The sequence below is a fragment of the Nocardiopsis dassonvillei genome (assembly GCF_964273065.1).
Lineage (GTDB): Bacteria > Actinomycetota > Actinomycetes > Streptosporangiales > Streptosporangiaceae > Nocardiopsis > Nocardiopsis dassonvillei_B.
This window is the reverse complement of the sequence record NZ_OZ186815.1, coordinates 2395042-2451514: the sequence shown is the minus strand read 5'-3', so window position 1 is coordinate 2451514 and position 56473 is coordinate 2395042. Positions and strand designations below refer to the sequence as shown.

Here is a 56473-nt window from a genome sequence, read left to right as displayed (position 1 = left end):
CGGATCGCGCCCGGCCGCTTCGACGACCACGCCGACCGGGGCACCGAGCGGATCGCCCCCGGCGGGGCGGACGACCTGGACGACCCCCAGGGCACCATGCGGATCAACCCCCTCGACGACGACGCGGGCACGCAGCGCTTCACCCCCGTGCCGGCGGACGACGACCAGGGCACCAGGCGCATCGACCCCGTCGACCCGCAGGGGACCATGCGGATCGACCCCGTCGACTCCGGCGGCGGCGACCCGCAGGGCACGATGATGCTCGACCCGCGCGACGTGGCCCGGGGCGGCGAGCGCTCCCCCCTCGACTACGAGGAGCCGGAGGGGCAGCGCGGGGCGCCGCAGACCCAGTTCTTCAACACGCCGCTGCACAAGGGCGACTTCTCCGACATCCTCACCCCCGTCGACGGGGACGGGCGGAGCAACCACACACAGCAGTTCGACGAGGACGACTACGAGGAGCAGGGCGGCTGGCTGGACCGCTTCCGGCGGGGCGGCAACGACCGGATGGGCGGCTACTTCCGGGGCGACAGCGAGACCGGCGAGTACGACGAGTACGACTCCCTCTACGAGGACGAGGAGTACGAGGAGCGGGTCTACCGGATGCACCCGCTGGTGCTCATCCCGGTGGTGCTGGCGCTGGCCGGGCTGGGCATGGTCTTCCCGTGGATCGGCATCCTGCTGGGCATCCTGGTGATCGCCGGGCTCAGTGCGCTGGACGTGGTCAAGGCCGAGCACGCCAAGCGGCTCCAGACGCGCGGGCCGCGCAACTCCGACAGCGTGGTGGTGGCGCTCAGCTTCCCGTGGGCGTTCGGGCGGATGCTGCTGCGCACCGTCGGGTTCGGCCTGGTGTACCTGGTGGCGGGCATCCTCGTGGGCCTGGTCTACGCCCAGCTCGTGGACACCGGGAACGAGGGGCCCAACTACATCGGCGGGTTCGCGGTCTTCGTGACGATGCTGCTCAGCTACCTGATGCCCAGCGGCCGCCAGGCCCGGCACCAGGCCGTGTGGCTGGTGGAGCGGGTCCGGTTCCGCAACCTGTACCTGTACATCGGCGTGATCGTCGCCGTGGTGCTGCTGGCGATGCTCATCCTGTCGTTCGGCTTCGGCTCCGCGCCGGACTGGCGGCTGGGCCCGCTCCAGGGTCCGGCCGACTGGTTCAACGGCGAGTAGGCGGCGGGCCGCGCACCGGGCGCCCGCGCCCCTTCGGGGGCGGGGCGCCCGCGGCGTTTCCGGGGGCCCGGGCCGCGGTGCCGGTCCGCCTCCGGGATGAACGGCGGAATGTTCCCCGTTACAGGGACGGTGCGGCGGCAGGTCCGGACCGCACGGTGGCTAAGGTGTGAGAAGGGCCTCCGGCCCCGGGGGCGCACGGCCCGGACGACCGGTGGATCGCCTGATGGCGGCACGGGTCCGGCCCGCGCTATCAGTAGGGGTTAGGGTTTCCTAAGTAAAAACGGGGGCTGTGGGTTGGCCTTCATGCTACTAGCCAGTAACATCTGGACTATGAGCACACCGCGGGACCGATCGACCGGAAAGACCGGCCCCGCCGTCGGATGACCGAACGGCATTCGGCATTGTTGGCAGTACGGGGCGCGCCAGCGTCCGGCCGCCGCACGGCGGATCATGGAGTGCAGGGAGGTCGGCCACCGGCCATGAATATTGTCGTTTTGGTCAAGCAGGTCCCGGACACGGCGACCGAACGGAAGCTCAACCCCGCGGACAACACGCTGGACCGCGCAGCGTCCGACGGCGTCGTCAACGAGCTCGACGAGTACGCGATCGAGGAAGCGCTCCTCCTCAAGGAGAAGCACGGCGGCGAGGTCACCATCCTGACGATGGGGCCGGACCAGGCCACGGACTCGATCCGCAAGGCCCTGTCCATGGGCGCCGACAAGGCCGTCTTCGTCAACGACGACGCCCTCCACGGCTCGGACTCGCTCCAGACCGCCTACGCGCTCGCGCAGGCCCTGGGCACCATGGAGTTCGACCTCGTGGTCCTGGGCTCGGAGTCCACCGACGCCCGTACCGGCGTCGTCGGCGCCGCGCTCGCCGAGTACCTCGGCCTGCCCCAGCTCACGCTGGCCGGCAAGGTCGACATCGACGGCGGCGCCGTCAAGATCCAGCGGCAGACCGACTACGGCTACGACGTCGTCGAGGCCCGGCTGCCCGCCGTCGTCTCCGTGGTGGAGAAGATCAACGAGCCGCGCTACCCGTCCTTCAAGCTGATCATGCAGGCGAAGAAGAAGCCGGTGGACAAGAAGTCCGCGGCCGACGCCGGCATCGACACCGCCAAGGTCGGACTGGCCAACGCCACCACCGAGACCGTCGACTTCGCCGCCGCGCCTCCGCGCGCCGCGGGCACGATCGTCAAGGACGAGGGCGACGGCGGCGCGAAGATCGCCGACTTCCTCGCCGAGAAGAAGTTCGTGTAGGCCAGGCGAGAGACTCAGGAAGGTTCAAGGATTATGGCTGAGGTCCTCGTCCTCGTCGACCACGTCGACGGACAGGTCAAGAAGGTCACCACCGAGCTGCTGACCGCCGCGCGCCGCATCGGCGAGCCCGCCGCGGTCTGGGTCGGCGAGGGGGTGGAGTCGGGCAAGGCCGCGCTGGCCGAGTTCGGCGCCGAGAAGGTCTACGTCGCTCCGGCCGAGCTCAACGACTACGTCGTCGCGCCCAAGGCCGAGCTGCTCGCCAAGCTCGCCCAGGACAAGGGCGCCGCCGCCATCCTCGTCTCGGCCACCGCCGAGAACAAGGAGATCGCCGGCCGCACCGCCGTCAAGCTGGGCTCCGGCGTGCTCACCGACGTGGTCGACGTCAACGCCGACCTGGTCGCCGAGCACAGTATCTTCGGCGGTGCCACCGTCACCCACGCCCGCGTCCGGACCGGTGTCCCGGTCATCGCGGTCCGCCCGAACTCCGTCCCGGCCGAGGCCGCCGCCGGCGCCGCCGCCGAGGAGGCGGTCTCCGTCGAGCTGTCGGACGCCGCCAGGACCGCCAAGGTCGTCGAGCGCGTCGTCCAGGAGCAGGGCGAGCGCCCCGAGCTCAGCGAGGCCGCCATCGTGGTCTCCGGCGGCCGCGGCGTGGGCTCCGACGACTTCTCCGTCGTCGAGGGCCTGGCGGACTCGCTGGGTGCCGCCGTCGGCGCCTCCCGCGCCGCCGTCGACTCCGGCTGGTACCCGAACCAGTTCCAGGTCGGCCAGACCGGTAAGACGGTCAGCCCGAACCTGTACATCGCCCTGGGCATCTCCGGCGCGATCCAGCACCGGGCCGGCATGCAGACCTCGAAGAACATCGTCGCGGTCAACAAGGACCCCGAGGCTCCGATCTTCGAGCTGGCCGACTTCGGTGTCGTGGGCGACCTGCACACCGTCGCCCCGCAGCTGACCGAGGAGATCAAGAAGCGCAAGTAGCCGCAGGCGGTACGGCACCGCGCCCGCGACCCGAACGCCCGGCCAGGGACCCGTCCCGGCCGGGCGTTCGCGCGTCCCGGCGGTGATCTCCCTCTCCCCGCGGGCGGCGGAGGCGGATCCACGGCGCCGGTTCTGCAACGGGTTGCGGGGTTCGTGGGTCGGCGGTGTCCCGGGATAAGTAGGCTGGACGGAATACCCGGTCCGCCGTGCGATGGGAAGGGGTCCATATGGGAGCTCCCGATGTGGATGTGACGTCCTCCACCGAGTGGTGGCGCGGGCTCAACCAGGCCAAGGCCACCACCCGCCCCGCGAGCGAGGCCGAGCCCCTGATCGCCGAGCACCTGCGCTGGTACCCCAAGGCCGACACCGCGCTCCTGGCGCGCGCCTACGCCGTGGCCGACCACCTGCACCGGGAGCAGAAGCGCAAGAGCGGCGAGCCGTTCATCATCCACCCCCTGGCCGTCGCCACCATCCTCGCCGAGCTCGGCCTGGACACCGCCACCCTCGTGGCCGCCCTCCTGCACGACACCGTGGAGGACACCCCCTTCAGCCTCGCCCACCTCGCCGCGGAGTTCGGCACCGAGGTGGGCGTCATGGTCGACGGGGTCACCAAGGTCGACCGGTCCATGTACGGCAGCGCCGCCGCCGGCGAGACCTTCCGCAAGATGGTCGTGGCCGCCCGGGACGATCTGCGGGTGCTGCTGATCAAGCTCGCCGACCGGGTCCACAACCTGCGCACACTCCAGTTCCAGCCGCCGCACAAGCGCGTGAAGATCGCCAGGGGCACCCGTGAGCTGCTCATCCCGCTCGCCGAGCGGCTGGGCGTGTACAAGCTCAAACGGGAACTCGAGGACCTGTGTTTCGAGTACCTGGAGACCGAGGAGTTCGAGCGCACGCGCGAGTGCGCCGCCCGGGTCCGGGAGCGGGCGCAGCCGGAGACCGAGGCGCTGACGGCGGCGCTGCGCGACAGCCTGGCGGCCTTCCGGGTCAAGGCCGACGTGGAGGTCCGCCCCCGCCACCTGGCGTCGGTGTTCCACTCCGGTGCGCCGCTGTCCGACCTGGACCCGCAGTCGACGGTCCGGTACGTGGTGGTGGTGCGCGGCGAGGAGCGCAACGGCTACCTGGCGCTCGGGGCGGTCCACGGGCGGTGGCAGCCGATCCCCGCCAAGTTCCGCGACTTCATCGCCTCGCCCAAGTACAACCTGTACCGGGCGCTGCACACGACCGTGCGCACCGAAAGCGGGAACAAGGTGCAGATCATCATCTGCGACGGCCGCGCCCAGCAGGTGTCGGAGTACGGGATCATCGCCGAGATCCACGAGCGCACCGGCCGCGACGGGCGGCTGAACTCCGAGCGCACCACCGACCCGGAGTGGCTCACCCGGCTGCTGCGCTGGCAGGAGGGCGCCTCGGCGGAGGAGCTGCTGGAGGGCGTGCGCACCGACCTGGCGGACAGCATCACGGTGCTGACCGTGGACGGCAAGATCCTCACCCTCCCCGAGGGCTCGACCCCGGTGGACGTGGCCTACGCCCTGGACAACGAGATCGGCGACCGGTTCTCTGCCGCCACGGTCAACGGGCGGCTGGCCCTGCCCAGTGCGAAGGTGCGCGAGGGCGACACCGTCCAGATCATCACCAAGGCCGAGCCGGGACCGGACCGGGCGTGGCTGGACTCGGCCCGCACCGGCAAGGCGCGGGTGGCGATCGGGGCCTGGCACCGTACCCGGGCCCGGGAGAAGGCGGAGGTCGACGGGCGGCACGCGATGGCGGAGTTCATGGGCGGGCACCGGAGCCTGATCGACGCGGAGTCCTCGGGGGACATGATCAGCGTGGCCCGGCGGGCCGGGTACGTGACGCTGGAGGACTTCTACGTGGCCATGGGGTACGGCCAGATCGACCCCGCGGAGGCGCTGGGGCGCCCGGCGCCCGGGGCTCCGCGGGAGGGCGACGCCCCGCGGGTCTGACGGCCCCGGGCCCCGGTCCGCCCGGCGGGTGCGGATGCGCGCGGCGGACGGCCGTTCCGTGCCCTGGTCCCACCGGCGGCCGGTACGGCCGTGCGGGCCTCGGTCGATGTGGCGGGCGCGGGCGCGGGCGCGGATGCGCGCGGCGGTCGGCCGTTCCGCGTCCCCGGTCGGCCCGCGCCGTGGAACGACCGGGGGGAGCCGGCCGCGACCCGCTGCGCCGCGGGGCCGGGCCGTCCCCGCGTACCTCCCGGCCACCCGGTGGCGGAACCAGCGCCGGTAGCGGAGCGCGGAGCCCCCGGGCGGGGCCGCGTCCACCGCCCCGGGGATACGGGTGCCTTCCGGGTCTCACCGGGGCGGGCTCAGGAGGGGAAGGCCGGGGGAGGCGGGACCCACCGGTCGGTGCGGGACGCGGTGGAGGCGAGGCCGTAGTCCTTCCTGAGCTGTTCGGGAACGGCGTACTGCATGACTCTGCCCCGCGTGAGGGAGCTGAGCTCCAGGTGGGTGGTGAGGTGGCCCAGCCGGTCCAGTGCCCAGGCCCCCAGCGGGGAGCGGTCCTCGATGGTCTCCAGGACGCCGAGAAGCGCGGGGGAGGCTTTGACCGCCGTGTCCCAGCCGCTGCGCGGGACCTGGAGCCAGTCGGCGCAGGTGTCGCCGATGAGGTAGCGGATGAGGGCGGCGACCACGGGGTCCAGGAGGGTTCCGGGAACGACCTCCTCGTAGAGGTCGATGAGCTGGCGGGTCAGCCGCGCGCCCTCCTCGGAGGGCCCCATGTACCGGGTCATGTACAGGTCGGAGAACAGGCGGGCCTCCTCCAGGTCGGCCGGGGCCTGCCCGGGGCTGATCCCCAGCATCTCGCCGACGACGCGCCAGGCGTAGAAGTAGGCCGCCGCACCCTCGGCGGACATGTGGACGCCCAGGCGGTGCAGGGCGTCCAGGACCTGGATCGAGAAGATCATCAGGCCGCCGATCATGTCCTCCTGGCAGATCGGGGTGCCGAGCGCCTCCTCGTCCCAGAGCCCCTCGCGGCGCATGTGGTAGCGGATGGAGGCGTGCAGCAGGCGCACCTTCTGGACCGCGGGGACGAAACGGCTCCCCGCCTCGAAGGCGTCGGGCTGCATCAGGTAGACGGTGAACTGCCCGGTCTCGGCCATGCGCCGCGAGGGGTACTCCAGGCCGTGGGTGGCGCTGAGCAGCCTGGCCACGTGCGGGATGACATAGCAGGCGGGCATGGCGGAGAAGGCCAGGGCGGTGGAGACGTGCACGTTGTTGTCGATGAAGAACAGCCGGGCCCGCTCCATCTCGTCCCAGTCGACCCAGGAGGGAGGGGCGGCGGTCGCCCGCAGGTACTCGTGGGCCACGTCCGGCAGCCCCTCGGGCAGTTCCTGACCGGCCGTGGAGAAGTAGCGCATGAGGGTGTTGAACCTGCCGACCTCCCCGCGCTCGAACAGGGTCGCCACCGTGCTGTCGGCGAGTTCGTCCCCCACGAGCCGTAGCGCGCTCATGGACTCCGGTGTGTGGTGCATGGCATCCTCTCGGAGGCTCAGTACTGTCGGTCCGCGGCCAGGGCCGCCATGTGGGTCAGGGCGGTGGCGGCCTCACCGGGCAGGCCCGCGCGGGCGAGGGCCGCGGTCGCCGCCCGGGTGCGCCGGGTGATCATCTCCTCGACGCGGTCGGGTGCCCCGGTGCGCCGTGTGATCGTCCGGACCCTGGACAGGCCCTCCTCGTCCAGGTCGCGCCGGCCGAGCAGGGTGCGCAGCTCCCGCCGCTCGGCCGCGGTGGCGGCCGACCAGGTCTCGGCGAACAGGACGGTCGGCCGGTCGCCCCGGACGTCGTCCATGTTCGACTTGCCCGTGCGCCCAGGGTCGCCGAAGAGCCCCAGCAGGTCGTCCCGGAGCTGGAAGGCCTCGCCCAGGGGGATCCCGTAGGCGGTGAAGGCCTCCATCAGGGGCCCCGGAGCGCCGGCCAGCGCGCCGCCGATGTGCAGGGGGTGCTCGACCGTGTACTTGGCCGTCTTGTACCGGATGACCTGGAGCGACCTGGCCGTGTCGGGTCGGGAGCCGGTGCGCAGGACCTCCAGGCACTCCCCGGCGACCAGCTCGCGGGCCATGACCGTCCACGGTCCGCGGGCGCGGGCCAGGTAGGCCGAGGGCAGGCCGGAGAAGAGGAACATCTGTCCGGCCCACGCCATCAGCAGGTCTCCGGTGAGGAGGGCCAGGGCGCGGCTCCGCGCCCGGGGCCGGGCCCCGCCGGCGAGCGCCGCCCGCAGGGCCTCGTGGGCGCTCGGAGCGCCATGGCGCGTCGGGCTCTCGTCGATGAGGTCGTCGTGGACGACCGCCGCCGCGTGCACCAGCTCCATCGCCGCGGCGGCCCTGACCAGGGCGTCGCTGTCCGGTTGCCCGGCCGCGCGCCACCCCCAGTAGCAGAACGCGGCGCGCAGGCGCTTGCCGCCGGTCACCGCCGCGGTCAGCTGTTCGGCGACGGGCAGCAGGTCGGCGTCGACGGCGAGGATGTGCTCGGTCTCCTGCCGCGCGAAGGCCTCCAGCTCCGCGTCCACCCGAGCCCGGAACAGGCCCTGCTCCGGCGGTTCAGGCATCGCCCCGGCCGGGTTCCCGGGATGCGGCACGACGGGCGAGCAGCTCCATGTGGGGGTCGGCCGCGGGGGCGTGCCGCCGCAGCGCCAGAAGCCCCCGCTGTTTCAGCTCCTCCCGGCCGTCCCGGGCCAGTGCCGTCAGGTCCGACCGGCCCAGCAGCGCCCCGGCCCGACGCAGGGCCGTCCCGACGCTCTCGATGACCAGGTCCGCGGCTCCGGCCGCGATCAGTACCGGGTCACCCGGGCTTTCGCCGTCGGTGCCGCCACCGGTGTGCGCCACAGTGTTCTCCCGTCCGCGTCAGGCACGACAGTGATCACGGCCTCGGTGGAAAGGTCCGGGATTTCTGAGGTGTGCCGTGGATCCTTTTTCGAGGATCATCTTCGGCCATGAACTCATTTGTCAACGCGCTTGTGCGGTCCGGTTCGTTCTGTTGGGGGGTGGAACATGCTGCTTTCTCGCGGGAATTGGACAATAAGGATAATAATCAGACAGGAAGGAAGAAAAAATCCGTGGAATTCCGTCCGGTGTGAAGAACCCCACCCCGGAACCGTGGCGGGCCACCACCTCCGATCGGAGTTCGTGCCAGGTCGGATGGTCGCGAGCGGACATCCGCAACCCCGGCCGCCCGGATCTCCGGCGGGCGGCCGGGTCCTCGCCTCGGGAGGGTTCCACGGGTGCCGGTCGGGCGGGATTCCCTGCGCCGACGGGGTTCTCCGTGTTCCGGCCTTCGGCATGGGAAAGGAGGTTTTCATGGCGACTCGGGTGCTTTTATTGTTTTGTCGGATGAGAGTGGGAGAACGTGTTCGTGTGCGCCTTTTCACGTGCCTCGGAGGCGGGAGGGGGCGTGAAGGCCTGCGGCGTCCGGGAAGGCCCCGCCGTGCCGGTCCGGTGCGGATTCTCCACACGGTCCCGTCGGGGTGCGGTCGCCCCGTCGGGGGCGCCCGTCCGCCCGGGGCGGCAGGAGAGGGGGCGGTCGTGTTCCTCCGGGAACCGGGGGAGTCCACGCGGGGAGCGGCGTGCGGGCCGCAGCCGGTGCGGCGGGGACGGGCTCGCGCACGGAGAGGGCGCCGGTGAGGGGCTCGGGCGTGCGCCGGTGCGGCCCTCCCGGGGGATGAGGGGCATGGGGAGCGGGATCGTGTCCTGGGGAGCCGGGGTGTCGCCGATGTCCGGGCCGGGGGGCTCCCGGTGGCCTCCGGGGGCGGGGGCCGACGGGGCGGCGGTCCTCCGCTGTGGCGGACGGGGTTCTCCGCGGGTCTCCACCGGCCGTTCGCCTTGCCTGCGGTGTGCCGGCGGTCCGGGCGTGGCTCGGGGCCCGTGCGTGCCGCTTCGGGTAGCGTTCGCGGCTGAGCGGGCCGGTCGTTCCGGCCGCCGGTCCGAGCCGGGGCCGGGGGCGTGGCACCGGTCCCGGTGACGGCCGGGACGCGGTGCCCTCTGACCGATCCGTTCTCTCCGTCCCACAGACGACGATCGTGGAGGTCACATGTCCAAGCCACCGCTGCCGCCCGAGGCCGTCGAGCTGCTGCGCCGACCCAACCCGTGCACGGTCTCGACGCTGCGTTCGGACGGCGCCCCGGTCTCCACACCCACCTGGTACCTGTGGGAGGACGGCCGGCTGCTGATCAACATGGACGAGGACCGGGTGCGCCTGCGCCACATGCGCCGCGATCCGCGCGTCAGCCTCACCGTCATGGACGGCGACGACTGGTACACGCACGTCACCCTCCTCGGCCGCGTCGTCGGGATCGAGGAGGACGAGGGGCTGGCCGACATCGACCGGATCGCCCGGCACTACACCGGGGGGCGGTACCCGGACCGCGTGCGCACGAGGTTCAGCGCCACGATCGAGGTCGAGCGGTGGCACGGCTGGGGGGCGATGAAGGACAACGACCAGGCGGGCTAGTGACGGGGACGGGGCGGTCCCCGGTGGGGCCGCCCCTTCGCGGATGACGCGTCCCCGCACCGCCACCGGGCGGCCGGCTGCTCCTCGTTGCGGTACCCGGCGGCGCTCTTCCGCGCCTCGTCGCCCACACCGCCGACGGCGCCGACGGCGCCGACGGCGCCGGCGGCGCCGGCGGTACGGGTCCCCTGCCCGGCCGGATACGGCGGGTCGACCGGTTCACGCGAGGGGGGACCACACGAAGTTGTAGTGGTGGGCGACCGCGAGGAACCCGGTGAGGCCCAAGGCCACCAGCGTGTAGTGCACGCGACCCGTCGGGCTCCACCACCGGCGGGCCCAGGCGACGGCCGCCAGGACCAGGGTCCCGGCCGTCGCGACCGCTCCGAGTGCGGGCGGCAGCAGGAGCGGGGCCGGGTAGCCGAGCATCAGCATGTAGGGGACGTCGACCCCGGACAGCCACAGGACCAGCCCGGCGGTGTACCCCAGCACCAGGACGGCCGTGGCCCCCGCGAGGAGTCGGGCGCGGCGGGGCGCCGCCGCGCCCGACGGAGCCCGCCCGCCCCGGCGCGCTCGGGCGGGCACGAGCCGCGACAGCGGCCACAGGACCGTGCTGGCCGCGAGCACCGCCCCCAGCAGCAGGACGGTCCCGTGGGTGGCGGGGGCCAGGTACCAGGGAACGCGCGCGTAGGTGCGGACGGTGTCGGAGGCGAACCCGAGCGCGACGACCTCCTCGCCCTCGAACACGAAGGCCAGCACGTCCGCCCCGTCCTCGGAGCGGAACATCCCTTCGCCCTGCGGAAGCCATGTCTCCGAGGGCGCCGAGGGGCCGGACAGGGTGAGGGACCCGTCGTCCTCCTCGCGCACGGTGACATGGTTGAGCGCGGAGTTGACGTGCTCCACGTTGCCGTCGTTGGTGAGAGTGGTGACGTAGGTGCCGGCGTACCCGCCGTCGGCGCCCCCGCCGCCCCCGTCGGCGGCCACGGGGTCGTCCGCCGGGGGCAGGAACTCGGCGACCAGCTCGCCGATCAGAGCCCGGGGCAGGTCCCGGACCCCCTCCGGCGGGTCACCGTCGCCGTTGGCCGCCACGAAGATCCCCAGATCCGCGCCGGGGAGGAGGACGTACTCGGCGCGGGCGCCGAAGATGCTGCCGGGATGGCCGACGGCCCGGTGCCCGGCGGCCAGGGACTCGCGCGTGCCGTACCCCACGCCGAAGGCGTCCGGCCTGGCACTGAACCGACGGTCGAACATGGCCTCGGACAGCTCCCGGGACAGGACCTCGCTCCCGTCGAGCGTTCCGCCGCCGAGGTGGGCCCGCATGAACCGGGCCATGTCGGGGGCGGTGGTGTAGAAGCCGCCGAAGGGCAGTGCGTTGAGCCCGAAGCGCTGGGGAGCGGGCACCTGGGCGTCGTCGGCCCACTGGTACTGGGAGGCGGCGTTGAGCGCCTCACGGGCCCCGGGGTCCCCGGGGCCGGCGTAGGCGGTGCGGTCCATGCCCAACGGGTCGAGGAGGTGCTCTTCGGCGTACTCGGTGAAGCCCTGCCCGCTGACCGTCTCCACGAGGAAGCCGGTGAGCGCGAAGGAGTAGTTGGAGTAGGTGGCGAAGCGCCCCGGGGGGCGCACGCGGTCCGGCTGGTTGTCCCGGACGTACTCGTGCAGGGTCCCGGCGTCCCGGGGGTGCTCGGTGATGATGCCGACGAAGCGGTCCTCGAACCCGGCCGAGTGGGTCAGCAGGTCGTGCAGGGTCACCGGGTGCCCGGGGAAGGTGTCGGCGACGGCCACGTCGTCGGGCAGGTACTCGTTGACGTCGGTGTGCAGGTCCAGGAGGCCTTCGTCGACGAGTTGGAGGGCCATGGTGGCGGTCAGGGACTTGGCCACGGAGGCGGAGACGAACGCGGTCTCCTCGGCGTCGACCGGAACCCGGTCCTCCAGGTCGGCGTACCCGTAGCCGCCGACGGCGAGGTCGCCCTCGGAACCCACCACCGAGACGGCCGCGCCGGGGACCCGGTACTCCTCCAGGAGTTCGGGCACGCGCCGGTCGAGGAAGGCGGCGATGTTCTCGGGGGTGGGGTCGGCGGCGGCCCGGGCACCGGTCTGCTGTGCCCACACGGGGGATGGTGCGGCCAGGGCCGCTGTGACCGCGAGGGCCGCCAGAAGGCGGCCCCCTCTCAGCGCATGGTTCACGGTTGTTCTCCTAGGGGTGGGGGTGTGCGCTGATGACGCTACGGTCGCGCGCGGGCCGGGCCAGGAGCGCGCGTACCCGTCTCCGCGGGGGTATGCGCGCCCCCACGGCGCACGTGCGTCCTCCACCGCGGAGGTCGTGGAACCACCAGGGACCGCAGGCGGGCCCCGGGGCGGAGGGCCCGTGTCCCGGGGGTGCCGTGGCCCGACCCGGGGAGGTCGGCGGGCCCGGGATGGGGCGGTGTTCGTCCGGTCGGGACCGGCGGTCGGTGGCGCTGTGGGTCGGTGCGTCCGTGCGGTGCCGTGCTCTCGCGTTCTTGCGGGTCGATGGCGACCCGGGCGATACTGCCCGTATGTGCACCCGCCCCACCCACCTCGGACGCCATCACGTGTGCCTGGAATGCCGGGTCGCGTTCAAGTACCGAGCCCACGGACTGCGCGCTCCCGGGTGCCCGAACTGCGGGGGGAGCCTGATCGACGCCGGGAGCGATCTGGAGGTGCCCCGGCGCGGAGATGACGCGGGGTGGCGGGTGCTGGGGGTGCTACTCCGTGCCGGGGTCACCTTTCACTCCACCTGCTGTGACGGTCCGGGGTGGCGACCACGCACCATGGCGCAGGTCAGGGAGCGGCTGGCGGCTGCCGAGCGCACCGGCGTCCCCGTGGCCGAGGCGCTGACCTCCTTCGACGTCGACGAGATCGGCCGCAGCCCCGCACACAGGGCGGCCCCGACGGGGCCCTGACCTCCGCCCTGCCCCACCTGTGACCCGCCCGGGCCGGCGAATCGGGTCGTGGCCCCGGTCGTCGGCGGGAGCCTCACGAGATCGGACCCCGGGGCGGGTGCCGCCGCTTCGTGAACCCGCGGAGTCACACCGCACGAGGGGACGACACCTCCGTCTCCGGTCGCCTCGCCTCGGAGAGGGTTCGATCACGGCCTGCGGGGCGGAGGCCGTGTGCGGCCCCCGCCCCCGGGTGGGTCATGGGCGGGGGTGCGGTTCGGTGGGAGTCGGTGCTGTGTGTTGGTTCAGGCGTTCTTCGAGCTGGTCGGGGGTGGGTTCCACGTGGGTGCGCCAGGGGGCGGCGGGGTCGCGGTGGACCGCGACCCACAGCGAGCCCGTCCACGCGATCCGGTGGGTACCGCCCCAGGCGGTACGCAGCCGCTCCAACGCCCGGGCGGGGGGTTCCCACCGCCATCCTGTGAGGTCCTCGTGGTCTCCGGGGTGGCCGGTGTCCAGGACACAGGTGCGGCGGGAACCACCGCGGTTGAGCGCCACCTGGGCGCACAACGGCACCATCACCGCTCACCCCCCGACCGAGGAAGCGGCAGCGGCGGGGTGGGGGTGTAGGTGGCCGGGTGGGCCTCCACCGCCGTATCGAGAAGGTCGATGGCCTCGATCGTGTCCCCGGTGGCCCGGAGGTGGTCGATGGCCGCCCGCACCCCGGCGATGCGGTGGCCCAGCACCGCCTGGCGGTCGGCCTCCTCTGCCGGGGTGGCGCCCGGTGGGAGGGTGAGGGCGTCGCCGATGGCCTCGAACAGATCCGCTACACGGATGTCACCGACGAGCATGTCAGCGCACCCCCCGCCCCAGGTAGGCGCGCACCGCCAGCGCGAGCGGCGCCAGGTCCCCGCCCGGGTGGGCGACGTAGGCCCGCACCCGAAAGGCACACCGGCGCACACCCCGCCTGATCCGCGGTGCCTGTTCCCGGGCGGGCTCAGGGGACCTGCGCCCGCCCCTGGTCTGGGCGGAGCCCTTGGTCGGGGCCTTGACCGGGGCGGGGTGGGCATAGCCCTCCAGGGACAGCTGGGTGGGGGCCGGTGGGCGGTGGTGGCGCCCGCGCCCCGGGACCAGGCGCGCAGGCGCACCGCCGGTCAGGGGCCGGGTCCAGCCGGCCAGGTCGGGCCGCAGCGGAACCACCCGCCCCGGGCCGACGCCGTTGGTCCGAGGCGGTCGGGTCGGGAAGTACCGGGTGGGCTGGGCGGAGAACTCCGGCGACAACAGGTCCCCGCCGTGTCCGCCCGTGTGGTCGAGCGCGAACCCCGCCGCCCCCGCCGCGATGCGGCGCACGGTGGCCAGCTCGACCGGGCGCAGGTGCCGCACCCCCGCCCGCCCCCGCACCAGCGCCGACGTGTTCCGATCCACCCCCGGAGGAGCGTGCTTCTCAGCGATACACTGCATTCCGTCTCACCTCGATAGGTACATGCCTGGTAGGGACACGCGCCCTGGAGCCGCCGCGAACGGACCAGGGCGCTTCGCTTGTGGCCTGGCAAGTCTGTGACCGCCGGCCACCACCTGGGCTTCACCTTGCAAGAACTTTTCTGATCGGTCCACGAATATCGCCGCAGTCGGTTAGTTTCGTATAGGAAGCGATTGGCTTCGATAGCTGCTCGATATCGGCGGTGTACATGGAAGATTTGAGTCCTTCCCGGAAGCGCTTCGGTCAGTTGCTGCGTAAGTACCGCCTCCAAGCAGGCATGACGCAGCAAGAACTGGCGAGGGCCGCGCAGGTCGCACAGAGCACGCTGAGCGATCTGGAGCAGGGGAAAAAGGGGACAAGGCGTGACCATGTGATACGTATCGACAAGGCGCTCATCGCTCACGAAGTCCTTGTCAATGCATGGGATCTGGCCTTTTCGCCGTCCGGTATGACCTCCTACTTTCGTGAGGTGGCGGAGGCAGAGCAGATCGCGGTATCCATCCGGCAGTATGCGCTCGGGCTGGTGCCGGGCCTGGTTCAGGCCGAGGCCTATGCACGCGAGGTCAGCAGGCTCGCCCTGCCTCAGGAGAAGCCTGAGGTCATCGAGGAGATCGTGGCCGCACGCGTACGGCGCCAAGAAATCCTGAACCGCCAGCACCCGCCGGTCATCACTGTTCTGTTGGACGAGGTTGTTCTCCTGCGCAGGTTCAAACAGCCGGACGTCATGAAGTCGCAGGTGGACCACCTGATCGACCTATCGCATCGGGACAGGGTCACCATCCAGATCGTGCCGTTGGACACGGAGGGCCACCCTGGCCTGGGTGGAGACTTCAAGCTGATCGCTGTACCCGGGAGCAGCGATATCGTCTATGTCGAGGGGCATAATGCGGGTATGTCCCTTAAGGAACCCGAGACCGTGGGCGACTATGACCGAATCTTCGCGGAGCTGCGTGGCGCTGCTCTTCCCGTGCCTGCGTCGCGATCTCGGCTGGAACAGATTCGAGGCGGCATCCGATGATGAGCGAGAGCTGGCAAAAGTCCAGCTACAGCAATGGCCATGGCGGCGACTGCGTTGAGACACGGCGTGACAGGGTCCGGATCCTGGTTCGCGACACGCAGAACCGGGAGTTGGGGCAGCTTGGATTCACCGCCGAGGAATGGACGACCCTCCTGCACACGCTCTCCGTGAAGTAGCGTCTGCGCGGACCGGTCCTCCTAGCCCGGGCCGAACCGCGAACACGGGTGCTCCCGCCAGGGCATCCCGACCGGCTTCATGCCCGCCGGTGCACCTCCGCACCCCGTACGCCGCACTCCTGCACCCGGCATGCCGCAGGCGGGGGCGGAGCCCCCGGCCCCGCGGAACACCGGGACGGCGACCGCCGTGCGCCCGCGCAGCTCCAGCAGCCCGCCCACGAGTGCGGTCGCGGCCCCGGCGGTGGGCCGGGCACTGCGCGGGAGGGGGATCCTCGTCGGACCAGGGCGGAACACGAGGACACGCCCCACACGCCACGGCCACAGGCAGCAGGATGAACGGTTCTCCGCCGTTCGGGTAGGGGAGCCCCGGGAGGTGGTCACCGTGGGTGACAGCACAAGGATCCGGGCGGGCCGTCGGATGGTCGAGGTGAAACGCCCCGACAAGGAGCTCTTCGGGAAGGGCGGTCCCACCAAGGAGGACCTGGCCCGCTACCACCTGCGCATCGCGCCGCTGATGCTGCCGCACCTCAAAGGCCGCCCGGTGGCCCTGGAACGTTATCCCGGCGGCGTCGGCGGACCCGGCTTCTTCGTCAAGCACCCCTCGGTGCCCGACTGGGTCCGCACCCTGGCCACCTCCGGCGGCACCATGATGGAGGCCCGCGACGCCGCCACCCTCGTGTGGTGCGCCGACCAGGCCGCCATCACCCTCCACGCCTGGCAGTCGAGGGAACCCGACCTGGGCCGTCCCGACCTCCTCGTCCTCGACCTGGACCCCGCCGAGGGCGGACCGGAGGGGTTCGCGGCCTGCAAGGACGCGGCGCGCGACGCCCGGGAGGTGCTGGAGGAGGCCGGGCTGGCCGCCTATGTGATGACCACCGGCTCCAAAGGCCTGCACGTCCGCTCGCCGCTGCGCCCCGAGCTGGACGACCAGGAGGTCCGGGACCTGGCGAAGGCCCTCGCCGAGCGGGTGGCGGACCGGGCTCCCGGGGAGCGCACCACCGAGGTCCGCAAGGACAAGCGGGAGGGCCGCCTCTTCGTCGACTACCTGCGCAATGGCCGCGAGCAGCTGGCCGTCGCCCCCTACTCGGTCCGGGTGCGCGAGGGCGCCCCCGTCGCCGCCCCCCTGTTCTGGGAGGAGCTGGACGGGGTGGAGTCGGCCCGCGACCTCGGCATCGACCTGGAGCGCGAGGAGTGCCCCTTCCGGAACATGCGCCGCCGCGCCCGCTCCCCGAAGCGCGCGCGGGACCGGCTCGGGTGAGCGTGCGCCGCCCGGTCCCGGGCGGCGCACGGCCGGAGGCTAGTAGCCGTGGATCATCTTGTACGCGACCTCCGGCAGGAAGTCCCCCGCCCGGGACCCCTGTCCGACACCGCAGTCACCGTCGGACTCTCCCGGAGTCTTGATCCACAGGAGCATCTCCGCCCCGCCGCCCAGCCGCGTGGGCGTTCCCACCCTGCGCCCCGCCGGGTTGCACCACTCCCCGTTGGACCCGTTGCCGTTGCGGCTGGTGTCCACCACGAACGGCTTCGTGTACCCGTACCGGGAGGAGAGCACCTGGTTGATCCTCCGGGCGTAGGCGGTGTTCTCCGCGGTGGTGAAGTAGTTCGACACGTTCAGCGAGAACCCCCGCGCCCGGCTGAGTCCGGCCTGGTGCAGGCGCTCGGCGACGGTCGCGGCGTCGAGCCACCCCGGGTTGCCCGCGTCCATGTACACCCAGGTGTTGGGGGACTGGTTCCGGAACTGCGTGAGGGCGTTGGCCAGCATGCCGCGGCGCTCCGCGATCTCACCCTGGTCCATGCAGTCGTAGTCGCCCAGGGAGTCCGGTTCGAGGATGACGACGGCCGGGCGGTTCCCGATGCCCCCGGCGAAGGCGCCGATCCACGTCGCGTACTCGGCCGGGGAGGCCGCCCCGCCCGATGAGTGCCCGCCGCAGGCGTCGCGGCCGTACATGTTGTAGGCGACGAGGATCGGCAGTTCGTCCTGCTGGTCCGCCCGGCCGACGTAGGAGCCGGTGGCCGGGCCGATGCTGCCGCTCCAGGAGCCGAACCAGCGGGCCATGGGCACGGAGGCCAACGAGGCGCTGATCGCGGCGGCCCGCCCGTCGTGCGGGTTGGCGGCGGCCCAGACAGCAGGCGTGGAGTCGGGGGCGACGTAGAAGCCGCTGGTCATGGAGACCGGGTCGGCGGCGCGGGCGGCCTGAACGGGTTGGGTGAGGGCGAGGGCCAACGGCACGGCGAGGATCGCGGCCGCGATCGAGCGGGTGAGGCGACGCATATGGGTGGTACCCCTGTCTGTGCGCTGTTCGTGGGGCGCCGCGCGGTGTGCGCGGCGAGGGCCCGGTCGTCTGTGGAAGCGCTCCCAACTGGAAGCGCTTCCAGTCCGATGTGAACGATAGGGTGAGGCGCCTCACATCATGGGTTTCCGTTGGTAAGGCGTCAAGGGGGTGAAAAGAAATCCCCGGAGCGAGGCCCCGTGACTTCCTCCACCGCTACTCTGGGACCGCTTCCAGGAATTTCCACGACCGCTCCCGTCGGAGAGAACGGACCGCGATGACCGAGCAGCGCACCCCCGCCCCCACCCTCGACGCGGTGGCCGCCCGCGCCGGGGTGTCCCGCTCCGTCGCCTCGCGCGCGCTCAACGGCGCCCCCCACGTCAGCCGGGACAAGCGCGAGGCGGTCCGGCGCGCGGTCCGGGAGCTGGGCTACGTGCCCGACACCAGGGCCCGCGCACTGGCCACCCGGCGCAGCGGCACGGCCGCCCTGGTCGTCTCCGGCGAGGACCCGTCGATCTTCGCCGACCCCTTCTTCGCCCAGGTCATCGTCGGCCTGTCCGCAGCGCTGGAGGAGGGCGGCCTGCACCTCATGCTCTGCCTGGCCGCCTCCGAGCGCGGGCGGCGCAGGGTGGAGGAGCTGCTGCGCTCCCGGGGCACCGACGGGGTGATGCCGATGGCCGTGCGTGAGGGCGACCCCCTGCTCCCGGTGTTCGCCGCGTCCGAGGTGCCGGTGGTCTTCGGGGGCCTGCCCGCCGGTTCCGCCCCCCGCTGGTACGTCGACGTCGACAACGCCGGCGGCGGGCGGCAGGCGACCGAGCACCTGCTCTCCCGCGGGCGCCGCCGCGTCGCCATGATCTCCGGCCCGGCCGACACCGAGGTGGCCCGTGCCCGCGAGCGCGGCCACCGCGAGGCCCTCGCCCTGGCCGGGAGGGAGGTCCTCGCACCCGAACGCGGGGACTTCACCGAGGCCGGTGGCGCCGCCGCCATGTCCCGCCTCCTGGAACGCCTCCCGGACGTGGACGGGGTGTTCGCCGCCAACGACAACATGGCCGCGGGCGCCCTGAGGGTCCTGCACGCGGCGGGCAGGGACGTCCCCGGGGACGTCTCCCTGGTGGGGTTCGACGACCTGGACACCGCCCGGGCCTGCGAGCCCGCGCTGACCACCGTGCACCAGCCCGTCCGGGCCCTGGGGCGGGAGACGGCCCGGATGCTCCTCACCGTCCTCGGGGGAGGGGAGGCCACCCCCCTGATCCTGCCCACCGGGCTGGTCGTCCGCTCCACGTCCTGAGAAGCCCTCTTCGACGCCCCGTCCGCGTACGGCCCCACGCGGCTCCCTCCCGGCGCTGGGGCGGGTGTGACCCCTGGGGGAATGGGTGTGACCCCCGGGAAATCGGGGAAGACACCCAATTCCTGACAAAAGCAACCGACCCACAGGAGCACCCATGGAGGGCTACGGGGCCCAGATCGGCCTCGTGCTGGTCTTGGTCGTGGTGAACGCCCTGTTCGCCGGTAGTGAGATCGCTCTGGTCACCCTGCGGGAGGGTCAGATCCGCCGCCTGGCGGAGCGCGGCCCCGGCGGCCGCGCCGTCGCCAGGCTGGCCCGCGACCCCAACCGGTTCCTGGCCACCATCCAGATCGGCATCACGCTCGCCGGCTTCCTCGCCTCGGCGACCGCCGCCGTCTCACTCGCCCGCCCCCTCGTCGAGCCGCTCGGCTTCCTCGGCTCCTACGCCTCACCCGTCGCGATCGTCCTGGTCACCGTCCTGCTCACCTTCGTCACCCTGGTGCTGGGCGAGCTCGCCCCCAAGCGCATCGCCATGCAGCGCGCCGAGACCTGGGCGCTCATGGTCGCCCGCCCGCTGGACCTGCTCGCCACCCTGTCCCGCCCGGTCGTGTGGCTGCTGGGAGCCTCCACGAACCTCGTGGTGCGCCTTTCCGGCGGCGACCCCGGGGCGGAGCGCGAGGAGGTCGGCGAGGACGAGCTGCGGGAGATGATCACCTCGCACGGCGGTATCACCCCCGAGCAGCGCCACATCCTGTCCGGCGCGTTCGAGATCCGCGATCGCAAGGTCCGCCGGGTCCTGGTCCCGCGCCCGGAGGTCGACGCGGTCACCGCCGGGACCACCGCCCGGGACGCACTGCGGATGCTCCTCGAACGCGGCCACTCGCGGGCCCCCGTGTTCGCCGCCGGGGACGTCGACGAGGTCCTGGGGGTGGTCCACTGGAGCGACCTGATCGGCCACGAGGACACCGACGTCGCCGACCTCGCCCGGGAGCCCCTGCTCCTCCCCGACTCCCTGTCCGTCTCGGAGGCACTGCGCCTGATGACCGCCGACCGCCGCCAGCTGGCCGTGGTCATCGGCGAGGCCGGCGAGGTCGGCGGGATCGTCTCCATGGAGGACCTGCTGGAGGAGCTCGTCGGCGACATCGTCGACGAGACCGACGAGGACCCCGAGGTCGTTCTGCTGGAGGGCGGCGCGCTGCGCGTCCCGGGCACCTACCCCGTCCACGACCTGGCCCTGCTGGGGGTGGAGGTCACCGACCCGCCGGAGGGCTCCTACGTCACGGTCGCCGGGATGGTGCTGGTCCTGCTCGGCCACATCCCGGCCGGCCCCGGGGAGCGGGTCGAGCTGGGCGGGTGGAGCGCCACGGTGGACAGCGCCGACGGCCGGGTGATCAGCAGCCTGGTCCTGGAGCCCTCACCGCTTCCGCAGCACCAGGAGTAGGTTCCAGGTGACGACCTCGCGCAGCCCCGGGACGTGCACGACCGGCTTGGTCCAGGTCGGCAGGTAGCGGGGCCGGATGTCCACAGGGTCGACGTCGGTGCGCGTGCGCGCCCAGCGCAGCATCTCGCCCGCGTGGGCCGCGTACATGGTGCGCCCGAAGTCGTTCTTGGGCCTGCGCCCGTTGCGGCGGGCGAACCGCTCGGCGGCGTACCGGCCGCCCAGGTAGTGCCAGGGGGAGGTCTCGTGCCCGCCCCAGGGGGAGAACCACAGCGTGTACGACAGGTACACCAGGCCGCCGGGCCGGGTCACCCGCACCATCTCGTCGGCCATCCGCACCCGGTCCGGCACGTGCTCCAGGACGTTGGAGGAGAAGCACACGTCCACCGACCCGGTGCGCAGCGGCAGGTCCAGTGCGCTGCCCTGGAGGGCGAACGCGTCCGCCTCCCGCCCGTGCAGGGTCATCTCGTGGGCGTCGGAGTCGACGCACAGGCAGCGGGCGCCGGCCTCGCGCAGCGCGTCGGCGAAGTAGCCGGGGCCGCCGCCCACGTCCACGACCAGCCTCCCGTCCAGCGGCGTGTACGAGCGCAGCTGGGCGACGGTGTCGCGGGCGAGGGTGCCGTAGAAGAACGCGGGGTCGGTCTGCTCCCTGCGGAAGGCGGAGAACAGCGCGACAGACCGGCCCAGGGTGGCGCGGAACGGCACCGTGCCGTCGGGGCGCACCGGCGCCGGGGCCCCGGTCATCCGCCCACCGCCACGTAGTGGCGCAGGTGCCGCCAGTGGTCGCCGCCCCAGTACTCGTCGGAGGCGGCGATGCGGCACTGGGGCAGCAGCTCGGCCAGCCTTTCGGTGCGCAGGGTGTGCATCCGCATCGGCGCCGGGTAGCGCAGCAGGGTCTTCTGCGCCCAGGCCACGAGGGGCCAGGGCGCGTACCGGAACACCAGCCCCTTGAAGGTGCGGCGCTCGCTCTCGGGGACCCCCAGGACCATGGCCCCGCCCGGGCGCACCACGCGGGCGAACTCGCGCACGTACCCCTCGGCCAGCTCCGGCGGCAGGTGCTGGAGCACCAGGTCGGTGTACACGAGGTCGAAGGAGTCGTCCTCGAACAGCGACAGGTCGGGGCGCTCGTTGAGCACGAACTCGATGCGCCCGCCGGAGCGGTCCAGCCTTCGCGCCTCCTCCAGCATCGGCGCGGAGATGTCGACGCCGACGACCCGGTCGAAGTGCGCGGCCAGCGCGTTGGACAGCCGTCCCGCGCCGCAGCCGAAGTCCAGCACCCGGCCGCCCGGGGGCCGCAGCCCCAGCCCGTCCAGGCGGGCCACCGCCGGATCGATGGCGGCGCGGCCGGAGGCGAGGAACTCGTCGTCGTCCCAGCCGCCGTCCCGCTTGGCGGGGTCGACGCACACCGCCCACAGGGGTTCGGTGGCACCCAGCCGGGTCCAGTCGCGGCGGACCTGTTCGAGTCCCACCACATCACCTCCACGGGGCGTTCTGAATCAGGTTCCCGTTCGGGGCGTCCCGAGGGGAGAAGCCCAGTGTCAACGGCGAGGGCTGAAACTGGAACCTGTTGTATTCTGGCATCCGTTTTCCGGCTTGGCCAACCAGCGGCGGGGAGAGTACCGATGCCGTCCACCACCCCCAGGACCGGTCCGGACCGGGAACCGGAGGCCGAGGTCAGGGTACGCCGCCCGGCCGAGGAGCCCGAGGACGAGGGCCCCGGCATCGGTGCGCGGGCCGCGGACTCCCTGCGCGCGCTGCGGAGGGTCTCCCGGGACGCCGTGTTCCGCGCGGCGATGGTGGTCCTGCTGGTGGCGCTGGCCGCCAAGGTGTACGTGCTGAACGCGTCCTACTTCGTCGAGGACGACTTCCTCTTCTTCGGCGCCGCCTACGCCACCGACCTCACCCCGGACTACCTCTTCTCCCTGCACAAGGGCCACTTCATGCCCGGGGCGATGTTCCTGGTCTACCTCCAGACGGCCTTCTGGCCGTACAACTGGTGGGTCAGCGCCGGGGTGATGCTGGTGCTCCAGACACTGGCGCTGCTGACGTTCCTGCGGCTGCTCTGGGAGCTGTTCGGCCGCCGGTGGGCGCTGCTCGTCCCGTTCTCGGTCTACGCCCTGGCCCCGCTGACCATCCCGGTGCTGGGCTGGTGGGCGGCGGCGCTGAACGCGGTGCCGTTCCAGCTGGCGATCCTGCTGTCCCTGCTGTGGGCGGTCCGCTACGTGCGCACCGGCGACCCCCGCTACGGCTGGTGGACGGTGGCCGCGGTGGTCTTCGGCATGTTCTTCTCGGTGAAGGCGCTGTTCCTGCCCTCGCTGCTGTTCGTGTTCGCCGTCGCCTTCCTCTACCCCGGGAACCTGTTCGCGGGGGCCGTGCGGGCGTTCCGCTCACACCGCGCGTTCTGGGTCGCGATGGTCGCCATGACGCTGGGCTACCTGGTCCTGTACGTGGTCAGCCAGAACGGCGGCAGCGGGACCGAGGGCGCGGGGGTGCCCGAGGCGGACGCGGCGGTGGAACTGGTGCGGCGCATGCTGGGACAGGTGTTCCCGGTGGGCGCGCTGGGCGGCCCCTTCGAGTGGGCGCTCATCACCCCGGCGGGCGGCCTGGTCGAGCCTCGCGGGTTCGTCGTGCTGGGCGCGGGCGTGATGTGGCTGGTGATCATCCTGAGCAGCCTGTGGCTGCGCGGACGCGCCTGGCGGGCGTGGGCGCTGCTGCTGGGCTACCTGGTCTTCGTGGACGCGATCCCGACGGTGATCGCACGCGGGCGCGGGCACGGCCTGGCCGGCGCCGACCCCCGGTACGTGGCCGACGCGGCGCTGGTCTTCGCCCTGTGCCTGGCACTGGCCTTCCTGGTGGTGCGCGAGCAGCGCGCCCGCGACTCCGTGTCCACCGCCGGGGCCGCGCCCGCCACGCGCGCCGCCCCGGGCCGCCGGGCCCGGCGCAACCGGGCGGTGGCGGCCGCGGTGCTGACGGCGGGCTACGCGGCGGGCGCCCTGTACTCCACGTACACCTACGCCGGAACGCTGAACGGGGAGCGGCTGCGCGAGTACATGGGCCACGTGCGCGCCTCCATGGCGGACCTGCCGGAGGACGGCGGGTTCTACCCGCGCCCGGTCCCGGAGGAGGTGGTCCTGGACTGGAACGGCGACCGGCGGCTCACCTCCTACGTACTGCCGCCACTGGCGCCCGGCGGCGAGGGGCGGCGGTTCGCGGTCCCGGAGCAGGCGTCCGAGGCCTATGTGTTCGACGACGACGGGACCCTGGTCCCGGGCGAGCACACGCCGTTCAGCAGCACGTTCCTGCCCGGCCCCGAGGACGAGTGCCTGGGGACGCTGGAGGGCGCGGTGTCCTGGCCCGCGCTGGCGCTCGGCGGCTTCCAGCAGGTGGCGACCCTCGCCTACACCTCGGACGCCGACGCGCAGCTGGTGGTGTCGGTGGGCGGCGGCTGGATCGAGGCGGTGCTGCCGGCGGCCCCCGACGGCGGGTTCTGGCACGTCCCGGTGCCCCAGCAGGGCGACCGGCTCTCGCTGCTCACCGAGGGCGAGGAAGCCCTGTGCATGACGGCGGTGGCCATCGGCAGGCTCTCCCCGGACGCCCGGGGCGGCCACCCGATCCCGCTCTCGCAGGAGGAGCCCGCCGGGGCCGCCGCGGACGAGGACGCGGAGGACGCCGGGGAGGGCTGACGCTCAGCCCCGCCGGGGCTCCCGGAGGTACCGGCGCGACCAGCGCCGGGAGGGCTCCTCCACCCAGTGGTACGTGGCCGCGGCCAGCAGCACGGTCGCGACCGTCACCGGCACCATGTCCAGCCAGAACGTGCCGGTGAAGATCTCCTGCCCGGTGAAGTCCCGCCACAGGTACAGCGCGAGGAACTGCCACAGGAACACCCCGTACGACACCTTGGCCAGGAACTGGCACACCCGGTGCCGCAGCAGCGCCTCCAACCACCGGCCGTCGCGCCAGGCCCGGGCCGAGCGCAGCGGGGCGGGCGGGCCGACGGGCCGGGGGGCCAGCGCGGCGGGCGCGATGACCAGGAACGCGAAGCCGATGTCGGCGGCCGAGGAGAAGACCGAGGTCCACAGGTCGCCCGCGCCGATGAAACGGCCTCCGGTGGCGTCGGTGGCGGCCAGGGCGAAGAACCCGCCCGCGGCCAGCCAGCACACCCCGGGGGAGGAGGCGACGGTACGGCAGAAGCGGCGCACCGGGCCGTCCGGGCCGGACTCGCGCCAGGCCCACTCCGACAGCACGGCCAGCGCCATCCCGGCGGCGAACATGCCGAGGGTGCGCGGCAGCCAGGCGTGCATGTAGTGGCGCGGTTCGGGGATGAACTGCGGCAGCAGCGCCGCGAACCCCAGCAGCGCCATGGCGCCCAGTCCCCACAGCAGGCGGCGGCCGCGTGCGTCGGGGGTCCGGCCGCGGCGCGCCCACAGCGACAGGAGCAGGGCGAACACCGGCAGCAGCAGGTAGAAGCTCACCTCGACGGACAGGCTCCACATCTGCCCGAGGCCGTAGGGGCCGGTGCCCACCCACGACGGGTCGGTGTTGAACGGGAAGGAGAGGGTCATGACCTCCAGCCAGTACCGCGGCGAGCCCAGGTGCTCGCGCGAGTACAGCAGCAGCGCGGCCAGGGCCACCACCCAGTAGGCGGGGAAGACGCGCACGACCCGGCGCCACAGGTAGGTGCGGGAGGAGGGGGCGGGCGCCCCGTCCAGGACGGCCCGGGCCCAGGGGCGGTACAGCAGCACCCCGGACAGGGTGAAGAACAGCGGCACGGCCAGGTCGAACGCCGACAGCAGACCGCCGAGCACACCGGGGGCCAGCGCGTCGCCGGTCTCGGTGGCGACGTGGAAGACCAGGACCATGAGCGCGGCCACGGCGCGGATGCCGTCGAGGCTCTCGTGGCGTCCGCCGACCTGCGGCAGCAGCCGGGCGGGATCGGGGTCCGCGGGGGTGGTGCGCGCGCCGCCGGAGGGGGTGCCGGTGGGGTCCTCGGGCGCGGAGGGCGTGGGCGCCATGGGGCCTTCCAGGACGGGGTGGAGTCGGAACACGGTCCACTAGAACGTGTTATAAAAATTCAGACACGCCCTGGTGACGTCGTTCACTACTGGGCAGTACTCTACCCGGAACTGAAGCTAGTTCCACTGAAGCCCGTTCCAGATCCGGACTCACATCGCCCAGGAGGGCAAATGCGCCGTGCCATAGCGGTCGTTCTCATCGGGTTTGGAGTCTTCTTCCTCGCCGTTGCACCCCTCATGCGCACCTGGGTGTCCAGCTCCCTGATGAAGACCCCCCTGACCTACTACGTCGAGTACACCAACGTCGCGGAGGGAGCGACCTACTTCAACATCGAGGAGGTCGAACTCGTCGAGAACGCCACGCTGGAGGCCAGCGTGACCATCCGGGCCGACGTGGCCTCCAGCACCGACGAGGTCGTGGTCTGGGACCAGTTCACCTGGCTGAGGGACGCCGAGACCGACTTCGGCATCACCTCCACCAGCCGCCGCGCCGGCCACGACCGGGTCACCGGCCAGGCCGTCGACTGCTGCGACGCGATGGTCAACGAGGAGTCCACCGTCCAGAGCGGCCAGGCGTGGAAGTTCCCCTTCTTCACCGAGCAGCGCGACTACGACTTCTTCGAGACCACGATCAAGGAACCCGTCCCGATGGAGTTCCAGGCCGTCGAGGAGATCGAGGGCGTCGAGGTCTACCGCTTCGAGCAGGTCGTCGAGGGCGAGGTCATCGGCGAGCGCACCCTGCCGCGCTCGGTCGCGGGGCTGGAGGGCGACGGCGACGTGACCGGCGACGAGGTCTTCTCCATCACCCGCACCTACTGGATCGACCCGGTCACCGGCTCCCCGATCAAGGTCAGCGAGGACCAGAACCGCGTCGTGGTCGTGGACGGCGAGGAGGTCCTGACCCTGCTCGACGCCGAGCTGGTCTTCGACGACGCCTCCGTCCGGACCGCCCTGGAGAACTCCGAACAGGGCCGCACCATGCTGCCGCTGATCCACACCACGCTCCCCCTGGCCGGGCTCATCGCCGGCGTCGGCTTCATCGCGATCGGCCTCATCCTGTACATCACCGGCCGATCCCGTGCGCACCACAACTGAAGGCCCCGCACGCCCCCGCCCCCGCCCCCGCCGAGGCCGGCGGGGCGGGGCCGTCCGCAGGGCCGGGAGGTCGGTCGCATGACATCGGTGGTGCCGGGGACCGGGACCGGGGAGACCCCGTCCGGCGACCGCCGCCTGCGCGACACCCTGCCCTTCGCCCTGGTACGGGCCTGCCGTCCGCGCCAGTGGCTGAAGAACCTGCTGGTCCTGGCCGCCCCGGCGGCCGCCGGGGCACTCGCCGAACCGCGTGCCCTGCTGCTGTGCGCGGCCGTGTTCGCGCTGTTCTGCGCGGCCGCCGGCGGCACCTACCTGCTCAACGACGTCCGCGACGTCGAGCGCGACCGGGCCCACGAGCGCAAGCGCCACCGGCCCGTCGCCTCCGGGCTGGTCCCGGTGCCTCTGGCGGTGGCCCTGGGCGCCTCCCTGTGCGTGCTGTCCCCGGCCGCCTCCCTCGCCCTGGACAGGCCCCTGCTCACCGGGGTCCTCGCCGGGTACGTCCTGCTCACCCTCGCCTACACCCGCTACCTCAAGGACGTCGCGATCTGCGACCTGGTCGCGGTCGCCGCCTGCCACGTGCTGCGCGCGGTCGCCGGGGGAGTCGCCGTCGGCGTCCCGCTGACGTCGTGGTTCGTCATCGTGGTGTCCCTGGCGGCGCTGCTGGTCGTGGTCGGCAAGCGCGAGGCCGAGCTGCGAGCCCTGGACGGGGCGCCGGCGGGCGGGCCGGTCCGGGCCACCCTCGTCGTCTACACCCCCACCTACCTGTCCCAGACCCGCACCATGGCGTCGGCGGCGATGATCGTCACCTACTGCCTGTGGGCGCTGGAGCAGGACGGAGGAGCGCAGAACCTCTTCCACGTGGGCAGTATCGTTCCGTTCATCATGTTCGTCCTGCGCTACAACCTCCTGGTGGACCGGGGCGTGGGCGAGGAGCCGGAGGAGATCGCCCTGCGCGACCGCCCCCTCCAGGTCGTCCTCGTCTCGCTCGCCCTCCTGGTGGGGGCGGGCATCTACCTCTGAGGGGGACCCTGTCGTGGCATCGCAGCCGGAGCGCCCCGTGCTCCTCACCGGGTGGGGCCGCACCGCGCCGACCGCCGCCCGCGTCGTGCGGCCCCGCTCGGCCGCGCAGGTCGCGCAGGCCCTGGCGGACGCGGGCCCGCGCGGGGTGCTCGCCCGCGGCCTGGGGCGCTCCTACGGCGACGCCGCCCAGGCGGCCGGGGGCACCGTCCTGGACTGCACCGAGCTGACCGGCCCGATCCTGCTGGACACCGGCCGCGGCGAGGTCACCGTCCCGGCCGGGGTCTCCTTCGACCGGCTCATCGCGCACCTGCTCCCGCGCGGGTACTTCGTGCCGGTCACCCCCGGGACGCGGCAGGTCACCGTGGGCGGGGCGATCGCCGCCGACGTCCACGGCAAGAACCACCACGCCGACTCCTCGCTGGGCGCGCACGTGCGCTCCCTGACCCTGGCCACGCCCACCGGTGAGGCGCTGACGCTCACCCCCGGCGGCGACGACGCCGAGCTCTTCCGGGCGACCCTGGGCGGGATGGGCCTGACCGGCGTCATCACCGAGGCGACCCTGGCCGTGCTGCCGGTGGAGACCTCCTACATGCGGGTGGACACCGACCGCACCGACTCCCTGGACGCCACCCTGGACCTGATGGCGCGCACCGACGCCGCCTACCGGTACACGGTGTGCTGGGTGGACCTGCTCGCCAAGGGGGGCGCGATGGGGCGCGGGGTGCTCACCCGGGCCGACCACGCCGCCCCCCGCGACCTGCCGCCCGCCCTGCGCCGCGACCCGCTCCGCCACCGGGCGGGCAGCCCGCTGGCCGCCCCGCCGTGGGCGCCGCCGGGGCTGCTCAACTCCTGGACGGTGGGCGCGTTCAACACGGTGTACCGGGGCGCCGCGCCCCGGCGCAGGCGCGGCCAGGCCCAGCCCCTCGCCGGGTTCTTCCACCCGCTGGACGCCGTCCGCGGCTGGAACCGGCTGTACGGGCCGCGCGGGCTGGTGCAGTACCAGTTCGTCGTGCCCTTCGGGGCCGAGGACACCCTGGTCGGGATCATGGAGGGGCTGTCCCGGGCGGGCGCGCCGTCGTTCCTGACCGTGCTCAAACGGCTGGGCGAGGGCACCGGCGGCCACCTGTCGTTCCCCGTGCCCGGGTGGACGCTGGCCGTGGACCTGCCCGCCGACCTGCCGGGCCTGGGCCGGATGCTGCGCCGCTTCGACGAGCGCCTGCTGGCCGCGGGCGGCCGCCTCTACCTGGCCAAGGACGGCCGGGCCGACGCGGAGACGGTCCACGCCATGTACCCCGGGCTGCCGGCCTGGCGCAAGGTCCGCGAGCGGGTCGACCCCGACGGGGTGCTCGTCTCCGACCTGGCCCGCCGCCTGCGGCTGCTCTGACACCTCCACCCACTCGGAAGGACGACCAAGGGACATGCGCGATTCGGTGGGAACGGTGCGGACCGTTCTGCTGCTCGGCGGCCGCAGCGAGATCGGCCTGGCCATCGTCGAACGCCTGGTGCGCGAGGGCGCCCGCGAGGTGGTGCTGGCCGCCCGCGGCGGGGTCGCCGAACCGCCGGGCGCACTGACCGCCCTGGGGGCGAAGGTCCACTCGCTGGAGTTCGACGCGACCGCGCCCGACACCCACACCGCCACGGTCGGGGAGGCGGTGGCCCTGGTGGGCGACCTCGACGTGGTGGTCGACGCGTTCGGCGTGCTCGGCGAGCAGGCCGACTACGAGGCCGACCCGGCGGCCGCCGCCCGGGCCGCGGCGGTCAACTACACCGGGCACGTCTCGGCGGGGCTGGCGGTCGCCGCCCGGCTGCGCGAACAGGGCCACGGGGCGCTGGTGGTGCTGTCGTCGGTGGCCGGCGTGCGGGTGCGCAGGTTCAACTTCGTGTACGGGTCGGCCAAGGCGGGCCTGGACGGGTTCGCCCAGGGCCTGGCCGACTCCCTGCACGGCAGCGGTGCGCGGGTACTGGTGGTCCGGCCGGGCTACGTGCCCACCCGGATGTCGGCGCACGTGGACCCCGCGCCGTTCCCCGCCACCCCGGGCCGGGTCGCCGACGCGGTGGCGGCCGGGCTGCGCTCGGGGGCGACCACGGTGTGGGCGCCGCGCGTGCTCGGCCCGCTGTTCGCGGGCATGCGGCTGATGCCGCGCCCGCTCTGGCGCCGCCTGGGCCGCTAGGGCGTGCCCGGCGGATCGTTCCGGCCCGCGGCCGCCGGGCCGCCTCCCGCTGCGCCGCCCGCGCTCGGGCGGCCGGACCCGGGCCGGCCTTCGCCGGGTCCTGTGAGAGACCGCACGGAGGCCGCCCGCGTCACCCGGCGCACGCGCCGGACCACACGAGAGCATCCGCCGGACACGCCCTGGGGTCTGTTTTTTGAGTGCCGTCCTGTTCCGCGGGGGTGTGTGAGGCGCCGGCTGGGTTCTGCAGGACCGGAGGGGGCCTCCGGGGAACGGGGACGTTCCCGTGGGGCCGAGGGTTCCCGCCTTCCGGGGGCGCCGAACGCGAACCGCAGCGGAGCGGGGGTTCGAAAGAACACAGCCTAGGGGCGCCGGTCCCGGTCCTCCTCGGTGCCGTAGACGCGCAGGAACGCGGCCACCCCGGAGCGGACGATCTCCCGCCGCTCGGACTCCTCCAGCGGCACCGCGTTGAAGAACGCCCGGTTGGTCGCCGGGGTCTGCACGAGTGCCACGTAGTGCTCGGCGGCCGTCTCCTCCCCGCCCTCGGGGAGGTCGAGCAGGCCGCGGTCCGCCATCGCCCGCAGCCGCGCCGCCAGGCCCCGGCGGACCGGCCCCGGGCCGGTGTCCAGCCACACCCGGACGGCCTCGGGGAAGTGCAGCGCCTCGGCGATGAGCAGCCGCACCAGCGCCCCGTGGTCGGGCCGGTTCACCCCCGGGGAGGCCCACTCGTCGCCGAAGGCGACCAGGGCCTCCCGGGCGTCCCGGGGGTCCGAGAGGTGTCGGTCGGCCACGCGGACGAAGTCCTCGGCGACCGAGGCGCTGCTCTGCTCGACGATGACGGAGAACAGCCCCTCCTTGTCGCCGAAGTGGTTGTAGACGGTGCGCTTGGACACCCCGGCCTCGGCGGCGATCGCGTCCATGCTCGCGCGGGTGTAGCCCTCGCGCAGGAACACCCGGCGGGCGGCGTCGAGGACGGCCGTGCGTTTGGCCGGGCGGCCGCAGGTCGGCGGGGAGGAGGCGGGGTCCTGGGCTGTCATCGGGCGTCCGTTCGGGTCGGCGGGGCGGCGGCCCCAGCAGCGTATTCCCCGGTCCGGGGTACGGGAAAAGTACTCTGGTCAATTTACACTGCACGGTGTAGTTTACTTCGCATGTCCGAGAACACGCCCCGTGCGCGGGACCGGGAGCGCCTCGACGCACCCCTGGTCCGGCTCACCGCCGTCCTCCTGGCCGGGGCCTTCGCCGCCCTGGCCGACAGCACCGTCGTCACCGTCGCGGTCGACGCCCTCTCCGCCGCCCACGACGCCCCCGTCTCCCGGGTGCAGTGGGTCGTCACCGCCAACCTGCTGGCCATGACCGCCGCCATTCCCGCCGTCGGCTGGGCCCTGGACCGCTTCGGCCCCCGCGCCGCCTGGATCGGCGCGCTCACCCTGTTCGGCACCGGCGCCGCACTGTCCTGCCTGGCCTGGTCGCTGGAATCCCTCATCGTTGTGCGGGCCCTCACGGGGTTCGGCGGCGGCATGGTCCTGCCGCTCACCATGGCGATCCTCGCCCGGGCCGCCGGACCCGGCCGCCTGGGCCGGGCCATGGCCCTGATCAGCGTCCCCGGCCAGCTCGCACCCGTGCTGGGCCCGGTCGCCGGTGGCGCGGTCCTGGAGTCCCTCGGCCACCGCTGGGTGTTCGCCCTCACCCTGCCGCTGGTCGCGGTCGCGATCCTGTGCGCCCTGCGCGGCGTGCCCCGGGGGGAGCCCGACCGCGCCGAACGGCTCGACCCCCTCGGCCTGGCCCTGCTCTCCCTCGGCCTGGTCGCCCTGCTCCACGGGCTCTCCTCCCTCGGGTCCGGGGCCGCGGGCCCCCTGTGGGCCGCACTCGGCGCACTGATGCTCCTCGGCTTCGCCCTGCGCGCCCTGCGGCCCCGGGAGGGCGCGCCGCCGCCCGTCCTGGACCTGCGGCTGTTCGCCCACGCGCCGTTCCGCAACGGGGCCGCGCTCATGTTCGTCTTCGGGCTGTGCATCTGGGGCGGCATGTTCCTGCTGCCGCTCTTCCACCAGCGGGTCGCCGGGGCCGACCCCCTGGACGCCGGACTGCTGCTGGCCCCCATGGGCGCCGGGGTCGCCCTGGCGGTCCTGTCGGTCGGCGGCCCCGCCGACCGGCTCGCCCCCCGCAACCTCGTGGCGGCCGGGCTGGCGCTGGCCGCCCTGGCCACCGTCCCCTTCGCGCTCGCCACCGCCGACACCCCCCAGTGGTGGCTCGGCGCCGTCCTCTTCGTCCGGGGGCTCGGCCTGGGAACCGCCTCGGTGCCCCTGCTCGCGGCCGCCTACCGGGGCCTGGAACCCGACCGGATCCCGCGGGCCACCGCCGCCCTCAACGTGCTCCAGCGGATCGGAGCGGCGGCCGGGACCGCCGGGCTCGCCCTCGTCCTGGCCCGGGGCGCGGCCGCCGCACCGGACCCGGGGCCCGCCTTCCAGGCCGCCTTCTGGTGGATGGCGGCCCTGACCGCCGCCGCCCTGCTCCCCGCACTCCTCCTGCCCGCGACCCGTCCCGACCTGGACACCTGAACACCGGAGGCACCGTGTACGCGATCACCATCACCCGCTTCGGCGGCCCCGACGTCCTCACCCCCGCCGACCTGCCCGTTCCCGAGCCCGGGCCCGGGCAGGTCCGGGTCCGCGTGGCCGCCGCGGGGGCGCTGCCCATCGACGCGCGGGTCCGCCGGGGCGAAGTCCCCTGGCGCGACCGGATCACCCTGCCGCTGGTCCCCGGCAACCAGTTCGCCGGGACCGTGGACGCCCTCGGCGAGGGGGCGCCCGGGCCGGCGGTGGGCACCCCGGTACTGGGCTTCTCCACCTTCGGGGCCTACGCCGGGTCCGTCGTCGTCGGCGCCGACCAGGTCGTTCCCCGGCCGGACGCCCTGCCGGAGGCCGAGGCCGCGGCCCTGCCCGCCCGCGCGCAGGGGGCGATGATGGTCCTGGACGCGCTCCGGGTCGGCCCCGGGGACACCCTGTTCGTCAACTCCGCCGCCGGGGGGCTGGGCTCGGCCGTCGTGCGGCTGGCCCTGCACCGCGGCGCGGACCGGGTGATCGGGGCTGCCTCCGAGGCCGACCACGACCACCTGCGCTCCCTGGGCGCGATCCCCGTCACCTACGGGGAGGCCATGGTCGAACAGGTCCGGGCGGCCGCCCCGGAGGGGGTGGACGCCGGGTTCGACTCCCGGGACGACGCGTCACTGCGCCGGGTCCTGGAGATCGTCGGCTCGCCCGAACGGGTGCTGAGCATGGTCTCCCCGGACGCCCCGGCCCGCTACGGCACGGTCGCCCCCGACGGGATCCGCTCGGCGCGGCGCCTGGCCCGGGCCGTCGACCTGTACGTGAGCGGGGAGTACGCGGTGGAGCTGCGGGAGGTCCTGCCGCTGGCCGAGGCCGCCCGCGCGCACCGGATCCTCGACTCGGGCCACGGCCGCGGTGCGCTCGTCCTCACGCTCTGAGAAGGGGCGGGGCCCGCCCACCGGCGGGCCCCGCGGGTCACTCGGCGGTCCGCACGGCCACGGCGGTGTCCGCCGCGGTGAGGCGGTAGAACGCCAGCGGCACCAGGCACAGCAGCATGACCGCCGCCGGTACCAGGGTGCTGCCGACCAGCATGCCGCGCAGCGCCTCGTCGCTCTGCCGCACGGTCTCGCCCGCACCCGACTCCACGTAGCCGCTCAGCGCCAGCGCCAGCGACAGCAGGCCGGTGCCCACCGACTGGGCCAGCGCCTCGCCCGCCGTCCACACGCCCGACAGCACACCGCCCTGGCGGCGGCCGTCCTCGGTGGCGGCCAGGCAGTCGGCCAGCATCGACCACGGCAGCAGCATCGTCCCCGACAGGCCGACGCCCACCAGCACCGAGGAGGCGACCGCGATCGGCACGCCCCCCAGCGGAATGCACAGCAGTCCCAGGCCGCCCAGGGAGAACACCACGGCCGCGTAGGCGGCCGCCCGGCGCTTGTCCACCCGCACGGAGATCCGCCGCCACAGCGGGGCGGTGGCCATCAGCGGAACCAGCACGCACACCATGAGGATGCTCGTGTAGGCGGGCCGCCCCATGACGTTCGCGGTCACGTAAGGCACACCCGCCACCATCGTGCCGCTCGCCACCGCCATCAGCAGGTTGGCGGGGAACAGCACCCGGAAGTGGCGGTGCGTCAGCGCCGTCCGCAGCTGGGCGGCCATGCCCTCGGTGCGGTGCGGGAACACCGTCCGCGGCGCCCGGCGGGTGCCGACCACCGCGCCCAGCATGGACACCAGCACCACGGCGCCCATGACGGCGCCCATGAGCCGGTAGCCGGCCGCCTCGTCGGCGGGCGCGTTCTGGATCACCGGGGCCAGCGCCCCGCCCAGCATCAGGGCCAGGCCCACGAACACGGTCCGCCACGCGGTGAACGTGGACCGCTCGTGGTAGTCCGAGGTGATCTCCCCCGGCATCGCCGCGTGCGGCACCTGGTACACCGACGACGCCAGCGCCGCGGCGACGAACACCGCCGCCACGTACACCGCCGCTCCGTTCCCCTGGAGCGGCGGGCCGGCGAACATCGCGGCGAACAGCAGGGGCAGGGTCAGCGCCCCGGCCAGCATCCACGGGCGCCGCGGACCCCACGAGGAGCGGGTCCGGTCCGACCAGACCCCGATGTAGGGGCTGACCACCAGGTCCACCAGCTTGGGCAGCAGCACCACCAGGCCGGCCACCGCCGGGCTCACCGCGAGCGTGTCGGTGAGGTAGATGAGCAGCAGCAGGCCGGGGACCGTGTTGAAGATGCCGGTGGCCACCGCGCCGCTGCCGTACCAGACGTGCACCGACCGGGGCAGGGGGCCGGAGGCGGGCGGAGCCGCCGCCCGCGGTGCGGGTTCGGAGGTGGCGGTCACGCGTGTCCGTCCGCGGCCGTCTCGGCGGGGGCGGTCCCGGCCGCGGGGGCCTCACCGCCCTCCTTCTTCCCGTACAGCTCCTCGTGGGCGACCGGGTCCACATCGTGGGCGACCGGGCAGCCCGCCGGGAACGTGCCGATCCTGTTGACGTCGTAGCCGTCGGGGTAGCTGCGGATGTTCGGGTTCCCGTCCGCCCAGAACGGCTCCTCGCGCGGCTTCATCCGGCGCACGACCCTGGCGCGGATCTTCAACGCGATGTCGGCGGCCCTGCGCCAGGCCCTGGACGGCGGGTCGTAGCGGAAGGTCTCGATGAGCGACTCGTCGAGGATCGCCATGGAGAACCTGCGGGCCAGGCCGGCCACCCGCGGCGGGTAGAAGGTCACCATGAGGTCGAGGGTGGCGTCGGAGACGGCCCGGCCGCCCTCGGTGTAGGCGAAGTGCTCGCGCTCGTAGCCGTCCAGCAGGTCCCGGAACTGCTCGTAGGTCTCGGGGATGTCCTTGATGCCCATGTACCGGCCGAGCCTGCGGTAGTAGTGGACGATCGCCGAGATCTCGTGGTCGGACAGCCTGCGCCAGCCGTATCCGCGGTCGTTGAGCCAGCGGACCGGCATGACGACGAAGGTGCTCAGGACGTAGCGGTAGTCGTCGTTGGAGATGTCGTAGGACCGGTGCATCTGGTTCATCCGCCGCAGGGCGTCGCGGCCCTGGCCGGGCTCGAACCCGTACCGCATCATGTTGCTGAGGATGAGCGCGGTGTCGTCGTAGCGCTTCTGGGTCCGGCCGGTGAACTCGTCGGTCTTCCCGAGCAGTGAGCCGATGCTGGGCACGGCGTAGGTCCGGTACAGGGCGATGCCCAGGGCCCGCCCCATGTCCCAGGGGAACTCGTGGGCGTTGAGGATCTGCATGATCCGCACGCAGTCGGCCTCGGGATCCAGGCGGTGGATCTCGTCACGGAAGTCGAAACGCTTCATCTGCGGCTCCTTCGGGGTCGGGGGAGGGGTGGGGAATGTGCGGGGGCGGGGTCATTCGGCGCCGGAGGTCCCGGTGCCGCCGGAGGTCCCGGTGCCGTCGGCGGGCGCGTCCCCGCCGGCCAGGGCCTGGCCCGGGGCGGGGACCCGGGCGCCGGTGGCGGGCACCTCGACGGTGCCCATGCCGTGGGGGACGGGGCAGCCCTGCGGGAAGGTGCCGATGCGGGAGGGGTCGTAGCCGCCGGGGTAGCTGCGGATGTTGGGGCTCTGCCGGGCCCAGCGCGGCTCGGTGCGCGGCGGCATGAACCGGACCACCCGCGCCCGCAGCCGCAGCGCGCCCGCCGCGAGGGAGCGCCAGAGGGCCGACGGCTCGGGGTAGCGGAACGCGGTGATGAGGCGGTCGTCCAGCAGCGCCTTGGTGAAGGGGCGCACCAGCGGCCGCTGCCAGGCCGGGTAGAAGTCCACCATCAGCGCGAGGGTGGCGTCGGAGACGGCCCTGCCGCCCTCGGTGTAGGCGAAGTGCTCGCGCTCGTAGGAGTCGAACAGCTCGTGGAACCCGGCGTAGGTCTCGGGGATGTCCTTGATGCCCATGTGCCTGCCGAGCTTGCGGTAGTAGTTGGTGCTCGCGGCGATCTCGTGCTCGGTCAGCCTGCGCCAGCCGTATCCGTGGTCGTTGAGCCAGCGGACCGGCATGACGACGAAGGTGCTCAGGACGTAGCGGTAGTCGTCGTTGGAGATGTCGTAGGACCGGTGCATCTGGTTCATCCGCCGCAGGGCGTCGCGTCCGCGCCCCGGGCCGAACCCGTGCTCCATGATGTCGTTGAGGATGAGCGCGGTGTCGTCGTAGCGGTGCTGGGTGCGCTCGGTGAACTCGCGCGTGCGCGCCAGCAGCTCGCCCACGCTCGGCACGGCGTACGTGCGGTACAGGGCCAGGCCGAGCGCCTGCTCGATGTCCCAGGGGAACTCGTGGGCCCCCAGGATGCGCACGATCTCCTCGCAGTCGGCCTCGGCGTCCAGGGCGTGGATACGGTCGCGCCACTCGAACCGCTTCATGGGGGTCAACTCCAGTCACCTCGTGCGGGCCCGCCCGGGACGGGTCCATGGTCTGCGGGGCGGGGCACATCCGGGACGTGCCACGGGGCGCACTTTACCCAAGAAGCCCTTTTGTCCAAGGGGTCCGGGTGGGATGGACACGCACCGAAACCCTGACCACGACCGGACCGTTTCCCCCGCACGACCCCGGGAACACCGGAGCGGGCGGGTCCGAGACCCGCCCGCTCCCGGGGTGTTCCTGCTCGGCCACGGCCTGCGCCCCTCCCGGCCGGGGCCCGCCACGACCCTCGCGCCACGCCCTCTTCCCCGTCAGGCGGCCATTCGTTCGGCGACGCGGGTGACCAGGGTGAGGAGGACCTCCTTGGCGGAGGACCGCACGCGCGCGTCGCACAGGACCACCGGGATCGCCGGGTCCAGGGTCAGCGCCGCACGCACCTCCTCCGCCTCGTACGCGTGGGCGCCGTCGAAGCAGTTCACCGCGACGACGAACGGCACCCCCCGCCGCTCGAAGAAGTCCACGGCGGCGAAGCAGGTCTCCAGCCGCCGGGTGTCGGCGATGACGATCGCGCCCAGGGCGCCCTCCGACAGCTCCTCCCACATGAACCAGAACCGCTCCTGGCCCGGCGTGCCGAACAGGTACAGCACCAGGCTGGGGCTGATGGTGATGCGCCCGAAGTCCAGCGCCACCGTCGTGGTCCTCTTGGCCTCCACACCGGACAGGTCGTCCACGCCGTAGCTGGCCTCGGTCATCACCTCCTCGGTGCTGAGCGGGGCGATCTCGCTCACCGACCCCACCAGGGTGGTCTTGCCCGCCCCGAAGCCGCCCGCGACGAGGATCTTCAACGCGGACGGGACGTTGTCCTGGGAGAGGTCAGAGTCGCTGGATGCCATCGAGAACCGCCTGGAGTACGTCCCGGCTGACCGGGCTCTTCGCTGTGTAGGGGGCGCGGGCCAGGGCCAGCCCGCGGTTGAGGAGGTCGCTGAGGAGGACCTTGACGACGGCCACCGGGATGTCCAGGTGGGCGGACAGTTCGGCGACCGACAGGGGACGGCGGCACAGTTCCAGGATCCGGAGCTGCTCGGGCTCCAGGGACATCTCGTCGACCTCGGCCCTCTTGGCCGCGATGACCACGCTGATCATGTCCAGCTTGACCGTGTCGGCGTGGTCGCGGCCCTGGGCGATCACGTACGGACGGACCAGCGGCCCGGCGTCCGGGCCGTCCGGTGCGTCCGGCTCCGCGTCCCCGTACCCGCCGAACACGTCGCGGTGCGGCAGGTCGCGGGGGTCTCCGCCCGGATCGAATGCTTCGTGCGCTTGCATGACCGTCCCCTATCGCGTGGCTTCTCCGGTCGCTCCCTCGTGGCGGGGGGCCGCGTCGAGGTAGCGGCCCACCTGCTCGACCAGGACGTTCATCTCGTAGGCGATGAGTCCCACATCGGCGCTCTCCTCGGCCAGGACCGCCAGGCAGGCGCCCCGCCCGGCCCCGGTGACGAACAGGTAGGCGCGTTCCATCTCGACCACGGTCTGCAGGACGTCACCGCCCTCGAAGTGCCGCCCCGTCCCCCTGGCCAGGCTCTGGAAGGCGGAGGCGACCGCCGACAGGTGCTCGGCGTCCTCCTTGGCCAGGCCCCGGGAGCGGCCGATCAGCAGGCCGTCCGCGGAGAGGACGATGGCGTGCCGGGAGCCCACCGCGCGCTCGAGCAACTCGTCCAGCAGCCAGTCGATGTCCTTCTTGCCCGAGCCTTCGTGCTCGACGCGTTCGGGAGTACTCGTCACTGTCAGTCGTCCTTGTCGGTCTCGTGGGTCTGCTGCTTGCCTTCGCGCCGACCGCGGTCCGTCCCCTGCTGGAACGCGGTCATGTTCCGGCGCAGGCGCGCCAGCCGCTCGGCCCCGTCGGGGCCGGGGGCCCGGACCCCGCCTGCGATCCCGTTCGGCGGGGCGGGCTCGGGGTCGGCGGCCAGTTGCGGCGCCAGGTTCTCCTGGGGGCGCCGCTTGGGGAGCGAGGGTCGTCCGCCGCCCGCCTCGACCCGTTCGGGCTCCGGCACCCCCGGACCGGGGGAGGGGACCGCGCTGATGGTGGAGCGGCGGGTGGGGAGGGGCGGGCGGGAGCCGCCGTCGAGGACGTCGGTACCGGCCGCCGTGCCGTCGGAGGCGGCCTCGGCGGTCGGGGCGGCCTCGGTCCCCCCGGGGCCGCCGGAGGGGTCCGCCGCGGGGGCGGCCGGGGTGTCGCCGACCGGGGGCACGGGCGTCAGCACAGGTGCCGGACCGGACTCCAGGGCGCCGCCGGGGGCGTGGTCGAGGATCTCGCGCACCTCCCAGATGTCGCCGTCCTGCTCCTCGGAGGAGGGCAGCGGGGTCCGCTCGCCGGTGATGATGCCGTGCGGCAGCAGGACGATCGCCTGCACACCGCCGTACGGCGACGTGCGCAGGTGCACCTTGATGCCGTGCCGGTGCGCCAGGTGGGAGACCACGAACAGGCCCAGGCGCATCTTCTCGTTGAGGCGCATGACGTCGAACTCGGGCGGGTCCGCCAGCAGCCGGTTGGCGGAGGCCAGCTCCTCCTCGGTCATGCCCAGGCCCCGGTCCTCGATCTCGATCGTCACGCCGTTGGGCACGTCGTCGCTGCTCAGCCGCACGTGGGTGTGCGGGGGCGAGAACATGGCGGCGTTGTCGACCAGCTCGGCGACCAGGTGGATGACGTCGGCGACGGCCGGGCCGTTGAGGTGCACGCGGGCGATGCGCTCGCGCTTGACCCGGGTGTAGTCGCCGGACTCGGAGATGGCGCCGCGCAGCACGTCGATCAGCGGCATCGGCCGGTGCCAGGTCCGCCCGGGCGCCTCACCGCCGAGGATGAGCAGGTTCTCGGCGTTGCGGCGGGAGCGGGTGGCCAGGTGGTCGAGCTTGAACAGCTGGGCGAGCTGCTCGGGGTCCTCCTGCTCGCGCTCCATCTTGTCGAGGAGGCGCAGCTGGCGGTGGACCAGGGTCTGGCTGCGGTGCGCGATGTTGAGGAACACCCGGTTGATGCCCTGGCGCAGCTCCGTCTGCTGGACCGCCTCGTCGACCGCGGCCCGCTGGGCGGTGTTGAACGCGCGGGCCACGTCGCCGATCTCGTCGTCGCTGGTGGCCATGAGCGGGAGCATCGCCTCGGTGTCCACCCGCTCACCGCGGTGCAGCCGGTCCATGAGTTCGGGCAGGCGCTTCTCGGCGATGTCGTTGGCGTCGTTGCGCAGGCGCAGCAGGCGGCTGGTGAGCGACCGCGAGGAGCGGCGGGCCAGCAGGAAGACGACGACGATGACGGCGGCGACGCCCAGGCTGCCGGAGACGGCGACGAGGACGGACTGCTGGGCCTGGGCGCGTGTGAGCGCCGCGGCGTTGAGGGCCTCGTCGGCGCCGATGGCGGTGAACTCGTCCAGGACGTACCCGTAGTCGGCCTCCCACGCGGCGTCGTCGACGGGCATGGTCAGGTCCTCGACGTCGGTCACGAGGTAGGTGACCGGGTCCGTGGCGCTCTCCACCTCGATGCGGCGCTCGATGATCTCGTTCTGCATCGCGGTCAGCCGCTGGTACTCGGGGCTCTCCAGGACGGCGGTGAGCCGCTCCTGCTGTCCCGGGCCGCTGAGGTAGGGGCCGTTGGCGTCGAGCATGCTCTGGTAGGAGCCGACCAGCTCGGCGAAGAGCAGCTGGTCCTCCCAGGTCAGCTCGCCCGTGGCGAAGGCGCGCGCGAGCTGGGCGTCCGACTGGGCGAAGAGGTCGACGGTGCGGAACATGTAGGTGGCGCTCATCGAGGAGTTGAACGCCTCGATCACGTTGCCGGCACGGGCCTGGCTGTCGAAGCTGTCCGCGCCGTGCAGGATCAGCTCGTTGTAGTAGGCGAGGATCTCGTCGCGGGTGGCGGTGCCGTCGTCGACCGACGCGCGCACCTCGCCGATCCTCCCGTACTCCTCGTGCAGCATCTCGATGTGGTGGCCGGCCTCGCCGGGCGCCAGGTCGGCGAACCCGATGAGCTCGCTGATGACCGCGCCGAGGGAGGCGTCGGTCTCCTGCCGGGCCTCGGCCAGCTCGGCGGTCAGCGCCTCGTCGCCGGGGTTCTCGATGTGCGAGATGGTCCGGGCGCGCTCCTGCATGGCGCTCACCAGGCCGACGGCGGCGGGGGTCACCATGTCGTTGGTCGCCTTGGCGCGGATGAGCTGGAGCCCGGCGTTCACGGCCAGGGCCGCGGTGAGGATCAGCCACAGGGCGAGCAGGGCCGCCGTGGGGATCGTGACCATTGCGCGGATGCGGGATGCGATCGTCCGCCCGCGTTTCGGGGGTACTGCCTGCACGGTTCTCCTGTCGATCCGCGACGGAAGTCTTCTCGGGTTGCGGTATCGGGGGCGCTGTCCCGACCGGTGTCCGGATGCCGGCACCGCGGGTGCCGGGGCGCCCGTCCTGCGTGCCGCGCGTGGGGTGCCTCGGCGCGGGACCTACCGCAGGGTAACCACAATCGCGGCATTTCGGCGTTGGGGATCGTATCTCGGTAGAGAAGCGACGAAATATCCGGGTGGTGGAGGAAGTCTCCCATGAGGAGGGGGAATGTTCACCTGGTGGGTGGCGCTTCCGGAGTCTCGTCACCCTCTGGGGTCTAATAGGACGAATGTCACATATTGCAGAGCGGAGTGCAAGTAGTGCTCCGTGTGACTGGTTGCGGGGGCGACGATACCGGTTCAAAACGGCGTTCGTCACCCGTGCGGACCCTCCGCGTACTACCGTTGCGCCCTGAACAGGGAGCATGGGGGGCAGCACGAGTGATCCGACCGTTCGGCACCGGACAGCAGGCCGTGGACGTGGCCGTCGTCGCCGTGCCCCTGCTCGTCACCCTCGCCGCCGCCTTCTACCTGCGCGGACAGCACCGGCGCTACGGACGGCTGTACGGCCGTTCCGGACACGCGAGCCTGGCGGCGCTGGCGGCCGGGCTGGCCCTGGCGGCCTACGCCGTCTGGCCGCTGCCCGCCTCCGTCGACGGGCTCTGCTGGCCCGGAGCGGGCCAGGGGGGCGCGGACCGGTACGGACCGATCCTGGCCTTCGCGGTCTTCCTCCCCGTGGGCTGGCTGGCCCGCGACCGCTTCCGCCGCGGCCCGCTGGTCACCCTGCTCCTGGGGGGCGGCCTGGCCCTGGCCGCCGACGCGGTCCGCGGCACCGGGCTGCTGGGCGTGTACCCCTGCGCCTACGCCGGGGCCTCGCCGCTGCTCGTCGGGCTCGGCGTCGCCGGGACCGCCGCCGGCTGGCTGCTCGCCCGCCTCCTGCTGCCGCTGTGGCCGTGGGGCGACACCCGCGGCTGGCCCGGCGCGGTCCCCGACCGGGTCGCCCCCGACCTCACCCGCCGCACCCTGGGCTCCCTGCTCGACCTGGGACTGTGGTGGTACGGGGCGGGCACGCTGGCCGCCGCCCTGACCGCCGCGGGCGTGGTCGGCTCCGACCCCGACGGGCACGTCCGCACCGCCGTGCTGCTGGGCACCGCCGCCGTCTTCGGGGTGTTCGTTCCGCAACTGCGCCGGGACCGCTGCACCCCCGGCCGGGCCGCCGTCCGGCTGGCGCTGACCGAGCCCGCCCGGCCGGTCCCCGCCTCCCGGCCGCGGGTGCTGGCGCGCACCGCACTGCTCACCGCCCCGGCGGTGCTGCTCGTCGCCTTCGGGCACCCGTGGATCGCGCTCGCCCTCGTCGTGGTGCACGCCAGCGCCGCGCTGGTCCGCCCCGACCGGGTCGGCCTGGTCGACCTGCTCTGCGGCACCCGGGTGCGCACCCGGGCGATCATCGACGGCTCGCTGCCCTCCCGGCTGGTCCGCTACGCCGAGCCCCGCGAACCTGCCGCCGCGCCCTAGACGCGGGGATCCCAGGCCAGGTAGCCCAGGAGCACCCCGGCGGCGACCAGGATCGCGCCCAGGGTGGCGAACAGGCCGCGCACCCAGTGCGACAGCCAGGGCGCAGACACGATGCGGGCCAGCTCCGGGGTGTCGGGGTCGTAGGAGACGGTGACGATCTCGCCCGCCCTCGACGCCGTCCATCCCGTGTTCTCGTGCTCGGCGTGCACCTCCCGGCCGTCCTCGGTGCGGAACTGCACGATCATCCGCGAGGCGGTCGAGGTCTCGTTGTAGCCGATGACCCGTCCCTTGGCGCGCACCCCGTGCCGTATCAGGCGCAGCTCGAGCCGGGTGTCGCGGGTGACCACCGCCAGGATGACCAGACCGGACAACAGGGGGAGCAGCGGGTACAGCGAGGCCATGTCGGGCGTCCTCTCAGGGGTCTGCGGGGGAGACGGTCGTCCCCAGGAAGCCGTGGACCATCAGGGCCAGGGTGGCGTGGATCTCCTCCACCGGCCGGTCCGGCTGGAGGGTACGCCAGTCGAGTGCCACCGTCACCACCATGCCGAACAGCGCGGATCCCGCAAGTCCCGTGTCCAGGTCCGGCCGGATCCGCCCGGCGGCGGCCAGCGCGTCCAGCAGCCCGGTGAGGACGCCGATCGCCTCCGTGCGGATGTGGCGGACGGTGGCGTACCAGACCCGGTTGGTGCGCCAGGCCTCGGCCATGAGCAGCCGGGCCAGGGCCTCGTGCTCGCCGATGAACCCCACCCCCGCACGCAGGACCGCGACCAGCGCCTCGCCCGGGTCGGCGCCGGGCCCGGGGACCGCCTCCTTGAGGGTGTCGGCCAGCCGGGTGACACCCCACTCCATCAGCGCCGTGTAGAGCTCGCTCTTGCCGCCGAAGTTGTAGTAGACGGTGCCCTTGGCCACGCCGGCGCGCTCGGCGATCTCGTCGACGGTGGTGGCGCCGTACCCCTGCTCGGAGATCAGGGTCACGGCGGCGTCGAACAGCCGCCTGCGCGTGGCCTCGCGGCGGCTGCTCACGGGTCGGTCGGGGGTGTTCACACTCATCCGGTCCATTCTGCCCCCGATCGGCGCCGGAACTCCTCCGGCGCCGGTCGGGGGCGTCGTCCCCCGGGCTCCGCTCAGAGCTTCAGGGAGGGGTACAGGTCGCCCATCGTCCACATCCGCTTGCGTTCGACGGTCAGCCAGGTCAGCAGCAGCGGCACCGCGAACCACAGGGCCATGACCCCGAACGCCCGGGCGACCAGGGCCGGGTCGCCGCCGCCGAGCAGGTGGCGCATGGCGGTCACGCCCCAGTGCAGCGGCAGGTAGGGGCCGATCGCCTGGAAGAAGCCCGGGCTCGTCTCGATGGGGTACGTGCCGCCCGCCGAGGTCAGCTGGAGCACCAGCAGCGCCAGCGCGACCACCCGCCCGGCCGCTCCGAAGCGGACGTTCAGGTACTGCACCGTGGCGGCGAACGCCGCCGCCGTCAGCAGCAGGAACGCGATGAGCAGCGGCCAGTTGCGGGCCTGGAGCCCCAGCAGCAGGTGCAGTGCCGCCATCATGACGGCCACCTGGCCGAACCCGAGCAGCATCGGGACCGTCCGCCCGGCCAGGGCCACCCGCCAGGAGGGCGCCGAGGAGGCCAGGGCGCGCGAGGACAGCGCGGGCAGCACCATGAACACCACCATCGCGCCCACCCACAGTGACAGCGGGACGAAGAACGGCGCGAACCCGGTGCCGTAGTCGGGCGCCTCGTTGTCGATCTCACTGCTCAGCCGGACCGGGGAGCTCATCATGTCGCCCGCGTTCTCGCGGCCCTCGTCGCCGTAGGTGGGGATCCGCCCCACACCTTCCTCCAGGCCCCCGGCCAGTTCGTCGGAGCCCTCGGACAGCTCGCCCAGGCCCTCGTGGAGCTCGCCGGACCCCTCGCTGAGCAGCCCCAGTCCCTCGTCGAGCTCACCGGAGGCGGTGGAGGCCTCCTCCAGCCCGTCGCGCAGCTCCCCCGCGCCCTCGGACAGCTCCTCCAGGCCCTCGGCCAGCTCGTCGAGCTTCTCGCGGGCGTCCTCGGCGTCCTCGATGTACTGCGGCAGGTCGTCGGCCAGTTCGGAGGCCTTCTCGCTCAGGTCGGCGGCCTCGTCGGCGGCGGCGACGATGTCCTCGCGGTTGTCCTCGACGAACGCGGCGGTGGACAGCGCCACGTCCATGCCCCCCTGGAGGTCGCAGAGCAGCAGGTACAGGTCGGGCTGCTCGGTCTCCAGCTCCGGGTGGTCCGCGAGGTAGGCGTCCAGCCGCCGGTCCAGTTCCTCCAGCCCGGCGGTGTCGATCTCCTCGGGGAGTCCGTGCAGGAGGTCGGCCAGCCCGCCGGAGAGCTCGGCGGCCAGCTCGGCCCGCTCCCGGATGTCGGGGGCGTCCTCCTCCAGCCGGGGCAGCCACTCGTCGGCGAGCTCGTCGATCTTCCCGACCTGCGCGGACACCTCGGTGGAGGCGGTCGACGCACCGGTGGCCAGGGTCTGCGAGCCCGCGTACAGCTCGCCCAGTCCGCCGTCCAGCTCGCCCATGCCCTCGTGGGCGGTGCCCAGGTTCGTCGACAGCTCGCCGGACCCGTCGTAGGCGTCGCCCGCGCCCTCCGACAGCCGTCCGGCGCCCTCGGCGGCCTCCTCGGTCTCGCCGTGGATCTCGTTGAAGCCCAGGAAGATCCGGTCGAGGTAGCCCCTGATCGCGGTCCGCTCGGCGGCGTCGCGGACCTCCTTGAAGGCCGAGCCCGCCAGCTGGCGCACGATGAAGCTGTTGGAGTCGTTGTAGTGGGCGATCAGCATCGCCTGCACCGGCGCCTCGCGGTCACGGGAGGGGGAGGTGAGGTCGGCGCTGAAGTCCTCGGGGATGGTCAGGGAGACGTAGTAGTCGCCGTCGGCCACCCCGCGGGCGGCCTCCTGCGCGTCCACGAGCCGCCAGTCGAGGTCGCCGCGCTCCACGAGGGTGTCGGCCAGCTCCCGGCCCGCGCCCACCTCCTCGCCGTCGACCTCGACCGGCCGGTCCTCGTCGACGAGGGCGACGGGCAGGTGCTCCATCCGGCCGAACGGGTCCCAGAAGGACCACAGGTACATGCCGGAGTACAGCAGGGGGATCAGCAGCAGGGCCGCCAGCGCCGCGGTGGGCAGCGGGGAGCGGAGGAAGGACCGCACGGTGAGCAGTCCGAGGCGGGGGACCGCGAAGGGTCGGAACCGGGGGCGGCTCCCGGTGGTCTCATCGGTCACGGCGGTCGTCCCCGTCCTCTCCCGCGGCGGTGCCGCCGTCCCTGTCGCCGAACAGCTCGGACAGGCGGATGCCCCCGGCCTCCTCGGGGGCGTGGTCGGCCCCGTCGGGCTCCCCGCCCTGGCGGATGGGCAGCGGGCCCTGGGTGTCGCCGTCGGCGACCCCGGCCAGGGCGTCGGCGTCGGCGCAGGTGGCCACCACCGTCAGCCCGGCGTCGGACAGGCCCTTGAGGGTGCGCCACATCAGCGCCTGGTGCTCGTCGGACAGCCCGCCGTCGACGTCGTCCACGGCCAGCAGGCGGGGCTCGGCCACCAGGGCCAGCGCCACACCCAGGCGGCGCCGCTCCAGCGCGTCCAGCTCCTTGACCATCGTGCGCCGGTCCAGGTCGGCCAGGTCGGCCGCCTCCATGGCGGCGTCGGCCAGCCCCCGGGCGGCGGGCCGGAAGCGCAGCAGCGCCGCCTCGGACAGGTGCTCGCGCACCCGCAGCCGCTCGTCCAGCGCGTTGACCTCGGACATCAGGCCCAGAGAGCTGATCCGGCGCACCCGGCGCGCCCGACGGGGCAGTTCGTGGCCGTCCACGTGCACGGTTCCCGAGCTGGGCCGCATCCGCCCGGTGAGGGTCAGCAGCAGGGCGCTGCGGCCGCCGCCGGAATCGGCCTGGAACACCGTGAGGGTGCCGGGGCGGGCGGTGAAGTCGACACCCGTGTAGACGGGGCCTTCGCGGGTGACGAGCGCGACGTCCTCCGCCATGACCCGGGCCCCGGTGGCCAGACGCATTCTCTGCCTCCTTTTTGAACTGACCAGTCAGTGCAAAACCAGCGGGTTCACCGTACCGTCCCGACCGGCCGCTTCGAGCATCCGCGGCCGTGACCCCGCGCACAACGCGACGCACGCTGCGCCGGTGGGGAACGCACGAGGATTTGGCGGGCGGGTGGCCTCCGGGCCCGCCGGACCCGCACGGCGGCGCGGGGCGGCGCAGAGCGGCGGGCGTGCGGTTGGATGGGCGGAGGGGCCCGCCGCGGGCGGGCCGAGTCCGAGAGAGGGAGGCTTCAGTGTCGGATATCGCCGAACGGGTCGGCCGGGCCCTGGACGACCCGGAGAACTGGCCGAGCGACCCGAAGGAGGCCGTGGCCCTGCAGCGGCGCAAGGCCTCCCTGGTGCGCGAGGAGCCGCTCGACGCGGCGGCGGTGCGCACGGTCGCGGGGCTCGACGTCAGCTACGCCAAGGACGACTCGGCGCTGTCCGCGGCGGCCGTGGTGCTGGACGCGGCCACCCTGGAGGTCGTCGAGTCGGTCGCCATCGCCTCCGAGGTGTCCTTCCCGTACATCTCGGGGCTCTTCTCCTTCCGGGAGCTTCCCCCGGTGCTGGAGGCCCTGGGAAGGCTGGAGACCACACCCGACGTGTACCTGTGCGACGGGTTCGGGCTGGCCCACCCGCGCCGCCTCGGGGTCGCCTCCCACCTGGGGGTCCTGCTCGACCTGCCGGTCGTCGGCTCGGCCAAGTCGGTGCTCTACGGCCGGCACTCGATCCCGGGGGAGGAGCGGGGGTCGTGGACCCCCATGGTCGCCGGGCGCTCGGAGGTCGTCCCCGACTCCGCCGCCCTGGCCGCCGGCGGTGCCGAGGTCATCGGCCGGGTCCTGCGCACCCGCACCGGCGTCAAGCCCGTCTACGTCTCCGTCGGGCACCGGGTGGACCTGGAGGGCGCCGCCGACCTGGTGATGCGCCTGTCGCCGCGCTACCGGGTGCCCGAGCCGGTCCGCCACGCCGACCGGCTGTGCGGGGAGCACCGCAAACAGGTCCTGGCCGCGCGCACGGCCGCCGGGAACTGAGGCCGCGGGGCACGGACACGCGTGGGGGGAGGCGCCGCGGCGCCTCCCCTCCTCATGTCCGTGTCCGTGTGCCGGCGCACCGGCGGCGGATCACCAGCTGGTGGGCACCGGGCGGCCCTCGGCGTAGCCGGCCGAGCTCTGCACGCCCACCACGGCGCGCTCGTGGAACTCCGCCAGCGTGCTCGCGCCCGCGTAGGTCATGGAGCTGCGCACGCCCGCGATGATCTGGTCGATCAGGTCCTCCACCCCGGGGCGCTCCGGGTCCAGGTACATGCGGCCGGTGGAGATGCCCTCCTCGAACAGCGCCTTGCGGGCCCGCTCGAACGGCGAGTCGTCGGCGGTGCGCAGCCGGACCGCGCGCGCCGAGGCCATACCGAAGCTCTCCTTGTACTGGCGGCCCTCCGCGTCGCGCATGACGTCGCCGGGAGACTCGTAGGTGCCGGCGAACCACGATCCGATCATCACGTTGGACGCGCCCGCGGCCAGCGCCAGGGCCACGTCGCGCGGATGGCGCACACCGCCGTCCGCCCACACGTGCCGGCCCAGCTCGCGCGCGGCCTCCGCGCACTCCAGCACGGCCGAGAACTGCGGGCGGCCCACCGCGGTCATCATGCGGGTGGTGCACATCGCGCCCGGGCCCACGCCGACCTTGACGATGTCGGCGCCCGCCTCGATGAGGTCGCGGGTGCCCTGCGCGGTGACGATGTTGCCCGCCACGATCGGCACCGAGGGGGACAGCGCCCGCACCTTGGCGATCGCGGAGACCATCTTCTCCTGGTGGCCGTGCGCGGTGTCGATGACCAGGGTGTCCACCCCGGCGGCCAGCAGCTCGGCGGCCCGGCCCGCGACGTCGCCGTTGATGCCCACGGCCGCGGCCACGCGCAGGCGGCCCCGACCGTCCACGGCGGGCCTGTACAGGGTGGAGCGCAGCGCCCCGGTGCGGGTCAGCACGCCCACCAGGGCGCCCTCGCCGTCCACCACCGGCGCCAGCCGGTGCCGGGACTCGTGCAGGATCGAGAACGCCGCCTCCGGGTCGGTGCCGGCCGGGATGGTCACCAGCTCCGTGGACATGACGTCGCGCAGCTGGGAGAACCGGTCCACGCCCGCGCAGTCGGCGTCGGTGACCACGCCGACCGGGCGGCGGGCCCCGTCGACGACGATCACGGCGTTGTGCGCCCGCTTGGGCAGCAGGTTGAGGGCCTCGCCCACGGTGCTGCCCGGGTTCAGGGTGATGGCGGTGTCGTGCACCAGGTGCCGCTGCTTGGTCCAGGAGATGACGTCGGAGACCACCTCCAGCGGGATGTCCTGCGGGATGACCGCGACACCGCCGCGCCGGGCGACGGTCTCGGCCATCCGGCGGCCGGCCACGGCCGTCATGTTCGCCACCACCAGCGGGATGGTGGTGCCGGTGCCGTCCGGCGAGGACAGGTCCACGCTGAGCCGGGAGCCCACGGCGCTCCGGTTCGGGACCATGAACACGTCGCTGTAGGTCAGGTCCTGCTGGGGCGCCTGGTCGTTGAGAAAACGCAATGCCTCTACCTCGGTCGAGACCGAAGGGGGTGGACCATCCGGTGCCAGCGCACACGGCCGCCTGTTGATCCCCCTCTTACCAGTCAAGTATGCCGTCAACGATTGGCTCGGACGACCCCCCATCTGGCATGATGACTCGATTCCCGCCGACACGGCCTCTCCCCCCGCCCCTGGCCGACCGCTGTCGCAGGGTGCGGGTGCGCGGGGCGCCGCTTTCCTGGAGACACACGCATGCCGCGTTTCACGTTCGCGCAGGTGAAGGAAGAGACCTACAAGGCGAAGGACGCCTGGTGGACCGTCTTCCTGGTCGACCCGCTCGCCGGTCGACTGGTGGTGTGGACCGCCAACCGCACCGACATCACCCCCAACCAGCTGACCCTGGGGGCGGGGATCCTCGGCCTGCTGTCGGCCGTGAGCTTCGTCATGCCGGCGACCGGGGTCGGCGCGGACTGGGCCTGGCTGGTGGCCGGCGCCCTGCTCTTCCACCTCAGCTTCGTGCTGGACTGCATGGACGGGAAGATCGCCCGCCTCAAGGGCACCGGCTCGGTCTTCGGCAGCTGGGTCGACTTCGTGTTCGACCGGATCCGGTTCTTCGGCTGCGTCATGGCGCTGCTCGTCGGCCAGTGGGTGGTGACCGGCCAGGTCGCCTACCTGATCGCGGCCCCCGTCATCGTCTTCTTCGACCTGCTGCGCTACCTCAACGGCTCCCAGGTCGCCAAGACCCGCCGCGGCATGCGCCAGACGCTGGCCGAGCTGGCCGGGGACACCGACCGCCTGCGCGCCGACGCCGCCTCGGTCCTGGGCGACGACAGCCCGGAGGACGACTCCGTGGCCGACTCCCGGGCCGACGCCCCCGCGCCGAGCGGGCTCTACGGCCGGGTGCGCCACTTCCTGCTGGCCCACCGCGTGCGCCCGCACCTGTTCAGCGGCATCGAGTACGAGATGTTCCTGTGCGTGGTCGCGCCGATCACGGTGCTGGTCTCCCTGTTCACCCCGCTGAACGACCTCATCCTGCCGATCGCCGTGTTCTCCGTGCTGGCCCTGGCCTTCTTCGAGGTCGTGCTCGTGGCCAGGCTGTGGAAGGACACCCGCCGCTTCGAGGTGCGCCGCCGCGAGCTCATCGCCGCCGGGGCGGCCTCCCAGGGGGCGCCGGTCGGCGGCAGCTGAACCGCCGGCCCGGGGAACGGTGAAGGGGCGGTGCGCGTCGGCGCACCGCCCCTTCACCGTGTCGGCCCCGCGGGGGTCAGGCCCCGGCGGCCGTCTTCCGCCCGCCCTCCGCGGCGCCGTCGCCGCGGTCCGCGGACCCCTCGGGCGCCCGCGGCTCCTCGCGCTTGAGGAACCAGGACATCTGCGGCTCCACCGCCCAGCGCATGGCGGCCCGCACCCACGGGGTGCACAGCAGCAGGGTCACCGCCAGCCCGATGGCGATCGTCAGGGCGGCGCCGACCGCGTTGTCCATGACGTCGTACCAGGGGGACGCCTTGAACAGGATGAACACCACCGAGTGGCCCAGGTAGACGTACAGGGTGTACGCGCCCAGCGACGTGAACCAGGTCCGCCTCTTGGGGGTCAGCGCCAGGAACGCGATGCTCATCGCCAGGGCAAGGCCCATGAAGGCCAGCCGGAGGCCCAGGCTGGGCATCAGCGGGTCGATGTCGCGGTCGGTCAGGCTGTCCCGCCAGAACAGCCAGTCGCGGCTGAGCCGGTCGGAGATGGGCACGGCCAGCACGGCGGTGGTGCCCAGCACGGCCAGCGAGACCAGCCGCACCCACAGCCTGTCCAGCCAGGCGAAGTGCTCGCGGCGCAGGGTCAGGCCCAGCACGAAGAAGGGCAGGAAGCTCACCACGCGGCCCAGGGACAGGGTGTCGCTGAGGCTGGTGGTGGCGGCGAACAGCGAGATCGCGAAGGCGATGAGGACCGGCGCGCGCAGGCGCTTCCACACCGGGACGCTCAGCCGCCACAGGAACAGCGCGACGAGGAACCACAGGGTCCAGGTCGGCTTGAGCAGCGACAGGGAGTCGCCCAGCCCGCCGCGTTCGACGGTGTAGATGGACTGGTGGATCGTCCAGAAGATCAGGTAGGGGACCGCGACGGTCAGGACCAGCTTCTCCACGCGGTTGGAGGACCCGTCGAAGGACCTCGAGAGATACCCGCTGATCATGATGAACGCGGGCATGTGGAAGAAGTAGATCCAGTAGTACAGGGCGCTGACGAACGTGATGTCGCGCAGCGGTTCGATCGCGTGGCCGACGACGACCAGGACGATCAGGAGGAACTTGGCGTTGTCCAGGCGGGCGTCGCGGTGGGGGGCCTTGTCTGCCGCCCCGGCGGCCGCGCCGCTCTCCGCCCGGGCGGTGGTACCCGGGCCGGGCTGCGTGCGGTCGGTTTCCGGTCTGGTCATGGATGAGGCCACGAGTGGACTCCGGGGTCGGTGGACTTCTCAGGGCGTTGTGCGGTTTCTGCCCCGGGCCCGGGCGGGGGGTTCCCGCGCCGTTCGGGGCGTTGCGGTGCCGCGTGGCGCGCGAGGGGAGGCACCGGAACATCGGATGAATCGGTTCGTGCTGCGTTACCTTACTGTGATGTAAGGAAGTATGCCAGCGGTTCACCGGAATTCGACGGGAACTTCCACGGCTCCTCCCGGCTCCGTGGTGCGAACGTGGAGGAAAGGGGCTCACGGGGCCTGTGGGAGTTCTTCGGGCGGGAAGACGCCGTTCCGTGTGCAGACACTAACCCATCCGAGTCACCGGACCGCACTCCGGGAGCCCCGCAGTGGTGCGGACCGGCCCGAACATGTCAGTGTGGGGGCGCGGCGGTCACGCCGATAAGCTGTGCCGTCAGGTGGCGCCCGCCGGGCGCGACAAGCCCGGTCGAGTATGAAGAAGGCGGTGGAATACCGTGCCGCACGCGGTGGACCCCAACCGTGCAGCCCAGCACGGGGGCGTGGTCATGCGACTCCTCGACGAGCTCTTCCCTCTCGTGGAGGGGTTCTACGTCGATCTCCACAAGAACCCGGAACTCTCCCACGCGGAGCACCGCACCGCCAGCGGCGTCGCCGAATGGCTGAACCGTACCGGCTACGAGGTCCACAAGGGCGTCGGCGGCACCGGCGTCGTGGGCATCCTGCGCAACGGCCCCGGCCCCACGGTGATGCTCCGCGCCGACATGGACGCGCTCCCCGTCGAGGAGAAGACCGGGCTGCCCTACGCCAGCACCACCCGCACCACCGACGAGGACGGGGCCGAGGTCCCCGTCATGCACGCCTGCGGCCACGACGCCCACACCGCCTGCCTCGTCGGCGCCGCCGACCTCCTCTCGGAGACCCGCGAGGAGTGGTCCGGCACCGTGATGATCGTCGCCCAGCCCGGTGAGGAGACCCTCGACGGCGCCCAGCGGATGCTCGCCGACGGGCTCTACGAGCGCTTCGGCCGCCCCGACGTCATCCTGGGCCAGCACCTGGGGCCCCAGCCCGCCGGGCTCATCTCCCACCGCGCCGGTGTCATCCTCGGCTCCTCCGCCTCCTACCGGATCCGCGTCCACGGCGAGGGCGGACACGCGTCCCAGCCGCACACCGCCGTCGACCCGGTGCTCATCGCCGCCAACATCGTCACCCGCCTGCAGGGCGTGGTCTCCCGCGAGGTCAGCCCCAGCGAGATGGCGGTCCTCACCGTCGGCCGCATCCAGGCCGGGACCAAGGCCAACATCATCCCCGACGAGGCCTACCTGGAGATCAACACCAGGGCCCTCAACGACGCGGTCGCCGCCCGGCTGGAGGAGTCCATCGAGCGCATCGTGCGCGCCGAGGCCGCCGCCTCCGGGGCCGTCCGCGAACCCGAGATCGAGCGCTTCCAGGGCGCCGGCGTCACCCGCAACGACCCCGACACCGTCTCCGCGGTCGCCTCCGCCCACCGCGCCTACTTCGGCGACCAGTACGTCATCCACCTGCCCGACCCGTCCCCGTCCACCGAGGACTTCGGGTACTACGGACTGCCCGACGACCCGCAGCCCATCCCGTACGTGTTCTGGTTCGTCGGCGCCACCCCGCACGACGTGTGGGACTCCGCCCCCGGCGACACCCCCTACGAGAAGCTCGGCAACGTCCCCAGCAACCACTCGCCGTTCTTCGCGCCCGCCCGCGAGCCGTCCCTGCGCGCCGGGCTGGCCGCCCTCACCGTCGCCGCCCTGTCCTACCTGGGCAGCGACCGCCGGGAGGCGCCCGCGCCCGCGCCGGCCGGCGCGGTGTTCCCCGGCCCCGCCCCCGACGACGTGCCGGTGCCGGTGCCGGTGCCCGCCACCGACGTGGCCGGGGCGCACGACGCGCCGGCCGCCGACCCGCCCGGGCGGCCCTCCGGGGCCCAGGAGGCCGGCGACTACAACGACGCCTACGACAGCGCCTTCCTCGCCTCCACCTGGGACGCGCCCGAGTCGGCCGACTCCACCCACAACGCCGACATGGGCGCCGTGTTCGACGCCCAGGACGAGGAACTGCGCGAGGAGTGGCGCAACGAGAAGGTCGAGGAGTCGACCCTCTCGGCGGACATGGCCGCGTTCCTGGACGAGGAGGACGAGCCGCGCCGGCCCCCGGCGGGACCGGCGTTCGGCGGGCCGCCGCCCCAGGGCAGCGCCCACCACGCGCCGCCCCCCGGGCCCGACGAGGACCGACCCGGCTCCGACTACCGGCACTGACCCGGGGTGGGGGTCCTCCCCCGCCGCTGGGGCGATCCCCGGGTGGCCCGCGCGCTGCGCCACCCCCGGGAGGTCCCACTGCTGGCGATGTGCGTCGGAGTGACCCTGTTCGCCGTGGTGGGCGCGGTCAGCCGTGCCTACTCCGGCGACCCCAACGAGCCGCTGCTGCTGCTGAGCATCCCCGCACTGGTGTACTTCGTGCGCGGCCAGCTGTACGCGCGCCAGCGGGTCAACGGGGTGCGGATCACCGAGGGGCAGTTCCCCGAGGCTCACCGGATGGTGGCCGAGGCCGCGAGGGCCTTCGGCATGCGGCGGGTGCCGGAGGCGTACATCGTGCCCGGCAACGGCGTGCTCAACGCCTTCGCCTCCGGGCACGGGTCGCGGCGCTACGTCGCCCTCAACAGCGACCTGTTCGAGGTGGGCGTGCGCCTGGGCGACCCCGACGCGCTGCGGTTCTTCATCGGACACGAGGTCGGGCACATCGCCGCCGGGCACACGTCGTTCTGGCGCCAGTTCGGGATCTCCGTCGCCAACGTCATCCCCGGGGTGGGCAGCACCCTGGGGAGGGCGCAGGAGTACACCGCCGACAACCACGCCTACGCGTTCTGCCCCGAGGGGATGCAGGGCTTCCGGGTGATGGCGGCGGGCAAGTACCTGTACCCGGCCGTCGACTTCCAGGACATCGCCGACCGGGCCCGCACCGACGCCGGGTTCTTCGTGCTCCTGGTCAACCTCCTGTCCAGCCACCCGGTGAACACGTTCCGGTTCGCGGCCCTGGCCGACCGGAGCCGGCCCGGGCGGGTGTTCTGAGGCTCAGGAGTCGTCGCGCTGCCGGGGCAGCCTGGCCGCCACCTGCGGAGGCAGCGGCTCGTGGCGCAGGTAGCGGCGGGTGAAGACCCCCGTGCCGTGCGACAGCGAGCGCAGCTCCACCGCGTAGCGGGTGATCTCCAGCTCCGGGACCTCCGCCCGGATGACCGCCCGGCCGCCCGGGGCGGGTTCGGAGCCCACCACCCGGCCGCGCCGCGCGGACAGGTCGCTCATCACCGTGCCCAGCAGCTCGTCGTCGACCTCGACCTCCACCGTGTCCACCGGCTCCAGCATCGCCAGCTCCGCGGCGGCGGCCGCGTCCTTCAGCGCCAGCCGGGCCGCCTTCTGGAAGGCCATGTCGGAGGAGTCCACCGAGTGGGCCTTGCCGTCGTAGAGGGTCACCCGGATGTCGACCAGCGGGTAGCCGGCGTCCACTCCGTCGGCCATCTGGGCGCGCACCCCCTTCTCCACGGAGGGGATGAACTGGCGCGGCACCACACCGCCCACGATGCTGTCCACGAACTCCAGCCCCGCGCCCGACTCCAGCGGCTCCACCTTGATCCGGCAGATGCCGAACTCCCCGTGCCCGCCGCTCTGCTTGACGTTGCGGCCCATGCCCTCGGCCGGGCAGGAGAAGGTGGTGCGCAGCGGAACCCGCACCTCTGCGGTCTCCACCCGCACCCCGAACCGGTGCTCCAGCCGGTCCAGGGCCGCGTCCAGGTGGGCCTCGCCCAGGGTCCACAGCACCATCTGGTGGGTCTCCGGGTTCACCTCCACCCTCAGCGACGGGTCCTCGGCCAGCAGGCGGGCCACCGAGTGCGAGAGCTTGTCCTCGTCGGCCGAGGAGGCCGCGGCGATCGCCACCGGCAGCAGCGGTTCCGGGAAGCGCCACGGTGCCACCCGCAGCGGGCGCTCCGGCGACGAGAGCGTGTCGCCGGTTCGGGCGTCAGGCAGCTTGGCCACCAGGCAGATGTCGCCCGCACCCACCGCGCCGGCCGGGTGGTTCTCCCGGCCCACCGGCACGGACAGGGTGCCCACCCGCCCGTCGCGTCCCGCCGTGTCCAGCTCGTCCGAGCCGGACAGCCCCGACCTGACGCCGTGGCCGTGCAGGTGCACCACCGAGTCCGGGGCCAGCGTCCCCGAGAACACCCGGACCAGGCTGGTGCGGCCGACATAGGGGTCGCTGGCCGTCGCCAGCACCTCCGCCACCAGCGGGCCGTCCGGGTCGCACGACAGGCCGGGCACCGGTCGGGTCTGGGGGTCCACCACCTCGGGGAAGGGGCGGCGGGTCGGGTCCGGGCAGGACACCGGGAGCTCGCGCAGCAGCTCGCGCACCCCCACACCGGTGGTGGTGCCGATCGCCAGCACCGGGTGGAAGCCGCCCGCGGCCACCGCCTTCTGGAGGTCGGCGATGAGCAGGTCCGGGTCGAGCGCTCCGCCCTCCATGTAGCGCTCCATGAGGACCTCGTCCTCGCTCTCGGTGATGACCTCCTCCACGAGGGCCTCCCGCAGCGCCGCGGCCCGGTCGCTCAGGTTCTCCGGCGGGGAGCCGCCCTGTCCGGAGTCGTAGTCGTGGTAGCGCTCGGAGACCAGGCCCCACAGCCCGACCAGCCGCCGGTCCTCGCCCGAGCCCTCGAAGGCCGGCAGGTAGGCGGCGTGGACACCGTCGCCGAAGGCCTCGCGGCACTGGGCGACGACGTCCTCGAAGTCGGCGCGGGGGTGGTCCACCTTGGTGACCGCGACCGCCCGCGGCATGCCCACCGCGGCGCACTCCTCCCACAGGACCCGGGTGCGGCCGTCGACCCCCTCCAGGGCGGAGACGACGAACAGCGCGGCGTCGGCGCCGCGCAGCCCGGCGCGCATGGCGCCGATGAAGTCGGCGTAGCCGGGGGTGTCCAGG

General features: G+C 73.2%; 49 protein-coding genes (2 of these 49 running past the window's edge). 23 read left to right on the top strand and 26 right to left on the bottom strand.

Annotated features, from left to right (window positions below; all coding sequences use genetic code 11):
- The 4 genes from ACSUPR_RS10830 to ACSUPR_RS10815 form a co-directional block, all read left to right on the top strand.
- On the top strand, positions 1-1173 hold the end of the coding sequence (locus ACSUPR_RS10830) for a protein kinase domain-containing protein (protein WP_436891018.1). Its footprint begins 1215 nt before the window's first position; the window shows 1173 of its 2388 coding nt (coding positions 1216-2388); the start codon falls outside the window, past its left edge; the stop codon is at positions 1171-1173.
- A 479-nt stretch (positions 1174-1652) separates the two neighbouring features.
- Positions 1653-2432 (top strand): electron transfer flavoprotein subunit beta/FixA family protein, encoded by a 780-nt coding sequence (locus tag ACSUPR_RS10825; protein WP_436891017.1) that lies wholly within the window; start codon positions 1653-1655, stop codon positions 2430-2432.
- Positions 2433-2465: 33 nt separating this feature from the next.
- A complete protein-coding gene (locus ACSUPR_RS10820; RefSeq protein ID WP_436891016.1) occupies positions 2466-3410 on the top strand; it encodes an electron transfer flavoprotein subunit alpha/FixB family protein in 945 nt (314 codons plus the stop codon).
- A gap of 227 nt (positions 3411-3637) precedes the next feature.
- Positions 3638-5374, top strand: a complete 1737-nt coding sequence (locus ACSUPR_RS10815; protein WP_436891015.1) for a RelA/SpoT family protein — start codon at positions 3638-3640, stop codon at positions 5372-5374.
- Between the two features lie 359 nt (positions 5375-5733).
- On the opposite strand, the gene ACSUPR_RS10810 is transcribed toward ACSUPR_RS10815, so the two are convergent.
- The 3 genes from ACSUPR_RS10810 to ACSUPR_RS10800 are packed head-to-tail and all read right to left on the bottom strand — an operon-like array spanning position 5734 to position 8244.
- Positions 5734-6897: an oxygenase MpaB family protein gene (locus tag ACSUPR_RS10810; RefSeq protein ID WP_436891014.1), complete on the bottom strand. Its 1164-nt coding sequence runs from the start codon at positions 6895-6897 to the stop codon at positions 5734-5736.
- 17 nt (positions 6898-6914) lie between these two features.
- Positions 6915-7967, bottom strand: a complete 1053-nt coding sequence (locus ACSUPR_RS10805; RefSeq protein ID WP_436891013.1) for a polyprenyl synthetase family protein — start codon at positions 7965-7967, stop codon at positions 6915-6917.
- Positions 7960-8244 (bottom strand): hypothetical protein, encoded by a 285-nt coding sequence (locus ACSUPR_RS10800; protein WP_436891012.1) that lies wholly within the window; start codon positions 8242-8244, stop codon positions 7960-7962. The genes ACSUPR_RS10805 and ACSUPR_RS10800 overlap by 8 nt, the downstream gene beginning before the upstream one ends.
- Positions 8245-9445: 1201 nt before the next feature.
- On the opposite strand from ACSUPR_RS10800, the gene ACSUPR_RS10795 reads away from it, so the two are divergent.
- On the top strand, positions 9446-9865 hold the full coding sequence (locus ACSUPR_RS10795) for a PPOX class F420-dependent oxidoreductase (RefSeq protein WP_436891011.1): 420 nt from the start codon (positions 9446-9448) through the stop codon (positions 9863-9865).
- A gap of 216 nt (positions 9866-10081) precedes the next feature.
- On the opposite strand, the gene ACSUPR_RS10790 is transcribed toward ACSUPR_RS10795, so the two are convergent.
- On the bottom strand, positions 10082-12043 hold the full coding sequence (locus ACSUPR_RS10790; protein ID WP_436891010.1) for a serine hydrolase: 1962 nt from the start codon (positions 12041-12043) through the stop codon (positions 10082-10084).
- A gap of 605 nt (positions 12044-12648) precedes the next feature.
- Between ACSUPR_RS10790 and ACSUPR_RS10785 the strand changes: the two genes are divergently transcribed.
- The gene (locus ACSUPR_RS10785) at positions 12649-12780 is read left to right on the top strand and encodes a hypothetical protein (RefSeq protein ID WP_436891009.1); all 132 of its coding nucleotides are present in this window, start codon (positions 12649-12651) and stop codon (positions 12778-12780) included.
- 234 nt (positions 12781-13014) lie between these two features.
- Here the strand turns inward: ACSUPR_RS10785 and ACSUPR_RS10780 are convergent, their stop codons facing one another.
- From ACSUPR_RS10780 to ACSUPR_RS10770, 3 genes are read right to left on the bottom strand one after another with little or no spacing between them, the layout of a single operon-like run.
- Entirely contained in the window at positions 13015-13332 is a 318-nt protein-coding gene (locus ACSUPR_RS10780) for a hypothetical protein (RefSeq protein WP_436891008.1), read from the bottom strand.
- Positions 13332-13604, bottom strand: coding sequence for a hypothetical protein (locus ACSUPR_RS10775; protein ID WP_436891007.1), 273 nt, complete (start codon positions 13602-13604; stop codon positions 13332-13334). The genes ACSUPR_RS10780 and ACSUPR_RS10775 overlap by 1 nt, the downstream gene beginning before the upstream one ends.
- Position 13605: 1 nt before the next feature.
- Positions 13606-14178 carry a hypothetical protein gene (locus ACSUPR_RS10770; RefSeq protein ID WP_436891006.1) on the bottom strand — a complete coding sequence of 191 codons (573 nt, stop codon included), beginning with the start codon at positions 14176-14178 and terminating at the stop codon, positions 13606-13608.
- A gap of 263 nt (positions 14179-14441) precedes the next feature.
- Here ACSUPR_RS10770 and ACSUPR_RS10765 point away from each other — a divergent pair, with 263 nt between their 5' ends.
- The 3 genes from ACSUPR_RS10765 to ligD all read left to right on the top strand — a co-directional run bounded on the left by ACSUPR_RS10765 (position 14442) and on the right by ligD (position 16685).
- Entirely contained in the window at positions 14442-15251 is an 810-nt protein-coding gene (locus ACSUPR_RS10765) for a helix-turn-helix domain-containing protein (RefSeq protein WP_436891005.1), read from the top strand.
- Positions 15248-15427 (top strand): DUF397 domain-containing protein, encoded by a 180-nt coding sequence (locus ACSUPR_RS10760; RefSeq protein WP_436891004.1) that lies wholly within the window; start codon positions 15248-15250, stop codon positions 15425-15427. Before ACSUPR_RS10765 ends, ACSUPR_RS10760 begins: the two co-directional genes overlap by 4 nt.
- Before the next feature lie 418 nt (positions 15428-15845).
- Positions 15846-16685, top strand: a complete 840-nt coding sequence (ligD, locus tag ACSUPR_RS10755) for a non-homologous end-joining DNA ligase (RefSeq protein WP_436891958.1) — start codon at positions 15846-15848, stop codon at positions 16683-16685.
- Positions 16686-16724: 39 nt separating this feature from the next.
- Here ligD and ACSUPR_RS10750 read toward each other — a convergent pair whose 3' ends face one another.
- The gene (locus ACSUPR_RS10750; protein ID WP_436891003.1) at positions 16725-17699 is read right to left on the bottom strand and encodes a glycoside hydrolase family 6 protein; all 975 of its coding nucleotides are present in this window, start codon (positions 17697-17699) and stop codon (positions 16725-16727) included.
- A 275-nt stretch (positions 17700-17974) separates the two neighbouring features.
- On the opposite strand from ACSUPR_RS10750, the gene ACSUPR_RS10745 reads away from it, so the two are divergent.
- Positions 17975-18985 carry a LacI family DNA-binding transcriptional regulator gene (locus ACSUPR_RS10745; RefSeq protein WP_436891002.1) on the top strand — a complete coding sequence of 337 codons (1011 nt, stop codon included), beginning with the start codon at positions 17975-17977 and terminating at the stop codon, positions 18983-18985.
- Between the two features lie 154 nt (positions 18986-19139).
- Complete coding sequence (locus ACSUPR_RS10740) at positions 19140-20423, top strand: hemolysin family protein (RefSeq protein WP_436891001.1); 1284 nt, start codon at positions 19140-19142, stop codon at positions 20421-20423.
- Here ACSUPR_RS10740 and ACSUPR_RS10735 read toward each other — a convergent pair.
- On the bottom strand, positions 20397-21164 hold the full coding sequence (locus ACSUPR_RS10735) for a methyltransferase domain-containing protein (protein ID WP_436891000.1): 768 nt from the start codon (positions 21162-21164) through the stop codon (positions 20397-20399). The genes ACSUPR_RS10740 and ACSUPR_RS10735 overlap by 27 nt on opposite strands.
- Entirely contained in the window at positions 21161-21889 is a 729-nt protein-coding gene (locus tag ACSUPR_RS10730; protein WP_436890999.1) for a class I SAM-dependent methyltransferase, read from the bottom strand. Before ACSUPR_RS10730 ends, ACSUPR_RS10735 begins: the two co-directional genes overlap by 4 nt.
- A gap of 153 nt (positions 21890-22042) precedes the next feature.
- Here ACSUPR_RS10730 and ACSUPR_RS10725 point away from each other — a divergent pair, with 153 nt between their 5' ends.
- Positions 22043-24103: a hypothetical protein gene (locus ACSUPR_RS10725; RefSeq protein ID WP_436890998.1), complete on the top strand. Its 2061-nt coding sequence runs from the start codon at positions 22043-22045 to the stop codon at positions 24101-24103.
- A 3-nt stretch (positions 24104-24106) separates the two neighbouring features.
- On the opposite strand, the gene ACSUPR_RS10720 is transcribed toward ACSUPR_RS10725, so the two are convergent.
- Positions 24107-25432, bottom strand: coding sequence for an acyltransferase family protein (locus ACSUPR_RS10720; protein ID WP_436890997.1), 1326 nt, complete (start codon positions 25430-25432; stop codon positions 24107-24109).
- Positions 25433-25603: 171 nt separating this feature from the next.
- Here ACSUPR_RS10720 and ACSUPR_RS10715 point away from each other — a divergent pair, with 171 nt between their 5' ends.
- The 4 genes from ACSUPR_RS10715 to ACSUPR_RS10700 all read left to right on the top strand — a co-directional run bounded on the left by ACSUPR_RS10715 (position 25604) and on the right by ACSUPR_RS10700 (position 29715).
- Positions 25604-26527, top strand: coding sequence for a DUF3068 domain-containing protein (locus ACSUPR_RS10715; RefSeq protein ID WP_436890996.1), 924 nt, complete (start codon positions 25604-25606; stop codon positions 26525-26527).
- Positions 26528-26605: 78 nt separating this feature from the next.
- On the top strand, positions 26606-27544 hold the full coding sequence (locus tag ACSUPR_RS10710) for a decaprenyl-phosphate phosphoribosyltransferase (protein ID WP_436890995.1): 939 nt from the start codon (positions 26606-26608) through the stop codon (positions 27542-27544).
- Between the two features lie 13 nt (positions 27545-27557).
- Complete coding sequence (locus ACSUPR_RS10705; RefSeq protein ID WP_436890994.1) at positions 27558-28928, top strand: FAD-binding protein; 1371 nt, start codon at positions 27558-27560, stop codon at positions 28926-28928.
- 34 nt (positions 28929-28962) lie between these two features.
- Complete coding sequence (locus tag ACSUPR_RS10700) at positions 28963-29715, top strand: SDR family NAD(P)-dependent oxidoreductase (protein WP_436890993.1); 753 nt, start codon at positions 28963-28965, stop codon at positions 29713-29715.
- A 359-nt stretch (positions 29716-30074) separates the two neighbouring features.
- Here ACSUPR_RS10700 and ACSUPR_RS10695 read toward each other — a convergent pair whose 3' ends face one another.
- The gene (locus tag ACSUPR_RS10695) at positions 30075-30749 is read right to left on the bottom strand and encodes a TetR/AcrR family transcriptional regulator (RefSeq protein WP_436890992.1); all 675 of its coding nucleotides are present in this window, start codon (positions 30747-30749) and stop codon (positions 30075-30077) included.
- A gap of 111 nt (positions 30750-30860) precedes the next feature.
- Here ACSUPR_RS10695 and ACSUPR_RS10690 point away from each other — a divergent pair, with 111 nt between their 5' ends.
- Positions 30861-32267 carry a DHA2 family efflux MFS transporter permease subunit gene (locus ACSUPR_RS10690; RefSeq protein ID WP_436890991.1) on the top strand — a complete coding sequence of 469 codons (1407 nt, stop codon included), beginning with the start codon at positions 30861-30863 and terminating at the stop codon, positions 32265-32267.
- Between the two features lie 14 nt (positions 32268-32281).
- A complete protein-coding gene (locus ACSUPR_RS10685) occupies positions 32282-33193 on the top strand; it encodes an NADP-dependent oxidoreductase (protein WP_436890990.1) in 912 nt (303 codons plus the stop codon).
- A 37-nt stretch (positions 33194-33230) separates the two neighbouring features.
- On the opposite strand, the gene ACSUPR_RS10680 is transcribed toward ACSUPR_RS10685, so the two are convergent.
- The 7 genes from ACSUPR_RS10680 to ACSUPR_RS10650 form a co-directional block, all read right to left on the bottom strand.
- On the bottom strand, positions 33231-34607 hold the full coding sequence (locus tag ACSUPR_RS10680) for an MFS transporter (protein ID WP_436890989.1): 1377 nt from the start codon (positions 34605-34607) through the stop codon (positions 33231-33233).
- Positions 34604-35578 (bottom strand): oxygenase MpaB family protein, encoded by a 975-nt coding sequence (locus ACSUPR_RS10675; protein WP_436890988.1) that lies wholly within the window; start codon positions 35576-35578, stop codon positions 34604-34606. Before ACSUPR_RS10675 ends, ACSUPR_RS10680 begins: the two co-directional genes overlap by 4 nt.
- A gap of 51 nt (positions 35579-35629) precedes the next feature.
- A complete protein-coding gene (locus tag ACSUPR_RS10670) occupies positions 35630-36628 on the bottom strand; it encodes an oxygenase MpaB family protein (protein WP_436891957.1) in 999 nt (332 codons plus the stop codon).
- A gap of 309 nt (positions 36629-36937) precedes the next feature.
- The gene (locus ACSUPR_RS10665; protein ID WP_436890987.1) at positions 36938-37519 is read right to left on the bottom strand and encodes a GTP-binding protein; all 582 of its coding nucleotides are present in this window, start codon (positions 37517-37519) and stop codon (positions 36938-36940) included.
- The gene (locus ACSUPR_RS10660) at positions 37500-37949 is read right to left on the bottom strand and encodes a DUF742 domain-containing protein (protein ID WP_436890986.1); all 450 of its coding nucleotides are present in this window, start codon (positions 37947-37949) and stop codon (positions 37500-37502) included. Before ACSUPR_RS10660 ends, ACSUPR_RS10665 begins: the two co-directional genes overlap by 20 nt.
- A 9-nt stretch (positions 37950-37958) precedes the next feature.
- The gene (locus ACSUPR_RS10655) at positions 37959-38405 is read right to left on the bottom strand and encodes a roadblock/LC7 domain-containing protein (protein WP_436890985.1); all 447 of its coding nucleotides are present in this window, start codon (positions 38403-38405) and stop codon (positions 37959-37961) included.
- Positions 38406-38407: 2 nt separating this feature from the next.
- On the bottom strand, positions 38408-40897 hold the full coding sequence (locus ACSUPR_RS10650) for a nitrate- and nitrite sensing domain-containing protein (protein WP_436890984.1): 2490 nt from the start codon (positions 40895-40897) through the stop codon (positions 38408-38410).
- 516 nt (positions 40898-41413) lie between these two features.
- On the opposite strand from ACSUPR_RS10650, the gene ACSUPR_RS10645 reads away from it, so the two are divergent.
- A complete protein-coding gene (locus tag ACSUPR_RS10645; protein WP_436890983.1) occupies positions 41414-42487 on the top strand; it encodes an antibiotic resistance protein VanZ in 1074 nt (357 codons plus the stop codon).
- Here ACSUPR_RS10645 and ACSUPR_RS10640 read toward each other — a convergent pair.
- The 4 genes from ACSUPR_RS10640 to ACSUPR_RS10625 form a co-directional block, all read right to left on the bottom strand.
- Positions 42484-42888 carry a DUF3592 domain-containing protein gene (locus ACSUPR_RS10640; RefSeq protein ID WP_436890982.1) on the bottom strand — a complete coding sequence of 135 codons (405 nt, stop codon included), beginning with the start codon at positions 42886-42888 and terminating at the stop codon, positions 42484-42486. The two genes, ACSUPR_RS10645 and ACSUPR_RS10640, sit on opposite strands and share 4 nt — an antisense overlap.
- 13 nt (positions 42889-42901) lie before the next feature.
- Positions 42902-43537, bottom strand: coding sequence for a TetR/AcrR family transcriptional regulator (locus ACSUPR_RS10635; protein WP_436890981.1), 636 nt, complete (start codon positions 43535-43537; stop codon positions 42902-42904).
- A 74-nt stretch (positions 43538-43611) separates the two neighbouring features.
- The gene (locus ACSUPR_RS10630) at positions 43612-45726 is read right to left on the bottom strand and encodes a YhgE/Pip family protein (protein ID WP_436890980.1); all 2115 of its coding nucleotides are present in this window, start codon (positions 45724-45726) and stop codon (positions 43612-43614) included.
- Complete coding sequence (locus ACSUPR_RS10625) at positions 45716-46501, bottom strand: ATP-binding cassette domain-containing protein (protein WP_436890979.1); 786 nt, start codon at positions 46499-46501, stop codon at positions 45716-45718. The genes ACSUPR_RS10630 and ACSUPR_RS10625 overlap by 11 nt, the downstream gene beginning before the upstream one ends.
- A gap of 275 nt (positions 46502-46776) precedes the next feature.
- Between ACSUPR_RS10625 and ACSUPR_RS10620 the strand changes: the two genes are divergently transcribed.
- Positions 46777-47553, top strand: a complete 777-nt coding sequence (locus ACSUPR_RS10620; RefSeq protein WP_436890978.1) for an endonuclease V — start codon at positions 46777-46779, stop codon at positions 47551-47553.
- A gap of 90 nt (positions 47554-47643) precedes the next feature.
- Here ACSUPR_RS10620 and ACSUPR_RS10615 read toward each other — a convergent pair whose 3' ends face one another.
- On the bottom strand, positions 47644-49083 hold the full coding sequence (locus ACSUPR_RS10615; protein WP_436890977.1) for a GuaB1 family IMP dehydrogenase-related protein: 1440 nt from the start codon (positions 49081-49083) through the stop codon (positions 47644-47646).
- A 231-nt stretch (positions 49084-49314) separates the two neighbouring features.
- Between ACSUPR_RS10615 and ACSUPR_RS10610 the strand changes: the two genes are divergently transcribed.
- Positions 49315-50250, top strand: coding sequence for a CDP-alcohol phosphatidyltransferase family protein (locus ACSUPR_RS10610; protein ID WP_436890976.1), 936 nt, complete (start codon positions 49315-49317; stop codon positions 50248-50250).
- 76 nt (positions 50251-50326) lie between these two features.
- Here the strand turns inward: ACSUPR_RS10610 and ACSUPR_RS10605 are convergent, their stop codons facing one another.
- Positions 50327-51484, bottom strand: coding sequence for an acyltransferase family protein (locus ACSUPR_RS10605; protein WP_436890975.1), 1158 nt, complete (start codon positions 51482-51484; stop codon positions 50327-50329).
- A 545-nt stretch (positions 51485-52029) separates the two neighbouring features.
- Between ACSUPR_RS10605 and ACSUPR_RS10600 the strand changes: the two genes are divergently transcribed.
- Together ACSUPR_RS10600 and ACSUPR_RS10595 are read left to right on the top strand one after the other, a co-directional pair.
- Positions 52030-53766: an amidohydrolase gene (locus tag ACSUPR_RS10600; protein WP_436891956.1), complete on the top strand. Its 1737-nt coding sequence runs from the start codon at positions 52030-52032 to the stop codon at positions 53764-53766.
- A gap of 87 nt (positions 53767-53853) precedes the next feature.
- Positions 53854-54576 (top strand): M48 family metallopeptidase, encoded by a 723-nt coding sequence (locus ACSUPR_RS10595; RefSeq protein WP_436891955.1) that lies wholly within the window; start codon positions 53854-53856, stop codon positions 54574-54576.
- A 3-nt stretch (positions 54577-54579) separates the two neighbouring features.
- Here the strand turns inward: ACSUPR_RS10595 and ACSUPR_RS10590 are convergent, their stop codons facing one another.
- Positions 54580-56473, bottom strand: partial view of an elongation factor G-like protein EF-G2 gene (locus ACSUPR_RS10590; RefSeq protein ID WP_436890974.1) — the 3' portion only. The gene runs 257 nt beyond the window's last position; the window shows 1894 of its 2151 coding nt (coding positions 258-2151); the start codon falls outside the window, past its right edge; the stop codon is at positions 54580-54582.

Coding starts and splice junctions, on each gene's coding strand:
- ACSUPR_RS10825 (WP_436891017.1), top strand. CDS start 1,653: ATGAATATTGTCGTTTTGGTCAAGCAGGTCCCGGACACGGCGACCGAA.
- ACSUPR_RS10820 (WP_436891016.1), top strand. CDS start 2,466: ATGGCTGAGGTCCTCGTCCTCGTCGACCACGTCGACGGACAGGTCAAG.
- ACSUPR_RS10815 (WP_436891015.1), top strand. CDS start 3,638: ATGGGAGCTCCCGATGTGGATGTGACGTCCTCCACCGAGTGGTGGCGC.
- ACSUPR_RS10810 (WP_436891014.1), bottom strand. CDS start 6,897: ATGCACCACACACCGGAGTCCATGAGCGCGCTACGGCTCGTGGGGGAC.
- ACSUPR_RS10805 (WP_436891013.1), bottom strand. CDS start 7,967: ATGCCTGAACCGCCGGAGCAGGGCCTGTTCCGGGCTCGGGTGGACGCG.
- ACSUPR_RS10795 (WP_436891011.1), top strand. CDS start 9,446: ATGTCCAAGCCACCGCTGCCGCCCGAGGCCGTCGAGCTGCTGCGCCGA.
- ACSUPR_RS10785 (WP_436891009.1), top strand. CDS start 12,649: ATGGCGCAGGTCAGGGAGCGGCTGGCGGCTGCCGAGCGCACCGGCGTC.
- ACSUPR_RS10780 (WP_436891008.1), bottom strand. CDS start 13,332: ATGGTGCCGTTGTGCGCCCAGGTGGCGCTCAACCGCGGTGGTTCCCGC.
- ACSUPR_RS10775 (WP_436891007.1), bottom strand. CDS start 13,604: ATGCTCGTCGGTGACATCCGTGTAGCGGATCTGTTCGAGGCCATCGGC.
- ACSUPR_RS10765 (WP_436891005.1), top strand. CDS start 14,442: ATGGAAGATTTGAGTCCTTCCCGGAAGCGCTTCGGTCAGTTGCTGCGT.
- ACSUPR_RS10760 (WP_436891004.1), top strand. CDS start 15,248: ATGATGAGCGAGAGCTGGCAAAAGTCCAGCTACAGCAATGGCCATGGC.
- ligD (WP_436891958.1), top strand. CDS start 15,846: ATGGTCGAGGTGAAACGCCCCGACAAGGAGCTCTTCGGGAAGGGCGGT.
- ACSUPR_RS10750 (WP_436891003.1), bottom strand. CDS start 17,699: ATGCGTCGCCTCACCCGCTCGATCGCGGCCGCGATCCTCGCCGTGCCG.
- ACSUPR_RS10745 (WP_436891002.1), top strand. CDS start 17,975: ATGACCGAGCAGCGCACCCCCGCCCCCACCCTCGACGCGGTGGCCGCC.
- ACSUPR_RS10740 (WP_436891001.1), top strand. CDS start 19,140: ATGGAGGGCTACGGGGCCCAGATCGGCCTCGTGCTGGTCTTGGTCGTG.
- ACSUPR_RS10735 (WP_436891000.1), bottom strand. CDS start 21,164: ATGACCGGGGCCCCGGCGCCGGTGCGCCCCGACGGCACGGTGCCGTTC.
- ACSUPR_RS10725 (WP_436890998.1), top strand. CDS start 22,043: ATGCCGTCCACCACCCCCAGGACCGGTCCGGACCGGGAACCGGAGGCC.
- ACSUPR_RS10720 (WP_436890997.1), bottom strand. CDS start 25,432: ATGGCGCCCACGCCCTCCGCGCCCGAGGACCCCACCGGCACCCCCTCC.
- ACSUPR_RS10715 (WP_436890996.1), top strand. CDS start 25,604: ATGCGCCGTGCCATAGCGGTCGTTCTCATCGGGTTTGGAGTCTTCTTC.
- ACSUPR_RS10710 (WP_436890995.1), top strand. CDS start 26,606: ATGACATCGGTGGTGCCGGGGACCGGGACCGGGGAGACCCCGTCCGGC.
- ACSUPR_RS10700 (WP_436890993.1), top strand. CDS start 28,963: ATGCGCGATTCGGTGGGAACGGTGCGGACCGTTCTGCTGCTCGGCGGC.
- ACSUPR_RS10695 (WP_436890992.1), bottom strand. CDS start 30,749: ATGACAGCCCAGGACCCCGCCTCCTCCCCGCCGACCTGCGGCCGCCCG.
- ACSUPR_RS10690 (WP_436890991.1), top strand. CDS start 30,861: ATGTCCGAGAACACGCCCCGTGCGCGGGACCGGGAGCGCCTCGACGCA.
- ACSUPR_RS10675 (WP_436890988.1), bottom strand. CDS start 35,578: ATGAAGCGTTTCGACTTCCGTGACGAGATCCACCGCCTGGATCCCGAG.
- ACSUPR_RS10670 (WP_436891957.1), bottom strand. CDS start 36,628: ATGAAGCGGTTCGAGTGGCGCGACCGTATCCACGCCCTGGACGCCGAG.
- ACSUPR_RS10665 (WP_436890987.1), bottom strand. CDS start 37,519: ATGGCATCCAGCGACTCTGACCTCTCCCAGGACAACGTCCCGTCCGCG.
- ACSUPR_RS10660 (WP_436890986.1), bottom strand. CDS start 37,949: ATGCAAGCGCACGAAGCATTCGATCCGGGCGGAGACCCCCGCGACCTG.
- ACSUPR_RS10650 (WP_436890984.1), bottom strand. CDS start 40,897: ATGGTCACGATCCCCACGGCGGCCCTGCTCGCCCTGTGGCTGATCCTC.
- ACSUPR_RS10640 (WP_436890982.1), bottom strand. CDS start 42,888: ATGGCCTCGCTGTACCCGCTGCTCCCCCTGTTGTCCGGTCTGGTCATC.
- ACSUPR_RS10635 (WP_436890981.1), bottom strand. CDS start 43,537: ATGAGTGTGAACACCCCCGACCGACCCGTGAGCAGCCGCCGCGAGGCC.
- ACSUPR_RS10625 (WP_436890979.1), bottom strand. CDS start 46,501: ATGCGTCTGGCCACCGGGGCCCGGGTCATGGCGGAGGACGTCGCGCTC.
- ACSUPR_RS10610 (WP_436890976.1), top strand. CDS start 49,315: ATGCCGCGTTTCACGTTCGCGCAGGTGAAGGAAGAGACCTACAAGGCG.
- ACSUPR_RS10605 (WP_436890975.1), bottom strand. CDS start 51,484: ATGACCAGACCGGAAACCGACCGCACGCAGCCCGGCCCGGGTACCACC.
- ACSUPR_RS10600 (WP_436891956.1), top strand. CDS start 52,030: ATGCGACTCCTCGACGAGCTCTTCCCTCTCGTGGAGGGGTTCTACGTC.
- ACSUPR_RS10595 (WP_436891955.1), top strand. CDS start 53,854: ATGTGCGTCGGAGTGACCCTGTTCGCCGTGGTGGGCGCGGTCAGCCGT.